Origin of the sequence: Pseudomonas fulva NBRC 16637 = DSM 17717 (assembly GCF_000730565.1) — a bacterium.
GTDB lineage: Bacteria > Pseudomonadota > Gammaproteobacteria > Pseudomonadales > Pseudomonadaceae > Aquipseudomonas > Aquipseudomonas fulva.
In genome coordinates, this window is record NZ_BBIQ01000017.1 from 1 (window position 1) to 55,904 (window position 55,904).

Here is a 55,904-nt window from a genome sequence, read left to right on the forward strand (position 1 = left end):
GGGCTGAAAAAAACCTTTCTAGCCTGCCTGTCGCTCAAGGCACCCCTTCCTGTTCGTCAAGAGCCCGCATTTCGAGCGCCGGGCCATTCGAACCGCAATCTCCAGCCTATGCCGGCCTCCATAAGATCACTAGAATAACCCCACGCACTTACTCAGAAGCGTCCTATGTCCAACCCCGTCGAGCCAGAAACGCTGGCTGATCTGCCACTCCAAGACCTGGTCGCATGCCATGAATGCGATCTGCTCTTGCGCAAACCTGTGATCCACCCCGGTGAAAAAGCGCTTTGCCCGCGCTGCGGCTACGAGCTCTATGCGCACCGGCATAATGTGGTCAACCGCAGCCTGGCGTTGGTGCTGACGGCGCTCGCGCTGTTCATCCCAGCCAATTTCCTGCCGATCATGCAGTTGCATCTGCTAGGCCAGACAGCGGACGACACGGTCTGGAGCGGCGTACTGGGGCTATATGATTCGGGCATGCAGGGGGTGGCCATCGTGGTTTTCCTGTGCAGCATGGCCATACCGCTGGCAAAACTGATGTGTCAGCTGGCCGTTCTACTGGCGATTCGGCTCAACACAGGGCGCAGGTTAGGTTTGTTGCTGTACAGAACCTATCACCACTTGCGTGACTGGGGCATGCTCGAGGTCTACTTCATGGGCGTGCTCGTGGCCATCGTCAAATTGGTGGACTTGGCAGAACTTACCGTAGGGGTTGGTCTGTTCTGCTTCATCAGCTTGCTGTTGATTCAGGTTTGGCTGGAGGTTGTCATGTCACCGCACCAGGTCTGGAGTGCGTTATCGGGGGAGGACCCGCATGCGGGCGATTGATGCAGGTATCGTTGTCTGCAACGAGTGTCATGAACTGAACAGGCAAACCACAGGTGACGCATCCCAAACGTGTATGCGGTGCGGTGCCAGGGTGCATCCGCGTCGACCGAACAGCATCATGCGCACCTGGGCGCTGCTCATCGCTGCATCCATTCTCTATATTCCGGCCAACGTGCTGCCGATCATGACCGTCAGCTCATTTGGTCAAGGCACGCCCGACACCATCATGTCGGGCGTCATCGCCCTGCTCAAGCACGGCATGGTTCCGATTGCGGCCGTGGTATTTACGGCCAGTATCCTCGTACCTACGTTCAAACTGGTAGGAATCGGTTTGCTCCTGTATTCCGTGCAGCGCAGACAGCCCCTGTCGGCGCGGCAACGGATCTGGATGTACCGTTTCATCGAATTCATAGGACGTTGGTCCATGCTCGACATATTCGTCATCGCCATTCTGGTGGCAGTGGTGAATTTCGGCAGGATAGCCAATGTCGAAGCCAATCTGGGCGCTGTCGCCTTCGCAACTGTGGTGATCCTGACGATGCTTGCTGCTTTGACCTTCGATCCCCGATTGATTTGGGATAACACGGAGTCGGATGACGACCATGAGTGACCTGCCAACGGCTAAAACCCGGCCTGCCTCCAATTGGTCGGCCATCTGGATCCTGCCCTTGATCGCGCTGATGATCGGAGGCTGGCTCGCATGGCAGGCTTACCGTGAGGCCGGGGTGCAGATCGAGGTGCGTTTCGAATCGGGCGAAGGCATCGTCGCCAACAAGACCGAAGTCATCTACAAAGGCATGCCGGTCGGTAAGGTCAAGAGTTTGGTACTCGATGCCGAGGGCGAGAATCAGGGTGTCATCGCCACCATCGAGATGAACCAGGCGGCTGAAGGGCACCTGAACAAAGGCACGCGTTTCTGGCTGGTCAAGCCGAGCGTCAGCCTGGCGGGCATTTCCGGCCTCGAGACGTTGGTATCGGGTAACTACATTGCCGTCAGCCCCGGAGAGGGTGAGCCAACCAAGCGGTTCACCGCGCTCAAGGTGGCACCGCCCCTGTCGGATTCCGAACCTGGTTTGCACCTCACCCTCAAGGCCGAGCGCCTGGGGTCGCTCAATAAAGACAGCCCGATCTTCTACAAGCAGATCCAGGTCGGCCGCGTGAAAAGCTACCGGCTTTCCGACGACCAGAGCACAGTCGAGGTAAAAATCTTCATCGAGCCTGCCTACGCGAGCCTGGTGCGCAAGCATACGCGCTTCTGGAACGCCAGCGGCGTCAGCATCGATGCCTCGCTATCGGGGGTCAAGGTGCGCAGTGAATCGCTGTCGAGTATCGTCGCCGGCGGCATCGCCTTTGCCACGCCAGAGCACCGCAAGGACAGCCCGCCTACCGACCCAAGCCTGCCATTTCGCTTGTACGAGGACTTCGATGCAGCCCAGGCCGGTATCCGGGTGAAAGTGAAGCTGAGCGACTACGAGGGCCTGCAGGCCGGGCGTACGCCTGTCATGTACAAAGGCATCCAGGTGGGCTCTCTGAAGACCCTGAAAATGGAGGACAACCTTGCCAGCGCCACTGCCGAGCTGACATTGGACCCGTTGACCGAAGACTACCTGGTGGAGGGCACTCAGTTCTGGGTGGTCAAACCTTCCATTTCCCTGGCGGGTATCACGGGCCTGGAAGCACTGGTCAAGGGTAACTACATTGCCATCCGCCCTGGGGAGAAAGGTGCTCGACCTGAACGGGAGTTCGAAGCGCGCGCCAAGGCGCCGCCGCTGGACCTGAAGGCGCCGGGCCTGCACATGGTGCTGTTCGCAGATACCCTGGGTTCACTGGAGGTGGGTAGCCCCGTAACCTTCAAGCAGGTGAAGGTAGGTAGCGTTCAAAGCTATCAGTTCGCCCGTGACAGCAACCGTATTCTGATCGGTGTTCACATCGAGAAAGAATACGAAAAACTGGTAAACGGCTCGACACGGTTCTGGAACGCCAGTGGCATTACCCTCACCGGTGGCCTGTCCGGCATCAAGATCAAGAGTGAGTCCCTGCAAACCCTGATGGCAGGGGGCATCGCCTTCGACACGCCAAGGCCCAATGTGCCGCTAAAGCGCCATATCCCGCGTTTCCGCCTGCATGAAAGCCAGGAGGCAGCCAACCGTGCCGGTACCCTTATCACGATCCGTGTGGAGCGCGCCGATGGGCTCAAGCCAGGCACCGCCATCCGCTTCCGGGGGCTGGATGTGGGCAGTGTGGAAAGTGTCGACCTTACCAAGGACATGCAGGCCGTGCTGTTGAAGGCACGTATTACCGAAGCTGCAGAGCGCATTGCCCGTGCCGGCACCCAGTTTTGGGTGGTCAAGCCATCCTTCGGCCTGGTGCGCACCGAAAACCTCGACACGCTGGTGGGCGGGCAGTACCTGGAAGTACAGCCTGCGGTCAAGGACAGGGGCCCGCAGCGTGACTTCATCGCACTGGCCGAAGCGCCCGAAGTTGCCGGGCCGGAGGTGGGGCTGCCAGTGACCCTCAGCGCACCTCGGCTAGGCTCCATCAAGCCCGGTGTGCCCGTGACATTCCGCGAGGTGGCGGTTGGCAAGGTGACCGACGTCGAGCTGGGCCAGAGTGCCGACAGGGTGCTGATCCACATTCTGATCGAGCCGCGTTATGCCAGCCTTGTACGAAGCGGCAGCCGCTTCTGGAACAGCAGCGGTTTCGGCTTCGACTGGGGCTTGTTCAAGGGCGCTACCGTGCGCACGGAGTCGCTGGAAACACTGATCGATGGTGGTATTGCCTTCGCGACGCCCGAGGGGGAACGCATGGGCACTCCGGCCCGGCCAAGGCAAACGTTCCCGCTGTTCGAAAAAGCTGAAGACGAATGGCTGCAGTGGGCACCCAAGATTCAGATCGCCAAGTAATGCAGGGTAGGGCCGCCATGCGGCCCTGCCACTCTACAGCGCGTGCGTTGAGCCGCGAGCCTGGCACTTCACAAAACCCAGGCATAAAAAAACCGACCCTGAGGTCGGTTTTTTGACTAGCGCGTCGCTTAGGCAGCTGCAGCTTCTTTCAGCGCCTTGATGTGGCCATTCAGACGGCCTTTGTGACGAGCAGCCTTGTTCTTGTGGATGATACCTTTGTCGGCCATACGGTCGATTACAGGTACAGCCAGAACGTAAGCGGCTTGCGCTTTTTCGGCGTCTTTTGCGTCAATGGCTTTGACTACATTCTTGATGTAGGTGCGGACCATGGAACGCAGGCTGGCGTTGTGGCTGCGACGCTTCTCAGCCTGTTTTGCACGTTTCTTGGCGGAAGGTGAGTTGGCCACCGTCGAGCTCCTCGAAAGACTTTAGGTAAATAGCAAACAAAATAGGCCGCGAATCATGCCGATCAGTCGGGCGGATGTCAAGGCCACTTGCAAGGTTCCGCCGAGCGGTGCGCCAACAAGCGGGAAAGATTCCTTTCTGCTGCGCGACCTGTACACTCGGGAATTTTTGGCTCCCCTGCGAAGGCGCGGGAGTATCGCACATTCGGACGCGCTCTGGCAGCGTCCTCTGTCATTGGCGTGAATCTTTTCGATGAACCTGCTCAAATCCCTCGCTGCGGTAAGCTCGATCACCATGATTTCGCGGGTGCTGGGTTTTGTCCGCGACACCATCCTGGCGCGTATTTTCGGCGCCGGCGTTGCCACCGATGCTTTCTTCATTGCGTTCAAGCTACCCAACCTGCTGCGCCGCATCTTCGCCGAGGGTGCGTTCTCCCAGGCATTCGTGCCTATTCTTGCCGAATACAAAAGCCAGCAGGGCGAAGAGGCCACGCGTACCTTCGTGGCCTACGTCAGCGGCCTGCTGACGCTGGTGCTGGCCGTGGTGACCGGCATCGGTATCCTGGCCGCGCCCTGGGTGGTGTGGGCCACGGCGCCTGGCTTCGTCGACAACGCCGAGAAATACCAGCTCACCACCGATCTGCTGCGGGTCACCTTTCCTTATATATTGCTGATCTCGCTGTCATCCCTGGTGGGCGCCATCCTCAACACCTGGAACCGCTTCAGCGTGCCGGCCTTCACGCCGACCTTGCTCAACGTGGCGATGATCGTGTTCGCCGTATTGCTCACGCCGTATTTCAATCCGCCGATCATGGCGCTGGCCTGGGGCGTGCTGGCCGGTGGCCTGGCGCAACTGCTCTACCAGCTTCCGGCCCTGAAAAGGATCGGCATGCTGGTGTTGCCGCGGCTGAACCTGAAAGATGCAGGCGTGTGGCGGGTGCTCAAGCAGATGCTCCCTGCCATCCTCGGCGTCTCGGTGAGCCAGATATCGCTGATCATCAATACCATCTTCGCCTCGTTCCTGGTGGCAGGCTCCGTCTCCTGGATGTACTACGCAGACCGGCTCATGGAGCTGCCGTCGGGTGTTCTGGGCGTGGCTCTGGGTACCATCCTGCTGCCGACCCTGGCCAAGACCTACGCCAACAAGGACCGGGAAGAGTACTCGCGCATTCTCGACTGGGGCCTGCGCTTGTGCTTTTTGCTGGTGCTGCCGTGTACGCTGGGGCTGGCGATCCTAGCCGAGCCGCTGACCGTGGCCCTGTTCCAGTACGGCAAGTTCAGTGCAACCGATGCCGCCATGACCCAGCAGGCGCTGATCGCCTATTCCGTCGGCCTGCTGGCAATCATTATGGTCAAGGTGCTGGCGCCGGGCTTCTATGCGCAGCAGAATATCCGCACGCCGGTGAAGATCGCCGTCTTCACCCTGGTCTGCACGCAGCTGTTCAACCTGGTGCTCATCGGCCCGCTGGCGCATGCCGGACTGGCCCTGGCCATCAGCCTTGGCGCCTGCCTCAATGCCGGCTTGCTGTTCTGGAAGCTGCGCACCCAGCAGCTATTCCAACCGCAACCAGGTTGGGCCATGTTTCTGCTCAAGCTGGTGTTGGCGGCAGGCCTGATGTCCGGTGTCCTGCTGGCTGGCATGCACTACCTGCCGGCCTGGGTCGAGGGAAACATGCTTGAACGACTGATGCGGCTGATGGCGCTGATCATGGCAGGCGTCGTCACCTACTTTGGTTGCCTGTACCTGTGCGGTTTCCGACCTCGGCAGTTCGCCCGCAAAGCCTTGCACTAAGGCTGCGGGCGCGTCAGGCGTCGGTTTTTCGCAATCCACGCCGCCCTTGGGCGCTGCTGCCTGTCACCGGCGCCCGGGTGTGGTTATAATCGGCCACTTTATGAGCAAGAAGCGCGTTATGCAGCTGGTTCGAGGTCTTCACAACCTGCGCCCCGAGCACCGGGGGTGTGTCGCCACCATTGGCAACTTCGACGGGGTTCACCGCGGCCACCAGGCAATCCTGGCGCGCCTGCGCGAGCGAGGCCAGGCCCTGGGCCTGCCGACCTGCGTGGTAATCTTCGAACCGCAACCGCGCGAGTACTTCACGCCCGATACCGCGCCGGCCCGCCTGGCCCGGCTGCGGGACAAGATCGCGTTGCTGGCCGGCGAAGGCATCGACCGCGTATTGTGCCTGGCCTTCAACCAGCGCCTGGGTGAGCTCGACGCCGATGACTTCGTCAGGACCATCCTGGTCGATGGCCTGGGCGTGCAGCATCTCGAAGTGGGTGACGACTTCCGCTTTGGCTGTGATCGCAAAGGCGATTTCGCCTTCCTGGTCCAGGCCGGCGCGCAGTATGGTTTTACCGTAGAAGCCGCCAACACCGTGATCCAGGACGGCCTACGGGTCAGCAGCACCGAAGTACGCAAGGCGCTGGCGCAAGGCAATTTCGAGCTGGCCGAGCATCTGCTGGGCCGCCCGTACAGCATCACCGGCCGCGTATTGCATGGCCAGAAGCTGGCCCGCCAGCTCGGCACACCCACTGCCAACATCCAGCTCAAGCGTCGCCGCGTACCGTTGGCCGGTGTCTACCTGGCCAGCATCGAGATCGACGGCAAGGCCTGGGCGGGTGTCGGCAACATTGGCGTGCGTCCTACCGTTGCCGGTGACGGGCGCCCGCACCTGGAGATCCATCTGCTGGACTATGCCGGTGACCTTTATGGTCGCCGTCTGACGGTGGTGTTCCACCACAAGCTGCGTGAAGAGCAGCGATTCGCCTCCCTGGAGGCGCTGAAGTCGGCGATCGATGCGGATATCGCCGCCGCACGTGCACATTGGCACGCTCAACCGCTAACCAAGAGCCTGAAATGACCGACTACAAAGCCACGCTAAACCTTCCGGACACCGCCTTCCCCATGAAGGCCGGCCTGCCTCAGCGCGAACCGCAGATTCTGCAGCGCTGGGACAGCATTGGCCTGTACCAGAAGCTGCGCGAGATTGGCAAGGATCGTCCCAAGTTCGTCCTGCACGACGGCCCGCCCTACGCCAATGGCAAGATCCACATCGGTCATGCGCTGAACAAGATCCTCAAGGACATGATCGTCCGCTCCAAGACCCTGGCCGGCTTCGATGCGCCGTACGTGCCGGGTTGGGACTGCCATGGGCTGCCGATCGAACACAAGGTCGAAGTCACCCACGGCAAGCACCTGACCGCCGACCGTACCCGCGAGCTGTGCCGCGAGTACGCTGCCGAGCAGATCGAAGGGCAGAAGACCGAGTTCATTCGCCTGGGCGTGCTGGGCGACTGGGACAACCCCTACAAGACCATGAACTTCGCCAACGAGGCCGGTGAAATCCGCGCCCTGGCCGAGATGGTCAAGCAGGGGTACGTGTTCAAGGGCCTCAAGCCGGTGAACTGGTGCTTCGATTGCGGCTCGGCACTGGCCGAGGCGGAAGTCGAATACGCCGACAAGAAGTCGCAGACCATCGACGTGGCGTTCCCTGTCGCCGATGACGCCAAGCTGGCCGCAGCCTTCGGCCTGGCGGCACTCGAAAAACCGGCCGCCATCGTGATCTGGACCACCACCCCGTGGACCATCCCTGCCAACCAGGCGCTGAACGTTCACCCCGAGTTCCAGTACGCCCTGGTCGACATCGGCGAGCGCCTGCTGGTCCTGGCCGAAGAGCTGGTCGAATCCTGCCTCAAGCGCTACGAACTGGAAGGTTCGGTGATTGCCACCGCCCCAGGCTCGGCCCTTGAGCTGGTCAACTTCCGTCACCCGTTCTACGACCGCCTTTCGCCGGTTTACCTGGCCGAGTACGTCGAACTGGGCGCAGGCACTGGCGTGGTGCATTCTGCGCCGGCCTACGGTGAAGACGACTTCGTGACCTGCAAGCGCTACGGCATGGTCAACGATGAAATCCTCACGCCCGTGCAGAGCAACGGCGTGTACGTCGAATCGCTGCCGTTCTTCGGCGGGCAGTTCATCTGGAAGGCCAACCCGGCCATCGTCGAGAAGCTGGGCGAAGTCGGTGCGCTGATGCACACCGAAACCATCAGCCACAGTTACATGCACTGCTGGCGTCACAAGTCGCCGCTGATCTACCGTGCCACCGCACAGTGGTTCGTCGGCATGGACAAGCAGCCACGCGACGGCGAACCGCTGCGCGAGCGTGCCCTGAAGGCCATCGAGGACACCAAGTTCGTCCCGGCGTGGGGCCAGGCACGCTTGCACTCGATGATCGCAAACCGGCCTGACTGGTGCATCTCGCGCCAGCGTAACTGGGGCGTGCCTATCCCGTTCTTCCTGAACAAGCAGACGGGCGAGCTGCACCCTCGGACCGTCGAGCTGATGGAAGAGGTCGCCAAGCGCGTCGAGCAACAGGGCATCGAGGCCTGGTTCAAGCTGGACGCCGCCGAGCTGCTCGGCGCCGAAGCCGAGCAGTACGACAAGATCGCTGACACTCTGGACGTATGGTTCGACTCCGGCACCACGCACTGGCATGTACTGCGCGGCTCCCACGACATCGGCCATGCCACCGGCCCCCGCGCCGACCTGTACCTGGAAGGTTCCGACCAACACCGCGGCTGGTTCCACTCGTCGCTGTTGACCGGCTGCGCCATCGACGGCCACGCGCCATACCGCGAGCTGCTGACCCACGGCTTCACCGTGGACGAGAACGGCCGCAAGATGTCCAAGTCGCTGGGCAACACCATCGAGCCGGAGAAGGTCAACAACACCCTGGGTGCCGACATCCTGCGCCTGTGGGTCGCTGCTACCGACTACTCCGGTGAAATGGCAGTGTCCGAGCAGATCCTGCAGCGCAGCGCCGATGCCTACCGGCGTATTCGCAACACCGCACGCTTCCTGCTCTCCAACCTGACCGGCTTCGACCCGGCACGCGACCTGCTCGCGCCGCAGGACATGCTGGCCCTGGACCGTTGGGCGGTGGATCGCACCCTGTTGCTGCAACGCGAGCTGGAAGAGCACTACGGCGAGTACCGCTTCTGGAACGTCTACTCGAAGGTGCACAACTTCTGTGTGCAGGAGCTGGGTGGGTTCTACCTCGACATCATCAAGGATCGCCAGTACACCACGGGTGCCAACAGCGTCGCCCGCCGTTCCTGCCAGACCGCGCTGTACCACATCAGCGAAGCGCTGGTGCGCTGGATCGCGCCGATCCTGGCCTTCACTGCCGACGAAATCTGGCAGTACCTGCCGGGTGAGCGTAACGAGTCGGTCATGCTCAATGGCTGGTATGAAGGCCTGAGCGAGCTGCCGGAAGGCACCGAACTCGACCGTGCCTATTGGGACCGCGTCATGGCGGTCAAGGCTTCGGTCAACAAGGAACTGGAAAACCAGCGTACCGCCAAGGTCATCGGCGGCAACCTGCAGGCCGAAGTCACCTTGTACGCGGACGAGGGCCTGAGCGCCGATCTGAACAAGCTGGGCGATGAGTTGCGTTTCGTGCTCATCACCTCGGCTGCCAGCGTGGTGCCGTTCGCGCAGGCGCCTGCCGAAGCGGTGGCGACCGAGGTCGAAGGCCTCAAGTTGAAAGTGGTCAAGTCCGGCTACACCAAGTGCGGCCGTTGCTGGCACTTCCGTGCAGACGTCGGCAGCCATCCGGAGCATCCGGAAATCTGCGGTCGCTGTGTGGAAAACCTGACCGGCTCCGGCGAGGTGCGCCACTATGCCTAACCTTGCAGCGGGGCGCTTCGGGCGCCTCGTATGGCTGTGGCTGAGCTTGCTGGTCCTGGTCGTCGACCAGGCCACCAAGCTGTACTTCAACAACGCCCTGACCATGTACCAGCAAATTGTCGTCATCCCCGACTACTTCAGCTGGACCCTGGCCTACAACACCGGCGCTGCGTTCAGTTTTCTGGCCGATGGCGCAGGCTGGCAGCGCTGGTTGTTCGCCCTGATCGCCGTGGTGGTCAGTGCAGTGCTGGTGGTGTGGCTCAAGCGCCTCGGCCGTCATGAAACCTGGCTGGCCGTAGCGCTGGCCCTGGTGCTGGGCGGGGCCATCGGCAACCTCTACGACCGTATCGTGCTGGGCCATGTGGTCGATTTCATCCTGGTGCACTGGCAGAACCGCCACTACTTCCCGGCCTTCAACGTGGCCGACAGTGCCATTACCGTCGGCGCAATCATGTTGGCGCTGGACATGTTCAAGAGCAAGAAATCCGAGGAGCCGGTCCATGACTGACATTCGTATCGGCCAGAACACCGAAGTTACCCTGCATTTCGCACTGCGCCTGGAAAACGGTGACACGGTCGACAGCACCTTCGACAAGGCGCCTGCCACCTTCAAGGTGGGCGACGGCAACCTGCTGCCGGGCTTCGAGGCCGCGCTGTTCGGTTTCAAGGCTGGCGACAAACGCACCGTGGAGGTGGCCCCGGAGAACGCCTTCGGCCAGCCTAACCCACAGAATGTGCAGGTTATGCCAAGGTCTCAGTTCGAAGGCATGGAGCTGTCCGATGGCTTGCTGATCATCTTCAAGGACGCCGCCAACGCCGAGCTACCGGGCGTGGTGAAGGCCTTCGACGACGATCAGGTGACCATCGACTTCAATCACCCACTGGCTGGCAAGACCCTGACCTTCGAGGTGGAGATCCTCGAGGTGAAGGCCCTGTAGGCCTGGAGCCGATCATGCAAATCAAACTCGCCAACCCGCGCGGCTTCTGCGCGGGGGTCGACCGGGCGATCGAAATCGTCAACCGCGCGCTGGAAGTGTTCGGCCCGCCCATCTATGTGCGCCACGAAGTGGTACACAACAAGTTCGTCGTCGAGGACCTGCGCAGCCGTGGCGCCATTTTCGTCGAGGAGCTGGACCAGGTGCCTGACGATGTCATCGTCATCTTCAGCGCCCATGGGGTTTCCCAGGCCGTGCGTCAGGAAGCCGGTGGGCGTGGCCTGAAGGTATTCGATGCCACCTGCCCATTGGTCACCAAGGTGCACATCGAGGTGGCCAAGTACAGCCGCGATGGCCGTGAGTGCATCCTGATTGGCCATGCCGGCCACCCGGAAGTCGAAGGCACCATGGGGCAGTATGACGCTAGCAACGGCGGGGCCATCTACCTGGTAGAAGACGAGGACGACGTAGCCAATCTGCAGGTGAGAGACCCTGACCACTTGGCATTCGTGACCCAGACCACCTTGTCGATGGACGACACCAGCCGCGTGATCGACGCGCTGCGTGCGCGCTTTCCGAACATCGGCGGGCCGCGCAAGGACGACATCTGCTACGCCACGCAAAACCGCCAGGATGCCGTTAAGCAACTGGCCGACGAGTGTGATGTGGTCCTGGTGGTCGGCAGCCCTAACAGCTCCAACTCCAACCGCCTGCGTGAGCTTGCCGAGCGAATGGGTACCCCAGCCCATCTGATCGACGGCGCTGAAGACCTGCAGCGGGCCTGGTTCGACCAGGTTGGCCGCATCGGCATCACCGCAGGCGCGTCCGCGCCGGAAGTGCTGGTGCGCGGCGTCATCGAACAGCTCAAGGCCTGGGGCGCTACGGGCGCCGAGGAGCTGGACGGGCGTGAAGAGAACGTCACCTTCTCGATGCCCAAAGAGCTGCGTGTGCGCTCGTTGATCTGATCGCCTGCGCGGGCCTGAGCGGTTAGCCGCGAACGCTCAGGCCCCTGCACCTGCGCACCCTCGGGTGTCGCGAGTTTCATTCGATACCCTGACTCTGCCGCTGGACGCCATCACCACTTGATGCTGGCTGGTGCCAGCCGACCGCGCGCATACTTCGAAAGTCGCCGCCAGCCAGTTGCCGGCGGGGTTCACTGGCAGGCCCATGGCCGTGAACGTCATCGTCGTACCTAGGTTCGCGGCGATCTGCAGAGGCCGACGCAGGCGGTGTTCATGCAGCACCCGCGAATCCTGCTCCAGCGTCACTCGCCATCCATTGCCCCATGCTTCGTCCAGCGCTTGCACCCGCACGGCCTCACCCAGCAGCATGGCGCGCCCACGCGCGCTCCGCAGCGTTTGCGACAAGTCTCGCGTGACGGCAGCGCGGTGCACGTCATCGCTGAGCTTGACGTAGGCAGGCGCCCCCAGCTGCGTCAGGACAGCGAGCACCGCCAATGCCGACACCGTTTGTATCAGTGTTACTCCCTGTTGCTTCACCGTGCATTTCTCCTTGGACGTGCTTGGCTTTAGCTTCACGCACGCTGGGTCACCCTTCCAGTGGCAGGCGTACATCGACAATGCATGAAAAGTCGCAGGAGCTGCAGGGATGCAGGTAACGCAACGGGGCATGACGCTCCTGGAAACGCTGTTGGCCATGGTGGTGATTGCGGTGGGCATGTTTGCCGCAGCAGCGCTGCACATGCAGGCTTTGCAGGCCTCGCAAGACGCTCGGCAGCAGGTGCAGGCGGTGCTGGCATCTGCCAGTGCACATGAGCAGGCGCTGCCATGAGGCCCTGGCAAAAAGGGGTCGGATTGCTCGAGCTGCTACTGGCGCTGGCACTCGGGTTGATGCTGTTGGCCGGCGCCAGCCAGTTGTTCACCTCTGCCCACCGAGCGTGGCAGCTGCAAGGGGCAGCGCTGCGCATGCAGGAAGATGCACGGCTGGCCTTGTTGCGCATGGCCCAGGACATCCGCATGGCTGGCATGTTCGGCTGCCTGCGGTTGGAGCCCGCGGATCTGCCAGACGGCGACACCTTTACCGCATTTAGCCGACCTCTGGAAGTAGAGGGCTCAAACCTTGAGGTGGTGGTGGCCGACCTTCCTGGCCATCCGCTGAAGCCTCAATGGACCCTGCTCACTGACTGCGTGGGGTACGCCAAGGTACATCGAGGGCATGTCCAAGCCGCCGCGCCGCTGATGGCCATCCCCATCACCCGACATCGTTACGCCGTCAGGGGCGCTACCCTGTACTTCACCCGTGGCAGCAGCACCCAGCCCCTGCTTGAGCATGTGCGCCGTCTGCACGTGGTGGCTGCGGCCGATGGCCAGCGCATCGACCTGCACTTGGATCTGTTCGATCCCGTGTTGGCGCTGGAGCAGCAGTACGTTGTCAGTGTGGCCCGCCGCAACGGGGGCGAGCCATGACACGCGAACGTGGGGTGGTGCTGCTGTTGGCATTGGTGCTGAGCCTCTTGCTGGGTGTGCTGACCACCTCGGCGCTACGTGCGGCCGCCGTTGAGACGCAAATGGTGGGCCTGTTCAAAGAAGGGCAGCTGGCCTTCGAGCAGGCCGAAGCTACATTGGACGTTGGCAAGCAGTCGATCATGCAGGTACGGCCACCGCCATGTGAAGTGTGCCCGCCGCCTGAGCAGCCGCATCGCCTGGCCGGGGTCTGGGAAGCCGGGCCAGAAGGCTTTTTTCAGGTGCAGAACCTGGGCACCACGCAACGCGCCGTGGGTGTCCCGGCCGGGCGATCAGTGACAGTGTTCCGGGTAACCGCGGTCAGCCAGCTAAGTCATCCTCGTCAGGTGGTGGAAGCGGTGTATGCCAGCGATGGTAGTGCGCTTGTACGCATGACGTGGCGACAAAGATTCAGAGGAGACTGACATGCAGCAAGGCATCAGCCTGATCGAGCTGTTGATTGTGCTGGCCGTCACCGGCATTCTGGCAGCCATTGCCTACCCCCGTTACAACGACCACCTGCGGCAGGCAGCGCGCCACGAGGTGGTCGCCCTGTTGCAGGATGCTGCATTGCGCCTGGAACGCCATCGCTTGGTTACTGGCCAGTATGCCGAAGGCGACCCGAGCCTGCCTTCGGGCAACCGCTACTACAGCCTGCAAGCGCTGCGCGAAGACCAGACCTTCACCCTGCGCGCCCGACGTTTGCCAAAAGGGCTGATGGCCGAAGACCGCTGTGGCGATTTCGAGCTTGATCAAGCTGGGGTAGGGCGCAACCACGGCGCCATCGACAGCGCGCGCTGCTGGGGAGGCTGAACGGTCACAGGTGCCCGGTGCATCGCGGTTTTTTACTTCAGGTGTTGAATCGACAGATGAGCAAGCAAGTAGTGGTGGTCGGTGGCGGGGTCATTGGCCTGCTGACGGCATTCAACCTGGCGGCGAGCGTCGACCAGGTAGTGATATGCGACCAAGGCGAGGTAGGTCGCGAGTCCTCCTGGGCCGGGGGCGGTATCGTCTCGCCCCTGTATCCCTGGCGCTACAGCCCGGCAGTGACCGCCCTGGCGCATTGGTCGCAGGACTTTTATCCACAGCTGGGTGAGCGCTTATTCGCCAGCACGGGCCTGGACCCTGAAGTGCATACCACCGGGCTGTACTGGCTTGACCTGGATGATCAAGCCCAGGCCTTGGCATGGGCGGACCGTCAGCAGCGGCCGTTGAGCGCCGTGGACATTTCGGCGGTGTACGACGCAGTCCCTGTGCTCGGGCCAGGCTATGAGCGAGCCCTCTACATGGAGGGCGTGGCCAATGTGCGCAACCCGCGCCTGGTCAAATCGCTGAAGGCGGCGTTGCAGGCATTGCCCAATGTGAGTGTGCGGGAGCACTGCCAGATCACGGGGTTCGTGCAGCAGGGCGGTCGTATCATTGGGGTGAGCACCGCTGAAGGCGAGTTGGCGGCCGACGAAGTCGTACTCAGCGCCGGTGCCTGGAGCGGCGAACTGCTGCGCCACTTGGGCCTTGAGCTTCCGGTCGAGCCGGTGAAAGGGCAGATGATCCTGTTCAAATGCGCTGAAGACTTTCTGCCAAGCATGGTGCTTGCCAAAGGTCGTTATGCAATTCCGCGCCGGGATGGTCACATTCTGGTGGGCAGTACGCTGGAGCATGCCGGCTACGACAAAACACCCACCGATGAGGCGCTGGCAAGCCTCAAGGCATCGGCAGTGGATCTGCTGCCCGGCCTGGAAGGCGCGCATGTGGTTGCCCACTGGGCCGGGCTACGGCCAGGTTCGCCTGAAGGCGTTCCGTTTATCGGGCCGGTGCCCGGTTTCGAGGGCCTATGGCTGAACTGCGGCCATTATCGAAACGGGCTGGTGCTGGCGCCAGCCTCGTGCCAACTGCTGGCCGATTTGCTCAATGGCGCCGAGCCTATCATCGATCCGGCACCCTACGCCCCGCAGGGGCGCCTTGGCTAACCGCCCGTTCAGCCCTGTCGGCCAGGCCCCTGCTGCAAGTGTGCCTGGCTGCAATACCAGGTGTTGCCCTGCGCCAATGCCTGGTCGGTGGGCAGGTGCACGCCACAATGCGCGCAGCGAACCATTTTCAGCGGCGCGTCGAGCTTGGCCTCTTGGCGCGGTTGCTGGCTGAGTTTGAATTTGCGCCACAGCCAGAACGCGGCGGCGATCAGGACGATCCAGAAAAGTAGGCGAACCATGGTGTTCAGCTTGTCGAATGAAAGAGGATGACAGTCTAGGGCGCAGGCATAAAAAAAGGGAGGTCCCAGACCTCCCTTTCATGCAACGGCTGAATCAGTCGAACAGACCGAAGGTCATGTAGCTGAACCAGGAGCGGTTGCTGTCGGCTTCCTTCGGCCCTGGTGGCTCGATCGGGTCGCCGTTTTCATCCTTGGGCAGCAGCTCCTTGGGCATTTCATCACGCGCATCCTGGAACTGCTTGATCACGTCCTGGTTGGCGCGGGTCTGACCCGGTGGCAGCGGGGTGTCGGTTTCGATCAGGCCCAGCGTGGCTTTGGACAGCCAGCCGCGACCGTCAGACTCGGTCTGCTTGGGCTGGAACTCACCATCGGCCAGGCTTGGGTGGTCCGGGTAGTTGAGCTTCAGGGTTTCCAGGCTGGTGGCAGCCAGGTCGTCCAGGTGCATCTTCTGGTACGCCTCGACCATCACCGCCAGGCCGTCGCCAACCGAGGGCGTTTCCTGGAAGTTCTCGACCACGTAGCGGCCACGGTTGGCGGCAGCCACGTATGCCTGACGGCTGAGGTAGTAGTCGGCCACGTGGATTTCATAGGAGGCCAGCAGGTTGCGCAGGTAGATCATGCGCTGCTTGGCGTCTGGGGCGTAACGGCTGTTGGGGAAGCGGCTGGTGAGCTGCGCAAACTCGTTGTACGAGTCGCGGGCCGCGCCCGGGTCGCGCTTGGTCATGTCCAGCGGCAGGAAGCGCGCCAGCAGGCCACGGTCCTGGTCGAAGGAGGTCAGACCCTTGAGGTAGTACGCGTAGTCGACGTTCGGGTGCTGCGGGTGCAGGCGGATGAAGCGCTCGGCGGCAGACTTGGCAGCCTCCGGCTCCGCGTTCTTGTAGTTGGCGTAGATCAGCTCCAGCTGCGCCTGGTCGGCATAGCGGCCGAACGGGTAACGCGACTCCAGGGCCTTGAGCTTGTTCACGGCGCTGGTGTAGCTGGAATTGTCCAGGTCAGCCTGGGCCTGTTGATACAGCTCGGCCTCGCTGAGGTTCTCGTCGATGACTTCCTTATTAGAGGAACAGGCCGCGGTGAGCCCGAGGATGGCGATCAGCAGCAGGTGTTTCACTTGCATGGCGGCTTGCGTCCCTTTGACGGCCGCTGTCTTGGGCGGGGCCGTCCTGTTATGATGAGCGCCCCGGCCAACCCCGGGACAAAAGAAGCCGTATTTAACCACAAGCTCGCAGCTGAAACCAAAGGCTGTGCGCCCACTGAATCGAGCATGTCCGAGATCATTCAACTTAGCGCAGAGGTCCCGTCCGAACTGGGCGGTCAACGCCTCGACCAGGTCGCCGCCCAATTGTTCGACGAGTATTCGCGCTCGCGGCTGACGGCATGGATCAAAGATGGCCGTCTGACGGTCGACGGGGCTGTCCTGCGCCCGCGTGACACCGTGCATGGCGGTGCCGTGCTGGCCCTGGAAGCCGAGCAGGAGGCCCAGGGCGAATGGGAGGCCGAGGACATCGCGCTGGACATCGTCTATGAAGACGACCAGATCCTGGTCATCAACAAGCCTGCGGGCCTGGTGGTGCACCCGGCTGCCGGCCATGCCAGCGGTACCTTGCTCAACGCCTTGCTGCACCACGTGCCCGACATCATCAACGTGCCCCGTGCCGGCATCGTCCACCGCCTGGACAAGGACACCACCGGTCTGATGGTCGTGGCCAAGACCTTGCAGGCGCAAACCCACTTGGTCGACCAGTTGCAGAAGCGGTCGGTCAGCCGTATCTACGAATGCATCGTGGTGGGCGTGGTCACCGCCGGTGGCAAGATCGACGCCCCCATCGGTCGTCACGGCGGCATGCGCCAGCGCATGGCCGTCACCGACGGCGGCAAGCCAGCGGTCAGCCACTACCGTGTGCTCAAGCGCTTCCGCTCGCACACCCACGTGCGGGTCAAGCTCGAAACAGGGCGTACCCACCAGATTCGCGTGCACATGGCCCACGTCGGCTTCCCCCTGGTCGGTGACCAGACCTACGGCGGGCGTTTCCGCATCCCGCCTGCGGCAAGCCCGACCATGGTCGAGGCGGTCAAGACCTTCCCGCGGCAGGCCCTGCACGCACGCTTCCTGGCACTGGTGCACCCGGCGACGGGCGAGCGCATGGAGTGGGAATCGCCACTGCCCGACGATTTCGTCTGGCTGCTGTCGCTGCTCAATCAGGATCGCGAGAGCTTCATCGGATGAGTGGCTTGACGCAGTCGCTGCTGACGCCGGACTGGCCTGCGCCAGCTTCGGTTCGCGCCTGCGTCACCACCCGCCAGGGCGGCGTCAGCCTGCCGCCTTTCGATACTTTCAATCTGGGTGACCATGTGGGGGACGACCCTGCGGCCGTTGCCCAGAACCGCCTGCGCCTAAGCGGCGAGTTCGACATCCAGCCCGCTTGGCTCAAGCAGGTGCACGGTCTGGCCGTCGCCGATGCAGACCCTTCCCGCGTGGTCGAAGCCGATGCCAGCTGGACCAACCGGCCAGGCATCGCCTGTACGGTGATGACCGCCGATTGCCTGCCTGTATTGTTTTGTGACCAGGCAGGTACGCAAGTGGCGGCCGCCCATGCAGGCTGGCGCGGGCTTGCCGGCGGTGTGCTCGAAGCCACCCTGGATCGTCTGAACGTACCACCGGCTCAGGTGCTGGTGTGGTTGGGCCCGGCCATTGGGCCGCAGGCATTCGAAGTGGGCCTGGAGGTGCGCGATGCTTTTACTGCGGTGCACCCTGAGGCCGCACGGGCATTCGTCGACGGCGAACGACCCGGCAAGCTGATGGCCGATATCTACGCCCTGGCCCGTATTCGCCTGGCAGCCCGTGGGGTCACGGCGGTTTACGGTGGCGGCTTGTGCACGGTGAGCGACGAGCGGTTCTTCTCCTATCGGCGTACCCCGCAAGGCGGGCGTTTCGCTTCTTTGGTGTGGCTGGCGCCGCGCTAGCGCGCAATAGGCTGTACCTGCCATTACACCTGTGCAAATCCAGCAGCTTGACCTCCGTCAACCGCGCTACGCTTGAATCTTCCAGAATCAGCCTTATCTATAAGACATCTCAGGCAGGTTTCTTCATAAACAGGCGCTGTCCATCGCTCCGACCTGCCCTTTACAGGAAGGTACATCATGCGAATAGACCGTTTGACCAGCAAGCTCCAGCTTGCAATATCCGATGCGCAATCCCTGGCCGTTGGCATGGACCACCCTGCCATCGAGCCTGTCCACTTGCTGCAGGCCCTGCTCGAACAGCAGGGTGGCTCCATCAAGCCACTGCTGATGCAGGTCGGCTTCGACATCAATAGCCTGCGTCAGGCCATGGTCAAGGAGCTCGACCAACTGCCGAAAATCCAGAACCCAACGGGCGACGTGAACATGTCGCAGGATCTGGCGCGCCTGCTCAACCAGGCAGACCGTCTGGCCCAGCAAAAGGGTGACCAGTTCATTTCCAGCGAGCTGGTAGTGCTGGCGGCCATGGATGAAAACAGCAAGCTGGGCAAGTTGCTGCTCAGTCAGGGCGTGAGCAAGAAAGCCCTTGAAAACGCCATCAATAACCTGCGCGGTGGCGCGGCCGTAAACGATGCCAACGCTGAGGAATCACGCCAGGCGCTGGACAAGTACACCGTCGACCTGACCAAGCGTGCCGAAGAAGGCAAGCTTGACCCTGTGATTGGCCGTGACGACGAAATCCGCCGCACCGTCCAGGTGCTGCAACGCCGTACCAAGAACAACCCCGTGCTGATCGGTGAGCCCGGCGTGGGCAAGACCGCCATTGCCGAGGGCCTCGCCCAGCGCATCATCAACGGCGAAGTACCAGATGGCTTGAAAGGCAAGCGCCTGCTCGCCCTGGACATGGGGGCCCTGATTGCCGGCGCCAAGTACCGGGGTGAATTCGAGGAGCGCCTCAAAGGCCTGCTCAACGAACTGTCGAAGCAAGAAGGGCAGGTGATCCTGTTCATCGACGAATTGCACACCATGGTCGGCGCCGGTAAAGGCGAGGGTGCCATGGACGCAGGCAACATGCTCAAGCCTGCCCTGGCCCGTGGTGAACTGCACTGCGTAGGCGCCACCACCTTGAACGAATACCGCCAGTTCATCGAGAAGGATGCGGCCTTGGAACGTCGCTTCCAGAAGGTACTGGTGGAGGAGCCTAGCGAAGAGGACACCATCGCCATTCTGCGTGGCTTGAAAGAACGTTATGAAGTCCACCACAAGGTGGCCATCACCGACGGCGCTATCATCGCGGCGGCCAAGCTCAGCCACCGCTACATCACCGATCGTCAGTTGCCCGACAAGGCCATCGACCTGATCGACGAGGCAGCCAGCCGTATTCGGATGGAAATCGACTCCAAGCCGGAGGTGCTCGACCGTCTTGACCGCCGTCTGATTCAGCTGAAGGTCGAGTCCCAGGCACTCAAGAAAGAAGAGGATGAGGCTGCCAAGAAGCGCTTGGAGAAACTGACCGAGGAAATCGAGCGCCTGGAGCGTGAATATTCCGACCTCGAGGAGATTTGGGCGTCGGAAAAAGCTGAAGTCCAGGGTTCGGCCCAGATTCAGCAGAAGATCGAACAAGCGCGCCAGGAGCTCGAGGCCGCCCGCCGCAAAGGCGACCTGAGCCGCATGGCTGAGCTGCAGTACGGGGTAATCCCGGACCTGGAACGCAGCCTGCAGATGGTCGACCAGCACGGCAAGACCGATAACCAGTTGCTGCGCAACAAGGTCACCGAGGAAGAAATTGCCGAAGTGGTTTCCAAGTGGACGGGCATCCCAGTGTCCAAGATGCTGGAGGGCGAGCGCGAGAAGCTGCTGAAAATGGAAGCGCTGCTGCACCAGCGCGTCATTGGCCAGAGCGAGGCCGTCACTGCCGTGGCCAATGCGGTGCGCCGGTCCCGGGCAGGTCTGTCCGACCCCAACCGGCCCAGCGGCTCGTTCATGTTCCTCGGCCCGACCGGCGTGGGCAAGACGGAGCTGTGCAAGGCGCTGGCCGAATTCCTGTTCGACACCGAGGAAGCCATGGTGCGTATCGACATGTCCGAGTTCATGGAGAAACACTCCGTGGCGCGGCTGATCGGTGCACCGCCAGGCTACGTGGGGTACGAGGAGGGCGGTTACCTGACCGAGGCCGTGCGCCGCAAGCCGTATTCGGTGGTGCTGCTCGATGAGGTGGAGAAGGCTCACCCCGACGTCTTCAATGTGCTGTTGCAGGTGCTGGAAGACGGACGCCTGACCGACAGCCATGGCCGCACCGTGGACTTCCGCAATACGGTCATCGTGATGACGTCCAACCTGGGCTCGGCGCAGATTCAGGAGTTGGTGGGCGACCGCGAGGCGCAACGTGCCGCTGTAATGGATGCGGTAGGTGCGCACTTCCGTCCCGAGTTCATCAACCGGATCGACGAAGTGGTGGTGTTCGAACCGCTGGGCCGCGAGCAGATCGCCGGCATTACCGAGATCCAGCTGGGACGGCTGCGCAGCCGCCTGATGGAGCGTGAGCTTTCGCTGAGCTTGAGCCCGCAGGCCCTGGACAAGCTGATCGCAGTCGGTTACGACCCGGTGTATGGCGCGCGGCCGCTCAAACGTGCGATTCAGCGCTGGATCGAAAACCCGCTGGCGCAGTTGATCCTGTCGGGCAAGTTCGTGCCAGGTACGGCCATCACTGCCACCGTGGAAGGCGACGAAATCGTGTTTGCGTGATGTTGGTCGCATAGGGTTGTTGGGGCCGTCTCGCGGCCAATGGGCCAGGCAGGCCCCGCGCGGTCAATGTAGGCGCGCCCTTGCCGGGGCGCCGGACCGGCCGTGATGGGACGCAACGCGGCCCCAACAACCTCTATGCTGTCTTCAAGGAGACCAGCTAACCCCTGTAAATCCGGGCCTTTGTACCCATCCAAGATAACTCGCTGAAATTTTTGAAATTTATGCTTGCATGATCAATCGAGTGGCCCTAATATACGCCGCGTTGTCAGGCACTAAGCGAATCACCAGCAACAACGGTGACCGCAAAACAACTTAGAAATCAGTAAGTTGAATGAAAAAAAGTGGTTGACAAGCAAAACGAAGAATGTAGAATAGCCGGCCTCAGCAGCGATAACGCGAAAGCGGATAGCCAAAGAGACCGAAGTTAACACAAGCTTCGAAGATGTAAGGTTGTACCGAAGTTCAGTTCCGCGATAGCTCAGTCGGTAGAGCAAATGACTGTTAATCATTGGGTCCCTGGTTCGAGTCCAGGTCGCGGAGCCAATCTCGGGGTGTAGCGCAGTCCGGTAGCGCGCCTGCTTTGGGAGCAGGATGTCAGGAGTTCGAATCCCCTCACCCCGACCATTTTCCGGGTCGTTAGCTCAGTTGGTAGAGCAGTTGGCTTTTAACCAATTGGTCGTAGGTTCGAATCCTACACGACCCACCATGTAAGAAGGGCATCTCGAATGAGATGCCCTTTTTCTTTTGTCTCGGTTTTTCCAAAGCCCTGTATTTTCCCGCAAATCCGCTATTCTGCCCTGTGTCTTTGGCAGTCTGGGGACCTATTGGCATGGGAGCCAACACATCAAGTGTCGTGGTCGTGGGTGGAGGCATCATGGGTGCTTCCATTGCGTGGCACCTTGCAAGGCTCGGTGCCCGGGTCACTGTTCTGGAGCAAGGGTCCCGCGCCGCCAGTGGCGTTACCCGTTGGTCCTATGGCTGGGTAGGCACCGCCAGCGCCAGTGCATCGGACAACCCGGCGGCATTTTCCTCCACGTTGCAGGCTATTGCCGATTTCAAACGGCTGGCGCTTGACCTCGGGCCTTTGCCGATTGCCGCACGTGGCGCCATGGTGTGGTTGGAAAACGATGCACAAACGTCCGCCCTTATCAATCAGCAACGTTCTGCCGGCGTAAACCTTCAACCCCTGAATGCCCAGCAGATAAGCGCCCTTGAGCCTTGCATGATCACGCCACCGGCCCTGGCGGCGTGGGCGCCGGACGATTTTGCCGTGGAGCCCGTTGCCTTGGCGAAGATGCTGTTGAGCGGCGCTGAGCAGGCCGGGGCAGAGATTCTCTACGGCCGGCGGGTCGATGGCATAGACACGCACAACGGACGCGTGACGGCCGCCAGGTGCGCAGCGCAAACCTACGCCGCCGATACCGTGGTGCTGGCCAATGCCGGTGCCGCTATCGGCCTTGCAGCGGGTGTCGGTCTGCCCTTGCCCTTGCTTACCCGGCCTGCCGTACTGATGCGCTTCGCGGCGCCTGCCGGTGTAGTGCGGCACCTGGTCTACGGTAATGGTTTGGAGTTACGCCCGGCATTGGAAGGGGGCGTGGCCTGCGCCGAAGAAGCGCCCGCCGAGGGTGAGGCAGGGTTGCCAGCCTTGGTCGAGCTTACGACCAAGGCCATCCGGCAGATGTTCATCGGCGCCACGGCGCTTTCGCTGCGCGCGGTCAGTATCGGGCACCGACCGATGACCCCGGAAGGCAAGCCTGTGATGGGTTACCTTCCTGGTGTCGAGGGGTTGTATACCTTGGTGGCACACCCTGGGATCGTGCTTGCACCCCACCTCGGCCGTCTGGCAGCCGAGGAAATCGTACGAACGCGAAGCTAGCCGGGCGCCTGCGAACGCACCCGGTCAGCAGCCAGGTCAGTGCAACTTCAGCCTTGGTTCGGTGCCGCGGCCAATCTTGCTGCCCAGCATCATCAGGGCCGTGCGGAAGAATCCGTACAACGCCATCTGGTGCATGCGATACAGCGACACGTAGAACATCCTTGCCAGCCAGCCTTCGAGCTTCACATTGCCCATCAAGTTACCCATCAGGTTACCCACTGCCGAGAATCGCGAGAGCGACACCAGCGAGCCATAATCCTTGTACTGGTAGGTCGGCAGCGGCTTGTTCTCCAGGCGTGCCTTGATGCTCTGTGCCAGCATTGAAGCCTGCTGGTGAGCTGCCTGCGCCCGGGGCGGCACGTTGCGATCGCTGTCTGGCTGCGGGCAGGCGGCGCAGTCACCGAAGGCGAAAATATCGTCATCACGGGTGGTTTGCAGGGTAGGACGTACGACCAGTTGGTTGATGCGGTTGGTCTCCAGGCCATCGATCTCCTTCAAGAAGCCCGGCGCCCGGATGCCCGCTGCCCAGACCTTCAGGCTGGCCTGGATCACTTCGCCGTCCTTGGTCTTGAGACCTTCAGCCGTCACTTCGCTGACAGCCGCGTTGGTCATTACTTTCACCCCAAGCTTCTCAAGGGTCTGATGCACGGGCACGCTGATGCGCTCCGGCAGTGCCGGCAGCACGCGTGGGCCCGCCTCGATCAGGGTGATGTGCATGTCCTTGGGTTGGATGCGATCCAGGCCGTAGGCCGCCAGCTCATGCGCCGCGTGGTGCAGCTCGGCAGCCAGCTCCACGCCCGTGGCACCCGCACCGACGATGGCCACGCTGATCTTTTCGCTGGCCACATCGCCTGCATGGGCGCGCAGGTAATGGTTAAGCAGTTGCTGATGAAAGCGCTCTGCCTGTTTGCGCGTGTCCAGGAACAGGCAATGCTGCGCCGCACCCAAGGTGCCAAAGTCGTTGGTGTTGGACCCGACGGCGATGACCAGGGTGTCGTAGGCAAGGGTGCGCGCGGGCAGCAACTCGCGACCATCTTCATCCAGCGTGGCAGCCAGCTGGATCCGCTTGCTCTCACGCTCCAGGCCACTCATGCGCCCCAGTTGGAAGTTGAAGTGGTTCCACTTGGCTTGCGCTACGTAGTTCAGTTCGTCTTCGGAGGAGTTCAACGAGCCGGCGGCCACTTCGTGCAGCAGCGGTTTCCAGATATGGGTGAGGTTGGTGTCCACCAGGGTGATGTCAGCTTGCTTGCGCTTGCCCAGGGTCTTGCCCAGGCGGGTCGCCAGTTCCAGGCCGCCGGCGCCGCCGCCGACAATCACGATGCGATGAGTCATGGGAATATCTCATAAGGTTTACGGAATTCTTGGCCCAACGGGCCGGTCGCACGGGGCATGAGGGGAGGGCGAGCGCAAGGCAGCTCATAGCTCCGGTCCACTCAACAGGTGCCTGACCCAAGACGACGGGGGTAGCGAGGTACTCGACACAGCGTCCCAAGGGCTTGCAGGTCATCATCGACACTGGCTGACACGCAGGGTTCAGGCGATGGGTCATGCTGGGCCTCTAGGCATAGACGTTCGCGCATCGGCAAACGCTACAGCGCTCGCGCACGCGGCTGTGACAAATGATAATCCTTTCTATCGGCGCCGCCGAGTGTACGTCATCGCAAGCGATCACTGCATAGGATCAAAGACTGATCCCCACATCGAAGACGATGCTGCGCCCCAGGTTACCGCGTAGGAAATCCGGCGCATCTGGGTGGGCGAACAACACCCGGGCAAAGGTTGGCCCGACCAGCGACAGTGAGCGCCAGCCCTGGCGCAAGTACTCGGTGGGCGGCGGGAAGTGGGTGTTGAGGTCCAGCACCTCGCGTTTGAGACTGGCGAAGGCAATGATGTCCAGCTCGTTCAGGTCTAACCCGCGTTCACGGTAGTTGTGCGCTTTCTTGCGCAGGGTGGGCGCCAGCCTGCCCAGCAACTCGGTCGCACTGATGCGGCGAGGGCGTGCTTCGCGTCGCACCAGTTGCGCCAGTGAAAAGGCGCTGCGCCTGCGTTGCAGCTCTTCTCGCCATTCATCGTTAAGTCGGCGACCCTCGTCCAGCACGAAGAACACCTCGAAGGCCGCATCGCGGAACAGTACGTCAGGCGGCTCCTGGCCGGCGGGCGTGAAGTCGTCGTTGCGATAGGCGATATTCAGGCCTTGGAGCAGGCGCTGGCAGACCCAACGCTCGCGCTCCCATTTGCGGGCATTGGACAAGAAGGCGTTGGCTTGTTCGGCCTGGATGGTAAGCAGGCGCAGGTAATCGGAGTCATCCATGAAGCAAGCTTAGCTGTAATTTGATGACGATCAGGAGTTGATCGCGCCTTGAATCAATGAATTACCTGCCCTTTGGGCCAAAAGCACGCTGATGGCAATCCGTGTAGACTCGCATTTATCCATGCATTGCTTGAGGTTATTCCTACATGATCAGCGCGCAGGTGCTGTCGGCAACAACGCTGACCGTTGGCTGGCTAGGCTACGGGCCACTGCTCGCGTGGGCCGCCAGTCAAGCCCGCTGGGTCGAGCTGGTCACGGACCGGCGGCGCCAGCACTTGCTGTTCGGCACTGTGGTTGGGTTGTTCGCGCTGTGGTTGGTTCGGCGCGATTTCGACACGGGCGTGTCCTACCACTTCATCGGCATGACCGCCGTTACCCTGCTGCTGGACTGGCCGCTGGCGGTACTGGGTGGCTTCATGGCGCAACTGGGCCTGCTGCTGCTCGGGCGTCAGGCGTTGGCTGGGTTAGGGGTCAACGGTCTGCTGCTGGTCGGCCTGCCGGTCCTGGTCACCGAAGCCTGTGCCATCGCGGTGGAACGAGCGCAGCCGCGAAATCTTTTCGTGTACATCTTTTGCTCAGGGTTTTTCCCGGCGGCACTGACGGTGGTCGTGTGCCTCACCGCCGCGCTGGGGCTGCTCTGGCTCGATGGCCTGTTCGCCATGCCGGAGTGGCTAAGTGATTTTGTGGGCTACCTGTGGCTGATGATGTTTCCCGAAGCGTTCATCAACGGAACCGTGATCAGCGCACTGGTGGTCTTTTGCCCTGAATGGCTGGAGACGTTCAACCGCACTCGATACCTGCAGGCCCCCTGGAAAGAAGGGGGTGACTGAAAGCCATGCCCCCCTGCACAGCGTCTACGGGGTGTATTTCTCCAAAGAATCAGTGACGAGGCTCTAGATCCCCCGAATACAATTCGTCTTCCGAGTCCTCGGCCCCGGGAATCTTGTGCTCCTCGGACGCCCAGGCGCCCAGGTCGATCAGTTTGCAACGGTCGGAGCAGAATGGCCGGAAGGTGTTCTTATCGTTCCATTCCACAGGTGCGCCGCAGGTCGGGCAATCGACGGTCAATGGCTGGCTCATGGCTGGCCTCCTCGTAAAGTCAGGTAAAAGTTGTGCAATCGGTCGATCTGCGCATGCAAATGGCCCAGGTCGCCGTCATTGACCACCACGTCATCGGCATGGTGCAGGCGTTCTTCACGCGGCAGCTGGGCCTGAAGAATGGCCTGCACCTGTTCGGCGCTGGTGTGGTCACGGGCAAGGGTGCGTGCTACCTGCAGTGTTTGCGGTACGTCGATGACCAGTACGCGCTGAGTTTTTCGATACTGCCCCGACTCGATCAGCAGGGGCGAGACATACACCGCATAGGGCGATTGCCCTTTGGCCAGGTAACTGAAAATCTCCTGGCCGATCAGCGGGTGCAGCAATTGCTCCAGCCATTTGCGCTGCGCCGGGTCGGTGAAGATCAACTGGCGCAGCGCGGCACGGTCAAGCTGCCCATCGGCCTGCAGCACGGCGGGGCCGAAGTGCTCGACGATGCTCGCCAGAGCCGGGCGTCCGGGCTCGACCACCCAGCGCGCCGCCTGGTCGGCATCGACCAGGTGCACGCCAAGCTCGACAAAGCGCTCGGCTGCGGCGCTCTTGCCGCTGCCGATGCCGCCGGTAAGGCCCAGAATCCAGGGTGTTGTGGCCGCTGTGGTCATTGGGATCCAAGCAGTTGCATGTAGGAGGGGGATATTTCATCATCCCAGAGCACGGCAATCCACCCTGCAATGGCCAGATAAGGCCCAAAGGGCATTGCCGCCCCCATGGCATGCCGACGCAACGCGATCAGGCACAGCCCTATGAATGCGCCTGCCACCGAGGACAGCAAAAGGGTTAGCGGCAATGCCTGCCAGCCACCCCAGGCACCGATGAGCGCCATCAACTTGAAGTCACCGTACCCAAGGCCTTCCTTGCCGGTCAGCAGCTTGAACGTCCAGTAGACGGCCCACAGGCTCAGATAACCCAGCACGGCACCCCATAGCGCATCGCCAAGTGGCGCGAACCCATCGCCAGCATTGACGATCAGCCCCAGCCACACTGCCGGCAGCACCAGTACGTCGGGCAACAGCTGGTGATCCGCATCGATCAGGCTCAGCGTCAGCAGGCACCAGGTCAGCAGCAGCGCGTAGAGCGCTTGCTCCGACGGGCCGAAGCGCCAGGCAATCGCCACCGACAACACAGTACAGGCCACCTCGACCAACGGATAGCGCACGCTGATTTGGCCCTTGCACCCCCGGCAACGGCCATTGAGTGCCAGGTAACTGAGCACAGGGATGTTCTGCCACGCACGGATGACGTGGTTGCATAGAGGGCAATGCGAGCCGGGCAACCATAGATCGAACCGCGCAGACGTACTCAAAGGTAACTTCAGCACCTCTTGCGCAGTGCGTCGCCATTGCCGCTTGAGCATGATCGGCAAACGATACGCCACGACATTGATGAAGCTTCCTGCCAGCAGACCGAGCAGCGCGGCCCAGGCGATGAAGTGCGCAGGTTCCATGCCCTGCAGTGTCCATACCGTCATATCAGATCAGGCTACCCAGTTGGAAAATCGGCAGATACATCGCCACCACCAGTCCACCGACCAGCACCCCCATCACCAGCACGATGGCCGGCTCCAGCAGACTGGCCAGCTGGTCCAAAGCCTGGCTGACCTGGTCCTCATAGTGGCTCGCAGCCTTGTCCAACATCTGGTCCAAGGTCCCGCTGGCCTCGCCGATCGCCGTCATTTGCACTAGCAAGGGAGGAAACACGCGTTCCTCGGCCATCGCCTGATTGAGCGCCCGACCGTTTTCCATTGCCTGCCGCAACCGCATCACCGCCTGCTCGTGAAGCTCACTACCGCACGCGCTGGCCACTGTGCCCAGCGCGTCCAGCAACGGTACCCCAGCCGCATAACTGGTCGCCAGGCTGCGGGCGAACCGTGCCAGCGCGGCCTGCCCCAATAGCGCCCCGAACACCGGCATTCTCAGCAGTTGCTGTGCGCACCATAGGCGTGTCGGTGCATGCTGGCGATACCGCTGGCGCCCTCCGACGCCCAGCAGCACCCCCACAAGCGCCATCCAGGGCGCCACCTGCCCGAACCCCGCAGACAGGTCTATCACCCACTGGGTGAGGGCGGGCAAGGCCGTACCCATGCCAGCGAACATCGACTCGAACTGCGGAATCACTTCCAGCAACAGAATGGTCGAAACCCCCAACCCTGTAAGGAACAGCAGAATGGGATAGGCCATCGCCTTTCGTACTTTCTTCTCAAGCGTACGCCGCTGCTCCAACATGCACGCCAACTGTTCGAGCTGCCGATCCAGCGTCCCCGACTGCTCACCTACCCGCACCAGATTGCAGTACAACCCATCGAACCAGTGAGGATGGCGCTGCAAGGCATCCGCCAGCCCCAACCCTGCGCCCAAGTCTTTTTTCAGCGCCAGCAGCACCGCCGCCTGCCCTTCGGGGCAGCCGCTACGGCTCATCACCTCGAACGCCTGCAACAAAGGCACCCCCGCTCGCAGCAAGGTTGCCAGCTGCCGACTGAAGCCCGCAGTGTCCGGCCTGGCCTGCCAACGCGGCCAGCTCAGTGCCAGCCCACCCGCTGGCCGTACCCGCGCCACCGTGATGCCCTGGCGAATCAGCGCAGCCTGTACATAGGCCGGGCTGCGCCCCGTGGTCTTGCCGCTGACGTGGGCGCCGCTGGCGTCCGTTCCCTGCCAGGTGTAGAGATGCGTAGATGACGTCATTCACATGTCCTTTTCGTCCCTGCGACAAGCCTGGAAACAGCTTGCCCCGTCCCTGGAAAGGCGCGCCTTTCCGATGGTCACTAGAGTAGTGCAGCGAGGGCAAAGCCCAAGCGGGCAGGGGTGACAAAAGGTGTCTGTTCAGGCCTACTGCGCCGCTGCCGGTCGAGGCAAGCCTGACCTCACTGAGTCTGCGTATCGAAAAGGAAATTGTTCATGAAAGGGCAACGCGGCATCACCCTGATCGAACTGATGATCGTCGTCGCGATCATCGGCATTCTGGCGACCATCGCCTTACCGATGTACACCAACCACCAAGCCCGCTCCAAGGCCGCCGCCGCCCTGCTGGAAATCAGCGCCCTGAAAACCGCGATGGACCTGCGCCTGAACGAAGGCCGCGACGTCACCGACGTCGCCAGCCTCGGCGGCCAGCCCAGCACCGCCCACTGCGCGATCACCGCCACCGGCAAGGCCACAGATGCCAGCGGCCGTATCGTCTGCACCCTGGTCGACGCCCCCGCGACCGTGTTGGGCAAGGCCCTGACCCTGACCCGCTCAGCGACCGGTTGGGCCTGCACCACCGACATCGAAACCGACCTCGCACCCAAAGGCTGCGCCGCGCCGTGAGGGTGGCGGAATAAATGAGCGGAAACAGGGGTTTGCGTAACGGGTGTAGCAGTGGTACGTTGCGCTACACGCCGGTGTAGCTCAGTCGGTAGAGCAGCGCACTCGTAACGCGAAGGTCGCAGGTTCGATTCCTGTCTCCGGCACCACATCCAGCTCCACTGCATTCCGCTGAATGCTTTGGAAGCCCTCTAAACCGGCCTTCTGGCCGGTTTTTCTTTTCCACGACCCTCCGTCGGGAACCAACAAAATCCCCAATAAACGGGGGTGTTTTTGGGGTACAGCGTCTTTCCTGAATGGAGAACGTACCCCTATGCCACGCCTAGCCATTCCGCTCAGCGACCTAAAATGCTGTACGGCCAAACCGCGTGATCGTGCATACAAACTGTTCGACGACGGGCGTATCTACCTATAAGTCGCGCCCAGTGGCTTGAAGACTTGGCGGCTGCGGTATTTCAAACCCAGCGGCAAGGAGGGCACGCTGATCGCTGCAAGATGCCAGCCCCGCGAAAACTTGGCGCTCACGTCCAACAACCGTTCTTCTGTTCCGCACCAGTATCACTTGGCCTATAGCGATGTCTCGCTAGCTGGCATCAATAGGAGCCCGCCTCATGCGGGTTTTTCTGTTGTGCGTAGCTCCCAAACCGCCAAGTCGTGCCCTAGTCCAAAATCCGCGTTACTCGTAGGAATCGTCTCGTTAGCTGCTTGAGGCCTCATTTGCCCCTTCTTAGCTGTTAGGTTCTCTCGATCCTACAATTCGCAAGGGACTCTAAATGCGCGTCAGTCTGGATGGGCTTGGCCAAGCAGTAGATGGTGATATGACCACCACAGGTGCAATTGCATCGCCACCGGGGAAGATTACCTCGACAAGGGGCGAATGGTCCTGAGGCTGGGGGATCCCACCACACCTTGTCCACTGTGCGGGCTGGAAGGAAAGGTCGTCGAAGGGGTTTGGCACTTCATCTCGGATGGCCAGCCAGTCGCGATGGATGGGGCGTTAGTTGATTGCGGTTGCCCAGAGGGTAGCAACCGGGTGGTGGCGCCTTTAGGGGAGATGCCCCCGCCGCGGCTACCGGTTGCCGTACGCATTAGCGTCGAGCCCGCTGGCCCTGGGAGCTCTAGCGCTTTAGCAGGGGCCTCGCCCGCCAGGGTTGGCGGATTGCCTGGGCAAATGCAGCCGGGATTCTATGTGGTGCCCCGGAGCATGTCGTTCCCGCAGATTCTGTTGGAGCTGGCTAGACATGATCCGACCTTGCCCATTTCGTACCTTCAACGCCTGAACCCGACTTTCGAGCAGGGGTTCAAGGCAGGGGAAATCTTCGTCATCGGCGATCCGGATAACGGTTATGCCTGCACCCAGGAGGAGGGCCAACTCATGGCAGCCGCTGAGCACGCGCGACGTTCCTTGGCTGTACTCGATTTTGCCGAGTCAGATTTCATGATGGAGTATCAGGCTGAAATTGCCGGACTGCTTAGTGACGCCAGTCTCGCAATGGGTGTGGGTAAGGACATGATGGATCACGGCCTTCGGCAGCTTCGCAGCACACTTGGCAATATCGAGCGTTTGCATCAGCAAGAATTTCTGCGCCATGGCCATCTGAATAGCCCATCGTTCTTCGCCGAGCGACGACTGTTATTGGAGCAGCTAAATGGTCAGCTGAAGGCGACTTTTCTTAATAAACATCTGAATCTTGGGGCTTACGAGAAGCTGAAGAAAAGCTTGAATATTTCCACCAGGAGCCTTGTGCATCATTGGTCGAAAGCCGGTGGGCCAGGGCATATTCCTGGATACGCCACATACTTGGACAAAGTGGCAAAACTTAGTAAGTACCTCAGGTATGGTGGGTATGTCGGAATTGGCTTAGGTGGGACATCGTCCTATCTGAAAGTCCAGGAGGCCTGCCGTGCAGGGGAAACAAAGGCCTGCAAAAAAATTCGTTTGTCTGAGGCAGGAGCTTTCACTGGGGGGCTAGTGGGAGGCACCGCGGGTGGCAAGATTGCTGGGATCACTGCGCTCGCTGTATGTGGGGTGTTCTCTGCGGGTACCGCGGGTCTCGGAGCTCCAGTGTGTGGCATTGCGCTGGTCGGGGGAGGGTCTTTAGCTGGGAGCATCGCCGGTGCGCAGGGCGGTGAGCAAGTGGGCGAGCTGATCTACGAATCACATTATGACTGAGTTCGAGAATTGGCCCGTGTGGCTGAAGTGGATAATGCTGGCATGTCCGTTCGTGATCTCGTCGGCCGGTTGTGCAATCAGTGCATTCATCGCGGGTACAAGACATTTCACTGTTGCAACCTCGGCTATCCAAAGTAATCCCGGCCTGGAACAGATGAAACTGTTTTTGGGCACGCGGCGCTTTCGCGCTCGGTGGCTGCTGATAACATTTCTTTGTGGAATACTCATTTGGCCTGGCATACACATGCGCAGGGGGCATCTGGACATTGAAGAATTCGAAAACTTTCCTGCAAAAATTAAGTTGGCTCTACAAATATCCTCGTGGCTGACGGCCTTCGGCTTCGCTTGGATGTGGGTGACCTACGCATTCATCAAGGCATGAACGTTGATGCCACGGCGGTCGTCGCTCTCGCGCAATGCGATTTTTAACCTCCGCCTAAGCAGGCATCACCGTACCAATCACTTAAAAGTCCAATCTCGCCCCAACACCACCTCACAAAACGCCCCCTCAAGCGTCGCATTATGATGCGCAACAATCTGCTCAGCCCGCATCTGCGCTGTATCCGTACAACTGTGTCCATCCGCAACCAGCACCGCTTCGAACCCGAGATCCCGAGCAGCCCTGCAGGTACTGTCCACACAGTACTGAGTCTTCATACCGCCAATCACCACCCCAGTCACCCCGAGTGCCCGCAAATCCTCAGCGAGCGCCGTCCGTGTAAACGCATTGGGCCGGTGCTTCTCGAACACCACCTCGCCACCCGCAAGCCTCAGTTCCGGCGCAAGTTGCGTCAACACACTGTCAGGCGCAATCGGCGAGCCAGCGGGGCCTACATGACGGGCGAGAAAGATCGGCGCGCCAGCATTGCGCGCCTTGTCCATCAGTTCGTTGACGGTTGCCAACAATGCTTCGCAACGCCAGGGCTTTTCCTGGCCATGCACCAACCCAACTTGAACATCCAGAATCAATAGCGCGTACATTCGTGCGTTTCCTTGCATGAGGCCATTGAGGCAAGGGCACAAAAAAGGCCCTGTCCATCGCTGGCGGGCCTTTGAAGTCTGTTCGCTATCTGCTCACGACACCTCGCACGCTCCGCCATGGGCGGTCGTGGTGGTGGTTGCGGTGGTCGAATGGTAGATGATCATTGCCCGACACTAGCAACACGGCGCTGCGCTGACAAGCGTGGTCGGATTCAACATCACTGCCCCATGAGATCCTTGCCACGGCCATCGATCATTATCGGATAACCCAGTCTTCGCTCCGCAGTCCAGGTACTCGCTCAAACTCACGACGGTTATTAGTGACAATAATCAGACCTTGTGAGCGAGCGTGACCAGCGATCATTTGATCGAAAGGGCCAATAGGCGTGCCCAAACGTGCCAATTCAGCACGGAGCTGTTCAGTGTGGGCGGCAGCGTTTCTATCATATGTAAGAACTTCCAAGCGCGCTGCCAGGTCTTCAACCGCTGCTAGATTACGCTCGGGATTCGAGGATTTCTCAGCACCATAAATCAACTCCAAAGTGACGGTGCTTATGCACATCTAGTCATGATGCCGCTTGAAGGCATCGCGTACTTAGATAGGACGGTTTTTGATAGTGAAAATACATATAGTTGTGTCGAGCATGAATTTGAGCATCAAAAACGCTCGCGCTCTTGATCAGCCGGCTGATCACGTTCTGTCATGAAATCTTCTGTAGGGGCTAAGTCGTCGAACCAGCTATCCCACGCTTCCCCGGCAGGTGTGATGATGCGTGTGCGCCCAATCGCGACGACGTCAACGCGCTTGACGTCTTCCGAAAATGCTGCAGCTTTGGGCAGTCTTATAGCTTGGCTACGATTACTCAAAAAAACGGCACCATGTTCCATACCTACCTCCAGAACATGGGAGAAGAAGTCACATGGGATGATAACGTGAGGAAGAGATATGGCAATGGGATATGGCAGATACTTACCCATCATTCCCAAGCGTCGAAGGATCAACCACCGCTCACGGCCTATCCTCGCTCGCGTTTTCCACAGCACAAGTTCTGATCATACTGCGCCCCGTCGCAGCGCACCGGTTCAGTTCCGTGGGAGGTACGCACCGTACCCTGGCACAGCGCTGAGCCTAGTGCTCGGCGGGGTAGCATGCCGCGCCGTGGGCGCTTCAAGCCATCCGAGCTCCATCAGGAGCCGGATGGCTTACCCGTATTCAGCATGTGCTGGCGTTGGCCTGCATGCACTCGACGGTGCGTCCCGGCTCTGAACCGTTCCATCCATTGCCTGCCAGCGCAACGCGGCTTTACAACACTGACCTGACGTTCAAAATGGCGGGCTGAAAAGGAGCCCCCAATGAAACGCGTCATGATCGTTGGTCAGCCAGGCGCCGGCAAAAGCACGCTTGCTCGCCAGCTGGGCGAGCGAACCGGCTTGCCGGTCGTGCATATCGATACCATTCACTGGCTACCCGGCTGGGTCGAGCGCAGTCGGGACGAAAAGACCCGCCTGTGCCATGAAGTGGAGGCGCGCGAGCGGTGGATTTTCGAGGGCGGGCATTCGGCAACCTGGGAGAACCGTCTTGCCAGGGCCGACCTGTTTATCTGGATTGACCGTTCCCTGACGGTCCGACTGTGGCGTGTCCTGGTCAGGACCTTGACCCAGTTGGGCCGCACACGTCCGGACTTGCCAGATGAATGCCCCGAGTCGCTACGCAACTTGCCTGGCTTCATCCGGTTCATCTGGTCCACGCGGCATTCTTCACAGGACAAGATCAAGCACCTGATGGCGACGGCGCCTCCCGGGTGTCAGGTAGTGCACCTGCGCTCCAACCGGCAGACGCGTCAGTTTCTGGCATCGCTCGATTCGCCGTCCCCTGGCATGTAGCGCGCGTCGACCATGGCGCTAGCGTCGTGTGGCCTGGTCCCGCAATGGGGGCGCATCCTGCGGGTCAGCGAGCATCCCTTCGACACACGCCTTGAACTGGCCGAGCGTGAAGGGCTTGGGCAGCAAGCGCGTATGCGGCTGCTGCTCGGCAAGGCTGGTCGGCGCCTCGATCAACCCAGAAATGAACAGCACCCGCACCGCTGGCACGAGCGCCTGCACCCCTTGGGCGATGTTGTCTCCCGTCAAGCCGCCGGGCAGGACCAGGTCGGTTACCACAAGCTGCAGGTCCTGGCACTGTTCGATCAGGTGCAGCGCATCGGCAGGATGAGTGACTTCGATTACGTCGAAACCCAGCTCCTGCAAGGCTTCGCTGACCAGCTCCCGGATCGCGCCCTCGTCTTCGATCACCAGTGCACTGCCGCGGTGGTCGGTGCGGGCCGCCAGGGTGGCGTGCGTGATCGCTGTGACACTGGACGAAACGGACTCAAGGTGGACGGGCAGCAGCAGGCTGACTGTGGTGCCGCTGCCCATCACCGACTCGATCACTGCGGTGCCGCCCGCCTGGCGAGCGAAGTCCCTGACCATCGACAGCCCCAGACCCGTGCCCGACCCCAGCGGCTTGGTGGTGAAGAACGGTTCGAAGGCCCGCTCGGCAATGCTGGCCGGCATCCCCAGACCCGTATCGGTGACGCTCACCTGAATGTATTCGCCAGCGCGTAGCCCAAGCTGCTCCAACTCAGCCGTGCCGCTCGTCACCTTGCTGACCCGCACCTGCAAACGGCCCCCTTGGGGCATGGCGTCACGTGCGTTGATGCACAGGTTCAGCAGCGCATTTTCCAGTTGATGAGGGTCGCAGTAGCACAAGGCTGGCGACGGATGCGGGCTGAGCTGAAACTCGATCTTGGGTGTAAGGGTTCTGGCCAGCAGCTCTTTCATGTCGTCCACCAGCAGCACCACATCGACCGTGGCGCTGGCCAGCGGTTGTCGTCTGGCGAAGGTCAGCAGGCGGTGGGTGAGGGTGCTGGCTTTGCGAGTGGCAGTTCTGGCCAACGACAGGTAACGACCCAGCTCGTCGTGCCGGCCTTGCGCCAGGCGTTGTTCGATCATGTCCTGCGTGCCGGTGATCACGGTCAGCAGGTTGTTGAAGTCATGGGCCAGGCCGCCGGTGAGCTGGCCGAGCGCTTCCATCTTCTGGCTTTGCTGCAGTTGCTGGCTGACCTGCTCGAACGCCTGCTGCCGCTCGCGGTACTGGGTGACGTCCCGCGCCACGGCGAAGTAACGGCCCTCGAACTTGGCTATGCGCCAGTTGAGCAGCAAGGGTTGGCCATCGCTGCGCACGCTCTGGGTGTCGAGCTCGACGATGGGCTTGTGGTTGAGCTCACGTAACGCGTTCGCCAATTGCGCGGGGGAGATGAAACTGTAGAACGTCCCAGCCTTGAGTTGCTCTTCAGTGAAGCCCGTTTCTACCTGCCATGCCGGGTTCACCGACAGCACCTGACCGTTTTCGGACAACGTGCAGATCAGGTCGGGGGACACGTTCCACAGGCTGTCGCGCTCACCCGTTCGGTGTTGCACTTGCTGCTCGAGCGTTTCATTGAGCCGTTCCACGGCGCTCAGGTTACGCCTGAGCGAAGCACACACCACTGCCATGGCGAAGGTCACCACGCCAAAACTCAGGCTGTTGGCCCATGTGGTCCAGTCAGCATCGAAACCCAGCGGTCCGATGAAGAAATACTGGGCGATCAGCACCGCCATGATGCAGCCCAGCAGTGACGGGCCTGCGCCGAACCAGAACCCGATCAGCATCAGGCCAGGAATGAAAAACAGGTACGGGAGCGCGGCAGGCGACATCTGCGCGCGCGCCAGGGAGCACGCAGCGATGATCAACGCGGCGCCCACGTAGCGGCTGGCCGTGCTCGGCTTGGCACGTCGCAGGCGTTGCAGGATGGCGGTAATCCTTTCTTTGAACCAGGCCAAGGCTGACTCCGTAACAGGCTGAGCATCATCTATGCAATCTGCCGTGCCAAGCGCGGCTGACAGCCTTTTAGGCTAGCTGACCGCAGGCGTCCAATAGATTTTTTGGCCGACCACCGGTGGGGGCGCTCAATTGTCGAGAGAAACCGATCACAGCTAAGCTGGCAATGTGCCTTATGGGCTAGAATTTGCTGTTACCGCGACCGGAGTTTTCATGGACAACTTGACGACCCTTCGAGACGAGCGCTTGCGCCTGGTTGAAGTGGACCGCCTTACATCGGACCTGGCAAATGGAGAGGATCCGGTGCTCAACGGCGTCGTCAACATGCTCTGTGCGCACTTCGACGTCCCGACCGCGCTGGTCAGCATCGTCGACCGCGATTACCAGGTATTCAAGGCCAAGATCGGCATGGCCGACGACCGCACGCCGCGCGAAATGTCCATCTGCGCCCACGGCCTGCGCCAGGAAACGCTGCTGGAGATCTGCGACACGCTGCAGGATCCCCGCACGGTGGATAACCCCCTTGTGCAATCGGCCCCCCACATTCGCTATTACGCCGGCGCGCCGCTGATCGTTCGGCCAGGCGTCAGCCTGGGTGGGCTGTGCATCATCGACCATGCCACGCGCGAAGCCTTGTCGGAGCGCGACCGTAACCTGCTGACCAACGCCGCCAACGTGGTGGTGGCCCGGCTGCAATCGATCCACCGGCAGAACTTCTACGATCCGATGACCGGGCTGCCCAATCGGCGGCGCTTCGAGACGGACTTCAAGGAAGGTGCCGTGACGGCCGGGCAGGTGGCTGTTTTCATCGAGCCGGTGTCGGCTGCGGGTATGGACCGGCTGTTCAAGGCGCTGGGTATCGAGTTCTTTACCGATTTCATGCTGGCAGTCAAAGAAGTGCTGCTCACGGCACTTGTGCCCGGTTGCCGCCTTTATCGGGCCAGCACCCTTGGCTTCATGACGGTCATCGATGCGTGCGATACCCGCTTTCTCGCCGGTTGGCTTCAGACGCTGGTGGCTTCGCTCAGTGGGCCGCTGCGCAGCGGTCACATACCGGTTACGCCGGATGTTGGCATCAGCGTCCTGACGTTGGGTGTGGACGCCAGCGCCTCGTCGGACATCCTGCGGCTGATGGCCAGCATGACCGACACCGCTCGCAAGAGCGAGCAGCGCTGGTTGGCGTACGACCCGGTGGTGGACGCGAACCTGCGTCGCAACACCGCCATACTCAACGCCCTGGAAGCCGCACTGCTGGCACCGGACCAGTTGAGCCTGGCCTACCAGCCCAGGATCGACCTTGGCAGCAACCGCTGCGTGGCGGTCGAGGCGCTCTTGCGCTGGACGCACCCGCAACTGGGTGTGATCAGCCCTGCCGAGTTCATTCCGCTGGCAGAAACCACCGCTTCCATCCGCGGCATCACGCGCTGGGTCGTGGAGCAGGTGTGTCGTCAGATCGCCCAGTGGCAGGCCAGCAACGTGGTGTTGCAGGTCTCGCTGAACATCTCGGCCCTGGACCTGGGTGATGGCCAGTTGTACGAAGATGTCACCCGAGCGCTGGCCCGACACCAGGTCCACCCGAGCCTGGTGGAACTTGAGTTCACCGAAAGCGCCCTGGTGGCCGATTTCGATGCCGTGCAGGAACAGCTCCAGCGCTTCCGCGCCCTGGGTATCTCGATTGGCATCGACGATTTTGGTAGCGGCTACAGTAACTGGATCTACCTGCGCAAAATCCCCGCCACCAGCGTGAAGCTCGATCGCTCCCTGCTGGCCGAACTGCAGCCAGGCGGTAACGACTGGCACATCGTGCGCGGGTTGGTCAGCCTGCTGCGTGACCTGCGCCTGACGGTAGTGGCCGAGGGCGTGGAGACGGACCTGCACCATCATGTGCTACGGGGATGGGGCTGTGATCAAGGACAAGGCTATTATTACGCAAGGCCCCTCTCGGCAGATGACCTGGCGACATGGTTGTGTCAGCCGCGGCAAGCCTGACGTTGTGTGAAGCAGCACTCGGTGTGCGCTGCCTGACAGCGCCTGTTCATTCCCAACAGTTGTCATCCGCAATGACGAGGATCGCCATGTTCAACAAAGCGCTTAGGGATGAGGTCGAGGCACTCAAACGGGAGCTTCATGGGCTCAGGGCTGCGCAACAGAGCAGGTCCGACGAGATGCTTGAAATCACCGTGGACCGTGACCTGCTGATCACGGCCGTCAATCCGCGGTTTTCCAGCTTCGTAGGTATCGACGCTTCGAAGCTTGTCGGTACATCGATGGGCACGCTCACGCCTGACTATGTGAGGGACTTGCCATGCTACGAGGATTTTCAGACCGCGATGAGCCAGGGCACTGGGGTGAGCGACGACTACCGCTACATCGCGGCCGATGGGCGCCTGGTCTGGATGCGCGCGGCGTGGTGCCCGGTCAAGACCCCCAGCGGCGAGGTGACCCACATGACGGCTTACGGCACCGAGGTCACCGCTGCCATCGACAAGGCCCGGGAAAACGATGAGTTGATCAAGGCGCTTTCCCGCTCCACGGCGGTGATCGAGTTCGGGCTGGACGGCACCATACTCACCGCCAACCAGAACTTCCTGAATACGGTGAACTACACGCTCCCGGAAATCGTCGGCAAGCACCACAGTATTTTCTGCGATCCGGCCTACATGAAGTCGCCGGACTATCAGCGACTGTGGGCCAGCCTCAACGATGGTCGCTTCGTCGCCGAACGTTTTCAGCGGTTCGACAAGGGCGGCCGCGAGCTGTGGCTTGAAGCTTCCTACAACCCCGTGCGCGATACCCGGGGGCGGCTGTACAAGGTCGTGAAATTTGCGGTGGATATCACCGCTCAGGTCGAAAGCGAGAAACAGGTCAGCTCAGCGGCGGACGTTGCCTACGAGATCTCCATGAAGACCGACAGCTCCGCCCAGCGCGGCGCTGAGGCGGTCAGGGACACGGTAGAAACCATGAACCGCATCGTCGAGCAGGTCTCGAACGTATCCAGCGGCGTCGAGGCGCTGGGGCATCAGTCGCACCTGATCACGTCCATCGTGTCGACCATCGGCGGCATCGCCCAACAGACCAACTTGTTGGCCCTGAACGCGGCCATCGAAGCTGCGCGTGCAGGTGACCAAGGGCGGGGCTTTGCCGTGGTGGCGGACGAGGTGCGCAAGTTGGCCGGCCGAACCAGTGCCGCGACCCAGGAAATCGTCGAGGTGGTGCAGAAGAATAACGCCTTGGTGGAGGAGGCAGTACACAGCATGGGCGAGAGCAGGAAGCAGGCTGAGCTGGGCCTGAGCCTGGCCCAGCAGGCAGGTACCGTGATCACGGAAATACAATCAGGTGCGCAGGAGGTGGTCACTGCCGTGGGCCAGTTTTCCTCGAAACTGGTGGCAGAGGCGGGACGTTAGCCCCATCGGCGTCTGACTGGCGATTGATTGCTACGCTCGCCCCTGCGCAGTGGCCGGGGCAGGCGCTACGCACCTTCAGCGCTGATAGGCTTTGCCGTAGTGCCGCTCAAGGCGCGCCTGCACCAGCTCCAGCGCGATCGACAGCACCCAGTAGATCACGGCAGCGGTGGTCAGCATTTCCAGGTAGCGGTAGCTCGACCGTCCGTAGGACTGGGCCAGGAACATGATTTCCCACACCCCCATCACCGAGATCAACGACGAATCCTTGAGCATGGAGATGAACTGGTTGGCGGTTGGCGGGATGATCACCCGCATGGCCTGCGGCAGTACGATGTGGCAAAAAATCTGCGGCGGGCGCATGCCCAGCGCCAGCGCCGCTTCGCGTTGGCCTCGGGCAACACCCAGGATGCCTGCGCGAAAGATCTCACTGAGATAGGCGCCGTAGTTCAGCGACAGGGCGATGATACCGGCACTGATCGCGCCGGGCACCAGGCCTATCTGGGGCAACCCCAGGTAAATGAGCAGAATCTGGATCAGCAGCGGTGTACCACGGAAAAAAGACGTGTAGAAACTGGCAACACCCACCAGCACCGCGCTGCCGGACAAGCGTGCCAGCGCGGCGGCAAAGCCCAGCGCCACCGACACCACCATCGAGCACATGCACAGGAACAGCGTCAGCGCTGCGCCCTGCAGAAAACCATTGGGTCCCAGTTTGAAACCGGCCAGGTTAGGAAACTTCTCCAGGATGATCGAGAACTTGAGGTCGAAGCTCAGGAAGAACCCGACGAACAGGGCGAACATCACCAGCCAGGTGAGCATCAACCGTGTGCGAAAACCCAGCAGGCGTGTGCCCGTGGTATTGGCCACGGGCTTGGGGGAGGGCGTAAAGGTGCTCATTTGCTGATATCGGCGCCGATCCACTTCTGCGAGAGCTTGCTCAGGGTGCCGTCCGCCTTGAGTTCGGCGAACACCTGGCGAACTTTGGCATCCCACTCCGGGTCGCCCTTCTCGATGGCGACCGAGTTGGGTTCTTCATACAGCGGCGCACCGGCGAGCTTGAAGCGTTTGTCCTGGTCCAGGCGCGGCTTGGCCGTGACCAGGTTGGTCAGGATCGCATCCAGGCGCACGCCCGCGCCCAGCCCAAGGTCCTGGAACGCCACATTGTCGGTGTCATACGGGGCGATCTGCACGAAATCGAAGGGGTAGTCGAGGGCGCGTTCTTCGTCACCCTCGATGACCAGGTTCTTGTTCAGGTAGCTTTCATAGCTCGACGCGCTGGTCAGGCCGACCTTGCGCCCGTCCAGGTCCTTTGCACCGTGGATGCGCTCATCCTTGGCATTGACCACGATGACGGCCGGGGAGGCGTAGTACTCCACCGGGAAGTCGAACACCTGGGCGCGGGCCTTGCTGGGGGTCATCGAGCAGATGCAGATGTCGTAGCGCCCACTCCAGCGACCGGCGGCGATTACATCCCAGGAAGGGGTCTCCAGGCGCAGCTTCACGCCCAGTTTATCCGCCACCGCCTTGGCAACATCCACGTCAAAGCCGTCGAGCTGGTTCTGGTCATTGAGGAACGAGAACGGGGGATAGCTCTCCATCAGCACATTGACCAGTTCCTTGCGTGATTCGACCCGCTCCAGCGTAGCGCCGGCAAAAGCCTGAGTGGCGGTCGCAAGCAGCGCAAGGCCTGCACCGAGCAATGTGGAAAAACGCATGTTCATACCTGAAGTGTTGGCCAAATGAGTATTAGGGTATTAAATAGTTATATATCCAACCCACATAATGAATTTTATTCATAAGCACCTTCAGAGTAGTTATATGAAAGAGCGAGCGATGGTGATTCTCGACGGTGGCATGGGCCGCGAACTGCAGCGCAGCGGTGCGCCGTTCCGCCAGCCAGAGTGGTCCGCACTGGCGTTGACCGAGGCCCCGGAAGCGGTGGTGGGGGTGCACGCGGCGTTCATTGCCGCAGGTGCCCAGGTCATCACCAGTAACAGCTATGCGGTCGTCCCCTTCCACATTGGTGAAGCGCGCTTTGCCGAAGAGGGCCGGCAGTTGGCCAATGTCGCCGGTCAACTGGCCCGCCACGCGGCCGACACCGGCCCGCACCCGGTGAGGGTGGCCGGTTCGCTGCCGCCGTTGTTCGGGTCCTATCGTCCCGACCTGTTCCAGCCTGAGCGCGTCGAGGAAGTCCTGCGGCCGCTGCTAGAGGGCCTGGCGCCACACGTTGACCTGTGGCTTGCCGAAACCCAGAGCGCGATCGCTGAAGTGCGCGCCATACGTGCCCACCTGCCCGAGGACGGTCGCCCGTTCTGGGTGTCCTTCACCTTGCAGGACGAAGACGTCGATACGGTGCCGCGCCTGCGCTCCGGTGAGCCGGTGGCCGAGGCGGTGCAAGCGGTGATCGAGCTCGGCGCGGCAGCGGTGCTGTTCAACTGCAGCCAGCCAGAAGTGATCGGCGCGGCCATCGATGTCGCCCGTTCGGTCATCGATCAGCAGGGTGGAGAAGTCGCCATCGGTGCCTATGCCAATGCCTTCCCGCCCCAGCCCAAGGAAGCCACCGCCAACGACGGGCTGGACGAACTGCGCGAAGACCTGGACCCACCGGGCTACCTGGCCTGGGCCAAGGACTGGCGCGCACGCGGCGCCAGCCTGGTAGGTGGCTGCTGCGGCATTGGCCCTGAGCACATTGCCGAGCTCAAATTAAGCCTCGGCTGACGGGTTCCAGAGCATCTGCAAGGCAAACGAAGCGTTTAAGTTTGGGAAATGCTGGAACTGACGGTAAGGTTTCAGCATCTTCCATTCATCATGCGCCACGGGCAGTCGTGTTCTGACTGCCCAACCATGGAGCGCAGCGCTGAACGTCAGAAGGAGCAATGCCTATGCCTGAAGAACAACAACGCACGAGCACCATCAACCCACCTGTCTTTTTCACCAGTGCCGTACTGATCCTGTTATTGGTGCTGTATGCCACTTTGTTTCAAGAGCATGCCCAAGGTGTGTTCGAAGCGGTTCAGCAATGGATCATCACCAATGCCAGCTGGTTCTACATTCTGTCTGTCGCGTTGATATTGATCTGCGTGGTCTTCCTCGCCATCAGTCGATATGGCGATATCAAGCTCGGGCCTGACCATAGCGAGCCGGATTACCGCAACAAGAGCTGGTTCGCCATGCTCTTCTCTGCCGGTATGGGCATCGGCCTGATGTTCTTTGGCGTAGCCGAGCCGGTCATGCATTTCATCAACCCCCCTGTGGGCGACCCCAACACCGTTGCCGCTGCCCGGGAGGCCATGAACATCACGTTCTTCCACTGGGGGCTGCATGCATGGGCCATTTACGCCATGGTGGCGTTGATCCTGGCCTACTTCAGTTTCCGCAACGGCCTGCCGCTGACGCTGCGATCAGCACTGTATCCGCTGATCGGTGAGCGCATCTACGGACCCATCGGCCATGCCGTAGACATCTTCGCCATTCTGGGTACGGTTTTCGGGGTCGCGACATCGCTGGGCTACGGCGTGCTGCAGATCAACAGCGGCCTCAACCAGTTGTTCGACTTGCCGATCAACACGACCGTCCAGGTGATCCTCATTGCCGTGACGTGTACCTTGGCCACGCTCTCGGTAGCGAGCGGGCTCGACAAGGGCGTCCGGATTCTGTCCGAGGTCAATCTTGGCCTTGCCGCCATACTGATGCTGTTCGTGCTCACCGTAGGGCCGACGGTATTTCTGCTGCAAGCGTATGTGCAGAACACTGGCGCGTATCTGTCTGACATCGTCAGCAAGACCTTCAACCTCTTCGCCTACGAACCCACCGACTGGATTGGTGGCTGGACCCTGCTCTACTGGGGCTGGTGGCTTTCCTGGTCGCCCTTTGTCGGGTTGTTCATCGCACGCATCTCGCGTGGCCGGACCATTCGTGAGTTCGTCTGCGGCGTCTTGTTCGTGCCTGCCGGTTTCACCCTGCTGTGGATGACGGTATTCGGCGACTCGGCCATCCATATGATTCTGCATGGGGGTGTCAAGGAACTCGCGGCGGTGGTGGACAAGGACAGTTCACTGGCCCTGTTTGCATTCCTTGAACAATTCCCTTGGTCAACGGCCATTTCCATGGTGGCAGTGCTGATGGTGGTGGTGTTCTTCGTCACCTCCGCCGACTCGGGTGCATTGGTCATCGACATGCTGGCCTCCACCGGCAAGGGGCAATCGCCGTTGTGGCAACGCGTGTTCTGGTCGATCACAACTGGCGCGGTGGCCATTGCCCTGCTGTTGGCCAATGGATTGAAGGCGTTGCAGGCGGCCACTATCGCCAGTGCCTTACCCTTTGCGATCATCCTGCTGGTGGCCATGTGGGGGCTGTTCAAGGCATTAGGCATGGACGCCACGCGCCGCGGCCTGCGCACACAGGCGCTACCTGGCCAGCGTCAGCACCGGCAGAACCACGGTGGATGGCAGCGCCGTCTGCGCAACATCGCCATGATGCCGCGTCGCGCTCACGTCACCCGGTTCATTGGTGAGGTGGTGAAGCCAGCCTGCGAGGAAGTTGCTCAGGAACTGCGCAAGCAGGGCTATGACGTCACTGTCGATGAACGTGAAGACGGCCGCGTTGCACTGGAACTGTCCCATGCTGGCGAAGGCCGTTTCCGGTACGAAGTGCGCCCGCGTGCGTTCAACACCCCGAGCTTCGTGTTGCGCGAAACCGACGACAGCAATGATTCACGCAAGTATTTCCGTGCGGAGGTGTACCTGCGCCAGGGTGGGCAGGACTACGACGTCATGGGCTGGAGCCGTGAAGATGTGATCGGCGACATCCTCGACCAGTACGAGCGCCACCTGCACTACCTGCACGTGGTCAGCTGAAGCCGCCTACGTGCGGGCGATCACTGGAATCGCCCGCACGTACACCAACTCGCAGATCAGCTCGACCAATGTCTGCGTGATCACCGCCGCTGCTGCCAGCGTTCGTATCTGCTCTGGCAAGGCGAGCGCCAACGGCAACACTACCAACGAATTGCGCGTCGAAGCACTGAACATCACGGCGCGCTTTTGTTGTACAGGCAAGCCCATCAACCTTGCCGTCGCCCAGCCAATGACCGGTGCCAAAAGCGCAAAGCCCAGGTACACCGGCACCACCGGCAGCAATTGGTCCAGCCTGTGCAATACCATGCCGATCTGCGAAGCGATCACCACGAACAGCACGAGTGCCATCCCCGGCACGGGCATCCACGCCCAGGCGTCGTTCCAGCGACTGACCCGCTCTGATTTGGCCACCTGTGCACTGGTCAGCACCGCCAAGGCCAATGGCACGGCGATCATCAGCAAGAACGCCTGCACGAAAGGCCCGACCGTCAGGCTTATCGCATGGTCCTCTTCGATCATGAGCGTCAGGTAAAGCGGCAGAAGCACCAGTTGCAGCAGCAACAGCACGGGTGTTGCGGCCAGCATGAGCCGTGCATCGCCCTTGCCCATGTGCGTGAACACCACCACGTAGTCGATGCAGGGTGCCAGCAGGACCAGCAGGGCGCCGATGAGCAAGGCCGGGTGGCCTGTCAGCCCACGGGTCAACGCCCAAGCCAGGACGGGCACCAGCACAAAATTGGCCAGGAGCAAGGCTGTCATGAACCGCCGATTTGCCAGGCTTGCGCGCAGGTGCAGAAAGGGGATTTGCAGGAACATGGCGTACATCAGCACGGCGATGGCTGGTGTGATCAGTGCTTCCAGAACAGCGCTAGTGGTATCGGCTACAAGGCCGAAGGCGATGGCTGCCAGCACGGTGGCGAAATACACGGGTGTCTGCCGGGTTTCGAGTTGGTCTTTGGTCAAGAGCGTACCTGCTTGGAAAAAGGCGCAGCGCTGCAGGGGGATGCGGCAATTGAGCGCGTGTAGCCGTTTTAAGACTCGTCTGAGTTATCCAACAGCGCCAGGGCTGCATTCTATGCGCAGCCCACATAACAACCACAGGACGCTGTAATGAATATTCGCGCTATCGCTTTTGCTGCAGCTGCAACCCTGGCCGTGCCTGGCCTGGCGAACGCGGCCAACACCATCACGTTCAGCGGCGAGGTCACCGACCAGACCTGCTCGGCTGTCGTCGATGGCAACACCGAGCCAACCGTTGTCATGCAAAGCGTTCCGGCCAGTGCGCTGAACGGCAGCATCGGCAAAAACACCGGGGAAACCCAATTCACCCTGCGCCTGACCGGCTGCGCCGCGCCGACCGACGCCAACGAGCAATTCACCACGCTGTTCCAGGCTACCAACCCGACATCGCTGGGCAACCTGACCAACACCGCCACCAATGGCGCGACCGGCGTTGCATTGCAGTTGCTCGACGCACCCGGCGGCAGCCCGGTGGACCTGGCAGGTGGTGCAGCCGTCACCGCCGGACAAATCATCCTGAGTTCCGGCCAGACCTCCACAAGCCACGATTATGCCGTGCGTTACGTGTCCGAGGCCGCCACCGTTACGGCAGGCCCTGTCCTTGGAGCCGTTACTTACACCCTGCGTTACGAGTGATTGGCGCACGCCACTTTTTCCGACTGCCGCCATGGGGCTCGTATCCAGAGCGGCAGGCCTTCGAGGTATCTGCATGAGAACTTTGCCAGTGGGCCGGTTCAGGCTGGTCGCCATTGCGCTTGCCTTCGTGCTCGGCATGACGGGCGCCACCCTCGTCCAGGCCAGCGTGGTAGTGACGGGGACGCGGGTCATTTATCCCGGAAATGCGAAGGAAAAAACCCTGCAGCTCACCAACCAGGACCCCTTCGCCAATGTGGTGCAGGCCTGGGTGGACGTCGATGACCCCGCCTCCACACCTGAAACCGCCAAGGCTCCGTTCATGGTCAATCCGGCCGTGTCACGCGTGGCTTCGGGCAGCGGACAATCCCTGAGGCTCATATATACCGGCGCCGCGCTCCCCCAGGACCGGGAGTCGGTGTTCTATCTGAACGTGCTCCAGATCCCCCCGCGCAACGCTGCACAGGCCGACAGAAGCCAGATGCTGCTGATCCTGCGCAATCGCCTGAAGCTGTTCTACCGGCCTGCTGGCATCGCAGGCGCGGTCGAGCAGTTGCCTGAAAAACTACGCTTCAGGCTGGTCGAAAACGGCGCCAGCTGGCAAGTGCTCGTCGATAATCCGACGGGCTTCTATGCCTCGTTCGGGGCTGCGACGATCACTGTCGGCAACAGACAGGTGAAACTCCATGCTGCCATGGTGCCGCCCTACGGCTCGGTGCACTGGACGCCAGAGGCTACCGGAGCGCTCACAGGTACAGCGCCGCAGCTCACGGCGCAGTTGATCAACGACTATGGTGCACGTGTGGGCATCACTCATGCCTTGCAGCGCTAATGTGCGGCGCACCTCGGTCCTGCTGGGCAGCATTGCCTGGATGATGGCCCGGCTGGCCCACGGCGAAGGCGACTACCGTTTCGACGACAGCCTGTTGCTGGGCTCGGGGCTGGCCGGTGGCAGCCTGGAGCGCTTCAATCGGGTGCAGCAGATCGACCCGGGTACTTACCTGGTCGATGTGTACGTGAACACGCACTACGTGAACCGAAGCGAAGTGAGTTTTCGACTGCAAGACGATGCTGTCGAACCTTGTTTTTCCGAACGGTTTTTGCATCGACACATGAACGCCCGCAAGCTTGAAACCCCTACCGCCGACGCGGGCCAGTGCCTGGCGCTGAGCACGCGGCTACCAGGGTCAACGTTCCAATATGACTCAGCCCGCTTGCGCCTGGACCTCTCCGTGCCCCAGGCATTGCTCGACATCAAGCCGCGCGGCTACGTCGATCCGCAGGACTGGGACGCAGGCGGTACGATGGGCTTCGTCAACTACGAAGCAAGCCTGTACAACTCGCGCTACGAAGCCTCAGCAAGCGAGGCGGCCAATTACGGTTACCTGGGCCTGAACACGGGGGTGAACGTTGGGCTCTGGCGTTTGCGGCATCAGTCCAACTACAGCTACTCAAGCTTCGGCGGCGCCGCGGTCAGCCGCTGGAACAGCATTCGCACCTATGCCCAGCGTGCCATTGCCCCTTGGCAGAGCGAACTGACGGTCGGTGACAGTTTTACCGAGGGCAACCTGTTCGGTAGCATCGGCTTTCGAGGCGTGCGCCTGGCCAGCGACGATCGCATGCTGCCCGACTCTCAGCGTCAATATGCCCCACAAGTGCGCGGCACGGCGGTGAGCAACGCGCGCGTGGTAATCAGCCAGAACGGCCGCAAGGTGCATGAAACCACAGTGGCGGCGGGTCCCTTTGTCATCGACGATCTGTACGGTACGGCCTACAACGGTGACTTGGACGTTCAGGTAATCGAGGCCGACGGCAGCGTCACGCGCTTCACTGTCCCCTATGCGGCGGTGCCCGACTCCATCCGTCCGGGTATCTCTCGCTACAGCACCACGCTCGGTGAGGTACGCCAGACGGGCGCGAACCAAGGGGCTTTTGCCGAGGCCACTTATCAACGGGGCCTTAGCAATGCACTTTCCGCCAACCTGGGCGCTCGGGTAGCGCAGGATTATCTCGCCGTGCTGGGCGGTGGCGTACTGGCAACGCCCTATGGTGCCTTCGGGGTCAACAGCACGTTTTCCAGCGCCACCGTTGAAAACCAACAGCGCAAGCAAGGCTGGCGCATGGGGCTTAGCTACAGCCGTACCTTCCAGCCAACCAACACCACCCTCAACCTTGCCGGCTATCGATACTCAACCCAAGGGTACCGGGATCTGGCCGATGCGCTAGGTGCGCGGCAGGCCTCCGAGCGCGGTGACAGTTGGGACTCGACCAGTTTCAAGCAGCGTAACCAGCTGACCTTGCTGGTCAACCAGGGGCTGGGGGGGTACGGAAACCTGTACCTGTCTGGCTCGAGCAGCGACTATTACGACGGCAAAAGCCGTGATACGCAGGTGCAGTTCGGTTATTCCAACACCTGGCGGCAGCTCAATTACAGCCTGGCCTATTCACGCCAGCGCACGACGTGGTACCGGGACACGGTAACCAGTGCCGTGCCCGATTTCGCAAACCCGGCAGACCAGCGCGACACCAGCAGTCGTACCAACACCCTGACGCTGACGTTCTCCATGCCCCTGGGCAACTCGACCCGGGCACCGAGCATCAGCTCGATGCTGACGCAGCGCTCAGGTGATACCCGGGGCAGCAGTCTCCAGACGGGGATCAACGGCACCCTGGGCGCCCAACGCGACATGAGCTACGCAATCGCAGCCAGTCGTGACAGCGCCGGACGCGGGACGAACTGGACTGGCAATCTCCAGGCACAGAGCGCCGTTGCCACCTTCAACGGTGGCTACTCGCAAAGCGCCGATTACCGGCAAATCAATGGCGGCATTCGCGGTGCAGCTGTCTTGCATGAAGGCGGTCTGACCTTGGGGCCTTATGTGGGCGACACCTTCGCGCTGGTGCGGGCCAAAGGCGCAGGTGGCGCGACCATCCGGGGCGGGCAGGGGGCTCGTGTGAACGCTGATGGCTATGCGCTGGTGCCTTCGTTGTCGCCCTACCGGTACAACCCGGTAGGGCTCGACCCCAGCGGCATGGGTGATCAGGCCGAGCTGATCGAAACGGAGCGAAAGGTCGCGCCCTACGCCGGTGCTGCGGTGGTGGTGGATTTCAAGACGTTGCTCGGCCATGCCTTGTTGATCCAGGCCAGCTTGCCGGGCGGTGGGGCTATCGCGCTGGGCGCCGATGTGCTGGATGAGCACGGCACCATCATTGGCATGGTGGGGCAGGGAGGGCAGGTGTATGCACGCGCCCAGGCTGATAGCGGGCGCCTGCAGGTTCGCTGGGGCGCAGGCCCTGACCAGGCATGCCTGTTGCCCTTCGACGTCAACAGCAGCAACGCCCATGACAGCCAGGGCTTCATTCATCTGAAAAGTATATGCACGCCTAACGAGGAACCCACATGACGCTCAGGGCCTGGCTATTGGCAGCCTTCATGTTCGTAACCGTTCAGCACGCCTGGGCGACCTGCTACAAAGTGACCTCTGTGGGGGGCGCCACTACCACGGCCAACACTGCTATCAGGCCTGGTGAGGGAACTGCCGGCAGCTGGGCCGGGGCGTGCGATACCTGCAATGGATCATTGGGCTTACCGAGTGTGATCAACGTCAGTGATCCAAGCTTTCAACCCTATGGCACGTTGATTGCGAGTTCCGTAGTGCCCTTCACGCAGTATGGTGTGACCGCTGGCTACAATCCGGAGTACGTATTTTTTCGCTGCGCGGGGCAAGATGCGGTTTACGAAATGTGGTCCACCAATGGCGATGACCTCTACAGCGGTTGGTACCAAGGGGGTGACAGCGTCGGCCAAAGTATTGGTTTGCAAGACGCCTACAGGACAGCCTGGCCGAATGTGCTGTTGAAGCTATTTCATCTCGAAAGCGGCGAGCCTTTCACCCACATTTGGCGTGAGCGCAGGCTCACTGGCCTGGACATCGATTCTCGCGGCTTCCAGTTGGTCAAGGCCAAGAACCTCAGTGCCGTACGCGCGGAGCTATACAGTGCACCGAAAGACCCCAGTTACAACTACTACAGCGAAACCGTCCCATCGCAGCTCTACGCCTACGCACAGGCGGCGGCCTATATCGCCATCAAGGGGCCAGGGCTGGCCTATCCAACAGTGGGTCAAACGCACTATGGAAACTGGAGTGGCTGGTACGGAAACTGGCCGGGAGCGTTGGGCTTGTACAACAAGGTCACGCTCAAGCGTTACCCCACCTGCAGCGTCACCAGTGTCACCCCCTATGTGGTGTTTCCCTCGATCAGCGTGAGCGAGATCAACGCGGGCGGGCGCCGCGAAATGCCTTTTCAGATCAACTTTCGCTGCCAGAGCAACATCGTCAACAGCACCAGCGCCAACGGCACGGCCATTGGCATCAAGGTTTCATCCGGTGCCCTGGCTGCGTCGTCTTCCCTGGGTTTGGTCAATGCCCAGGGCGGCCTTACCTACCTGCTGGCGGACCGTTATGGCCAGGCAGGTGTGGCGCAGGGAGTAGGCATACAGTTGCTGCGCGACGGTGCGCCCATCAATTTGCTGGCCAATGAGGATTCTGCCAATGGCAGCGGCGCGGCTGGCCGGGGTTGGTACCCGGTGATCAGCAGCGCTGCCAACCTGACCGGTACCGTCAATGGCATCGGTCAGTACACCGAGACATTCCGAGCGCGTCTGGAGAAACTCTCCACCGGCACCATGCCTACCGTAAGGCCCGGCCGGGTCGAGGCCACAGCGCAGGTGGTGATACGTGTTCAATAGCTGCGGGCAGCGTCTGCTGCTGCTGGTCGCCGTGCTGATCAGCACCCTCGCCGATGCTGGGGTCACTGCCGAGCGTACGAGGGTCATCGTGCATGAGGGCCAGCGCGAAACCTCACTGGCGCTGGTCAATCAAAACGCCTATCCGGTCGTGGTCCAGACCTGGATCGACAATGGGGATCTGGCTGTTACCCCGGACACGGCAAGCGCACCGATCATGCCGCTTCCTCCGATGTTCAGGCTTGAACCCCAACAGCAGCGAAGCGTGCGCCTCGTGACGACCGGGCAGGTGCTTGCCCAGGACCGAGAGTCGCTGTACTGGCTTAATGTGTACGAGATTCCACCTCGGCCAAGCGAGGTGCTGGAGGAGGGCGCGACGCGCCTGACGATCACCCTGCGCACTCAGCTGAAAGTCATCTACCGGCCCAAGGGTTTGTCAAACAAGGCCGAGCTAGCGCCTTCGCACCTGGTTGTCAGGGTCCAGGGTCGCCGTGTGCAGTTGCGTAATCCGACGCCGTTCTACATCTCCCTCTCCCACGCACAGATCGGCGAAGGCGAGCGTTCGATCATTCTGGATGCGCCCATGCTGGCACCGTTCAGTACGCAGCATCAGACGGCACCGGCCACCGCGCCGAGCGACGCGACGTTTCGCTTTTCATGGCTGGATGATGAGGGTAATGCGCAGCGCGGTGAGCGGCCCATCACGCACGCGGTGTCCATCAGCCCGTAAGGCCACATACCGTCTCGCCAGATTGAGATTCGTCCTATTCAGGTCTGTCGGTGCCGCCCCTAGGCTGGCTGGATGAAGCTAGCCAACCTGTTACCTGCCGCCCAGTGGAACCTGTCGACGCCTATTGCAGCGCGTAATCTCTTACGCCTGTTTGCGATCACCCTCGTAGCGGGTGTCTATGTCGGCGCCTACGGTTACATGCGCATGACCCTGAACGAGGAGATTTCGTCCCGGCGCAGGTACATGAACGAGGCCATCTTCAACGCTCAGGATTTCTTTGTCAGCCGTCAGACCCTGCTCAGATCGCTGGGGCTCTCGACGGTCAAGCACGCCGCTGCTGCGGGCGATAGCGAGACCTACATTCCAGGCGAGGAAGTCCACATTTTCCTCCGTCAGCCCGGGGGTACCTGGAGCTTGTGGCTGACGCCACGCATGCTGGATTTTCTACGCGCCAAGCAGACCAACCTGGTCTACGTGCCGCACGCCCTGGATGCCTCGGTGCAGTGGCTCTACAGCCGGCCTGAGGTCCCACCCCTGGTCCCCAACGCCGTGCTGCAACGTCTGCGTGGATCGACCGGCGAACCTGGGGACGAGCAAATCTGGCTGGCGGAGCCTGGAGACGATAAACCGCCTTCGCTCTACATTTTCACTGCCATGGATGAGCGCGACCGCGCTTCAGGTTGGCTGGGGCTCGAAGTAGAGGGCCCGCAGTTGGTCGCAGCGTTGCGCCATGAGCAGGCTGGTGACTTCCAACTGGTCGACAGCGCAAGCCAGATCATCGCCAGCAAGGACCGCGAGCAGCAATTGACTTCCCAGCGCCATACGGCAACGCGCGTGGATGATGGTTTCGGTTGGGAGGGCGGCTATTGGCTCCCGGACCGCCTGACCATTCGCAAACAGCTCGACCATTCGGACTGGCAGATCATCTACAGCGCACCCTTGGCCTCTATCATTCCGGCGCTGATTCTGCCGTTCGGGCTGGCAGTGCTGATCAGCGTTGCCGTCACACTGTTGATGCTGTGGCTGGTCCGCCGGGTCGACGTGCGACTCATCCGCCCGGCAGCTGCTCGAATCGAGGCATTGGTCGAGAGCGAAGCGTTCAGCAGTGCCGTCATCCGCACCGCCCCGGTTGCGCTGTGCGTGTTGCGCCGCAGTGACGGTGCAGTGGTGCTGGCCAATCGGCTGAGCGAGCAGTGGCTTGTAATGGGTGATGAGCGAACCCGAGTCTGTCAGGACTGGATTACCCGTGCGTTCGGCAAGCCTGCGCAGACCAGTTGCACACAAGAGCTGCAAATGGCCGATGGCCGTCACCTGTGTCTGAGTTACGCACCTACCCGCTATCGACGTGAAGATGTTCTGATCTGCGCCTTCAGCGACATCACCGAACGAAAAACCGCCGAGCTGTCGCTGCAACAGGCCAGGGCACTGGCCGATGCTGCCAATGAAGCAAAAACGCTGTTTCTCGCCACCATGAGCCATGAAATCCGCACGCCGCTCTACGGCATGCTGGCAACGCTGGAACTGCTTTCACGCACCCACCTCGATAGCCAGCAAAGGGGGTACCTCAATGCCATCGAAGGTTCATCGGCTACCTTGCTGCAACTGATCTGCGATGTGCTGGATGTGTCCAAGATCGAGGCTGGTCAGCTGGCGCTGGAGGTCAGTGCGTTCTCACCCGTCGAGCTGACCCAGGACGTCATGCAAGGCTATATGGGGGCCGCACACACCAAAGGGTTGCAGTTGCTGAGTTGCATGGATCCGCAGCTTCCTGAACAGGTAGTGGGTGACACGACGCGTACGCGCCAGATCCTTGGCAATCTGCTTAGCAACGCGGTCAAGTTCACTCGCAGTGGCCGAATCATGGTCAGGCTTCACCTGGTTGGGGTCGAAGGTGATCGCATGATGCTGCGCTGGCAGGTAGTGGACACGGGGCAGGGCATCCCTGAGCAAGACCAGCAACACTTGTTCGAACCGTTCTTCCAGAGCGGTCCCAGTACCAACACGGTGGCAGGGACCGGCCTTGGCCTGTCCATTTGCAAGCGGCTGGTCGAGTTGATGAACGGGTCGATTCGTGTGTTCAGCGAGCCGGGTCTGGGCAGCAGCTTCTCGTTCACGCTGCCACTGGGGCAATTGGCGCTCGATGAGGACCAGAGCTGGGCCCAGCCTTTGCTCAACCAGGGCGTCATGGTTTATTCACCTGTGCCCGAACTGGCCGATCATGCCGCTGGCTGGCTACGTCGCTGGGGCGCCCGGGCGCAAGTGATTGCCGTGCCGGACGTCCGTCATGAACCGGGCATCGTGCTGGTCGAGTTATGTCCAGGGCCTGCCAGCTCGGCTGTCATCAGGCAATGGCCTGGCCCATTGGTACTGGCCTGCGCCGATGAGCACGCGCTTTCGCGTCCTTCGGCTCAATACTGGCAGGTGGGGCTGAACAATCTTCAGTGCCTTAACCAGGCGGTGAGCCAGGCCCAGGGCATCGAGGCACGACACAGCGCAACGGCCCGTCAGGCAATGATCGAAACCAAACTGTGCATTCATGTGCTGGTGGCGGAGGACAATGTCATCAACCAGTTGATACTGCGGGATCAACTGGAGAAGCTCGGCTGCACGGTCACCCTTGCCAACGATGGCGAGCAAGCGCTGGCCCTGTGTCAGAAGGAGGTCTTCGACCTGGTACTGACCGATGTGAACATGCCCAGACTCAACGGGTATCAGTTGGCGCAGAACTTGCGCCAACAGGGCCATGCCCTACCCATCATCGGCGCAACTGCCAACGCCATGCTCGATGAGGCAGAGCGTTGCCTGGGCGCCGGAATGGATCAGTTTCTGGTCAAGCCCTTCACTCTGCACGCGCTCTATCAGTGCCTGCTGCCGTATCGCAAGGGCTCGGCCTGATGATCCACCGCGTCTTGATCGTCGAGGATCATCCCTTTCAACACCAGTACCTGGCTCAGCTGTTCCGGTCCGTCGGTGGGTTCGACGTCGAGCTGCAAGCCGATGCCAACCTGGCGATCGAGCAGTTGCGCAATCAAGCCTTCCACCTTGTCGTCACTGACCTGATGATGCCGCAACTGGATGGGGTACAGTTCATCCAGAGAATGAGCCTGCTACCGTCGCCTCCGGCGCTGGGGCTGATGACCGCTGCCCCTGCGCGCGTGCTCGCAGGCGTTGGCAAGGTCGCCGAAAACCTCGGTATCCGCCTGGCCGGCATGATCAGCAAGCCCGTGCAGGGTCATCATGTCGCTGCACTGCGTCGCTACATGGATAGCACCTGCGATCAAGGCCATCTGCAACCTCGATCCTGTTCCGGTGGCCATTCGGTCAGTGCGCTTACCCGTGCACTGCAGGCGGGCGAGATCCAGGCGTGGTTTCAACCCAAGAAATCCATGCTCGACGGCAGGATCGTCGGTGCCGAGGCCCTGGCCAGGTGGCTGCATCCGGTCGAAGGTCTTTTGTTGCCGCGGGCATTTCTGGCCGATTTGGAATCTGCAAGGCTCGATTTGCCGTTGCTGTACAACATGCTTGAGCAAACGCTCACCGCTCAATCACGCTGGGCCGCAGCAGGATACAGGCTGCCGGTCTCGATCAATCTGCCTACACACCTGCTGGACCGTCCTGATCTGGTCGACACGTTGTACCGAACGGTCCGAGAGCGAGGTGCCGACCCCAGGACCATCACCTTCGAGCTGACCGAAACGTCGACCACCCGACGGTCCAGTGATTACTTTGCAGGGACGTGCCGGCTGCGCATGATGGGCTTCGGCCTGGCCCAGGATGATTTCGGCAAGGG

Annotated in this window: 48 protein-coding genes, 4 tRNA genes and 4 pseudogenes (1 of these 56 running past the window's edge); 39 read left to right on the forward strand and 17 right to left on the reverse strand. The window is 61.3% G+C overall.

What is annotated here, in order from left to right; all coding sequences use genetic code 11:
• Positions 1 to 165: 165 nt before the first annotated feature.
• Genes PFU01S_RS16265 through PFU01S_RS16275 form a run of 3 tightly spaced genes read left to right on the forward strand, consistent with a single transcriptional unit; the run spans position 166 to position 3,728 of the window.
• A complete protein-coding gene (locus PFU01S_RS16265) occupies positions 166 to 825 on the forward strand; it encodes a paraquat-inducible protein A (RefSeq protein WP_028688057.1) in 660 nt (219 codons plus the stop codon).
• On the forward strand, positions 812 to 1,435 hold the full coding sequence (locus tag PFU01S_RS16270) for a paraquat-inducible protein A (RefSeq protein WP_028688058.1): 624 nt from the start codon (positions 812 to 814) through the stop codon (positions 1,433 to 1,435). Before PFU01S_RS16265 ends, PFU01S_RS16270 begins: the two co-directional genes overlap by 14 nt.
• Positions 1,428 to 3,728 carry a PqiB family protein gene (locus PFU01S_RS16275; RefSeq protein ID WP_027915687.1) on the forward strand — a complete coding sequence of 767 codons (2,301 nt, stop codon included), beginning with the start codon at positions 1,428 to 1,430 and terminating at the stop codon, positions 3,726 to 3,728. The genes PFU01S_RS16270 and PFU01S_RS16275 overlap by 8 nt, the downstream gene beginning before the upstream one ends.
• Positions 3,729 to 3,856: 128 nt before the next feature.
• Here PFU01S_RS16275 and rpsT read toward each other — a convergent pair whose 3' ends face one another.
• Positions 3,857 to 4,135: a 30S ribosomal protein S20 gene (gene rpsT / locus PFU01S_RS16280; protein ID WP_023533220.1), complete on the reverse strand. Its 279-nt coding sequence runs from the start codon at positions 4,133 to 4,135 to the stop codon at positions 3,857 to 3,859.
• 250 nt (positions 4,136 to 4,385) lie between these two features.
• Here rpsT and murJ point away from each other — a divergent pair, with 250 nt between their 5' ends.
• The 6 genes from murJ (at position 4,386) to ispH (ending at position 11,721) form a co-directional block, all read left to right on the forward strand.
• A complete protein-coding gene (gene murJ / locus PFU01S_RS16285) occupies positions 4,386 to 5,924 on the forward strand; it encodes a murein biosynthesis integral membrane protein MurJ (protein ID WP_028688059.1) in 1,539 nt (512 codons plus the stop codon).
• A 118-nt stretch (positions 5,925 to 6,042) separates the two neighbouring features.
• On the forward strand, positions 6,043 to 6,993 hold the full coding sequence (gene ribF / locus PFU01S_RS16290) for a bifunctional riboflavin kinase/FAD synthetase (RefSeq protein WP_027915689.1): 951 nt from the start codon (positions 6,043 to 6,045) through the stop codon (positions 6,991 to 6,993).
• Entirely contained in the window at positions 6,990 to 9,821 is a 2,832-nt protein-coding gene (ileS, locus tag PFU01S_RS16295) for an isoleucine--tRNA ligase (protein ID WP_028688060.1), read from the forward strand. Before ribF ends, ileS begins: the two co-directional genes overlap by 4 nt.
• Entirely contained in the window at positions 9,814 to 10,329 is a 516-nt protein-coding gene (lspA, locus tag PFU01S_RS16300) for a signal peptidase II (RefSeq protein ID WP_027915691.1), read from the forward strand. The genes ileS and lspA overlap by 8 nt, the downstream gene beginning before the upstream one ends.
• Positions 10,322 to 10,759: an FKBP-type peptidyl-prolyl cis-trans isomerase gene (fkpB, locus tag PFU01S_RS16305; protein WP_027915692.1), complete on the forward strand. Its 438-nt coding sequence runs from the start codon at positions 10,322 to 10,324 to the stop codon at positions 10,757 to 10,759. Before lspA ends, fkpB begins: the two co-directional genes overlap by 8 nt.
• Before the next feature lie 14 nt (positions 10,760 to 10,773).
• Entirely contained in the window at positions 10,774 to 11,721 is a 948-nt protein-coding gene (gene ispH, locus PFU01S_RS16310; RefSeq protein ID WP_027915693.1) for a 4-hydroxy-3-methylbut-2-enyl diphosphate reductase, read from the forward strand.
• Positions 11,722 to 11,757: 36 nt separating this feature from the next.
• On the opposite strand, the gene PFU01S_RS16315 is transcribed toward ispH, so the two are convergent.
• Complete coding sequence (locus PFU01S_RS16315) at positions 11,758 to 12,255, reverse strand: GspH/FimT family pseudopilin (RefSeq protein WP_028688061.1); 498 nt, start codon at positions 12,253 to 12,255, stop codon at positions 11,758 to 11,760.
• A gap of 109 nt (positions 12,256 to 12,364) precedes the next feature.
• Between PFU01S_RS16315 and PFU01S_RS16320 the strand changes: the two genes are divergently transcribed.
• From PFU01S_RS16320 to thiO, 5 genes are read left to right on the forward strand one after another with little or no spacing between them, the layout of a single operon-like run.
• Complete coding sequence (locus PFU01S_RS16320) at positions 12,365 to 12,547, forward strand: type IV pilus modification PilV family protein (protein WP_027915695.1); 183 nt, start codon at positions 12,365 to 12,367, stop codon at positions 12,545 to 12,547.
• A complete protein-coding gene (locus PFU01S_RS16325; RefSeq protein WP_027915696.1) occupies positions 12,544 to 13,182 on the forward strand; it encodes a PilW family protein in 639 nt (212 codons plus the stop codon). The genes PFU01S_RS16320 and PFU01S_RS16325 overlap by 4 nt, the downstream gene beginning before the upstream one ends.
• Positions 13,179 to 13,643, forward strand: a complete 465-nt coding sequence (locus PFU01S_RS16330) for a hypothetical protein (RefSeq protein ID WP_027915697.1) — start codon at positions 13,179 to 13,181, stop codon at positions 13,641 to 13,643. Before PFU01S_RS16325 ends, PFU01S_RS16330 begins: the two co-directional genes overlap by 4 nt.
• A 1-nt stretch (position 13,644) precedes the next feature.
• Positions 13,645 to 14,031 carry a type IV pilin protein gene (locus tag PFU01S_RS16335; protein ID WP_027915698.1) on the forward strand — a complete coding sequence of 129 codons (387 nt, stop codon included), beginning with the start codon at positions 13,645 to 13,647 and terminating at the stop codon, positions 14,029 to 14,031.
• A gap of 56 nt (positions 14,032 to 14,087) precedes the next feature.
• Positions 14,088 to 15,185, forward strand: coding sequence for a glycine oxidase ThiO (thiO, locus tag PFU01S_RS16340; protein WP_028688062.1), 1,098 nt, complete (start codon positions 14,088 to 14,090; stop codon positions 15,183 to 15,185).
• An 8-nt stretch (positions 15,186 to 15,193) separates the two neighbouring features.
• Here thiO and PFU01S_RS16345 read toward each other — a convergent pair whose 3' ends face one another.
• Together PFU01S_RS16345 and PFU01S_RS16350 are read right to left on the reverse strand one after the other, a co-directional pair.
• Entirely contained in the window at positions 15,194 to 15,424 is a 231-nt protein-coding gene (locus PFU01S_RS16345) for a PP0621 family protein (RefSeq protein WP_023533255.1), read from the reverse strand.
• Positions 15,425 to 15,518: 94 nt separating this feature from the next.
• The gene (locus PFU01S_RS16350) at positions 15,519 to 16,538 is read right to left on the reverse strand and encodes an outer membrane protein assembly factor BamD (RefSeq protein ID WP_027915700.1); all 1,020 of its coding nucleotides are present in this window, start codon (positions 16,536 to 16,538) and stop codon (positions 15,519 to 15,521) included.
• Positions 16,539 to 16,685: 147 nt separating this feature from the next.
• On the opposite strand from PFU01S_RS16350, the gene rluD reads away from it, so the two are divergent.
• From rluD to PFU01S_RS16385, 7 genes are all read left to right on the forward strand, one after another.
• A complete protein-coding gene (gene rluD / locus PFU01S_RS16355) occupies positions 16,686 to 17,648 on the forward strand; it encodes a 23S rRNA pseudouridine(1911/1915/1917) synthase RluD (RefSeq protein WP_023533229.1) in 963 nt (320 codons plus the stop codon).
• Entirely contained in the window at positions 17,645 to 18,385 is a 741-nt protein-coding gene (gene pgeF, locus PFU01S_RS16360; RefSeq protein WP_027915701.1) for a peptidoglycan editing factor PgeF, read from the forward strand. Before rluD ends, pgeF begins: the two co-directional genes overlap by 4 nt.
• A 177-nt stretch (positions 18,386 to 18,562) precedes the next feature.
• Positions 18,563 to 21,127: an ATP-dependent chaperone ClpB gene (clpB, locus tag PFU01S_RS16365; protein WP_023533276.1), complete on the forward strand. Its 2,565-nt coding sequence runs from the start codon at positions 18,563 to 18,565 to the stop codon at positions 21,125 to 21,127.
• 467 nt (positions 21,128 to 21,594) lie between these two features.
• Positions 21,595 to 21,670, forward strand: a tRNA-Asn gene (locus PFU01S_RS16370).
• A 4-nt stretch (positions 21,671 to 21,674) separates the two neighbouring features.
• Positions 21,675 to 21,751, forward strand: a tRNA-Pro gene (locus PFU01S_RS16375).
• A 6-nt stretch (positions 21,752 to 21,757) separates the two neighbouring features.
• A tRNA-Lys gene (locus PFU01S_RS16380) sits at positions 21,758 to 21,833 on the forward strand.
• Between the two features lie 123 nt (positions 21,834 to 21,956).
• A complete protein-coding gene (locus tag PFU01S_RS16385) occupies positions 21,957 to 23,003 on the forward strand; it encodes an NAD(P)/FAD-dependent oxidoreductase (RefSeq protein WP_033695124.1) in 1,047 nt (348 codons plus the stop codon).
• 36 nt (positions 23,004 to 23,039) lie between these two features.
• Here PFU01S_RS16385 and PFU01S_RS16390 read toward each other — a convergent pair whose 3' ends face one another.
• Positions 23,040 to 24,335, reverse strand: a complete 1,296-nt coding sequence (locus tag PFU01S_RS16390) for an NAD(P)/FAD-dependent oxidoreductase (protein WP_028688063.1) — start codon at positions 24,333 to 24,335, stop codon at positions 23,040 to 23,042.
• Between the two features lie 349 nt (positions 24,336 to 24,684).
• Positions 24,685 to 25,314, reverse strand: coding sequence for a DUF1780 domain-containing protein (locus PFU01S_RS16395; RefSeq protein ID WP_023533234.1), 630 nt, complete (start codon positions 25,312 to 25,314; stop codon positions 24,685 to 24,687).
• A 146-nt stretch (positions 25,315 to 25,460) separates the two neighbouring features.
• On the opposite strand from PFU01S_RS16395, the gene PFU01S_RS16400 reads away from it, so the two are divergent.
• On the forward strand, positions 25,461 to 26,144 hold the full coding sequence (locus tag PFU01S_RS16400; protein ID WP_028688064.1) for an energy-coupling factor ABC transporter permease: 684 nt from the start codon (positions 25,461 to 25,463) through the stop codon (positions 26,142 to 26,144).
• 49 nt (positions 26,145 to 26,193) lie between these two features.
• Here PFU01S_RS16400 and yacG read toward each other — a convergent pair whose 3' ends face one another.
• From yacG to PFU01S_RS16420, 4 genes are read right to left on the reverse strand one after another with little or no spacing between them, the layout of a single operon-like run.
• Complete coding sequence (gene yacG / locus PFU01S_RS16405) at positions 26,194 to 26,394, reverse strand: DNA gyrase inhibitor YacG (protein WP_027915705.1); 201 nt, start codon at positions 26,392 to 26,394, stop codon at positions 26,194 to 26,196.
• Positions 26,391 to 27,014, reverse strand: a complete 624-nt coding sequence (gene coaE / locus PFU01S_RS16410) for a dephospho-CoA kinase (protein WP_027915706.1) — start codon at positions 27,012 to 27,014, stop codon at positions 26,391 to 26,393. Before coaE ends, yacG begins: the two co-directional genes overlap by 4 nt.
• A complete protein-coding gene (locus tag PFU01S_RS16415; protein ID WP_027915707.1) occupies positions 27,011 to 27,880 on the reverse strand; it encodes a prepilin peptidase in 870 nt (289 codons plus the stop codon). The genes coaE and PFU01S_RS16415 overlap by 4 nt, the downstream gene beginning before the upstream one ends.
• A gap of 1 nt (position 27,881) precedes the next feature.
• The gene (locus PFU01S_RS16420; RefSeq protein ID WP_028688065.1) at positions 27,882 to 29,090 is read right to left on the reverse strand and encodes a type II secretion system F family protein; all 1,209 of its coding nucleotides are present in this window, start codon (positions 29,088 to 29,090) and stop codon (positions 27,882 to 27,884) included.
• A 213-nt stretch (positions 29,091 to 29,303) separates the two neighbouring features.
• On the opposite strand from PFU01S_RS16420, the gene PFU01S_RS16425 reads away from it, so the two are divergent.
• The 4 genes and pseudogenes from PFU01S_RS16425 (at position 29,304) to PFU01S_RS16440 (ending at position 32,266) form a co-directional block, all read left to right on the forward strand.
• Positions 29,304 to 29,714, forward strand: coding sequence for a pilin (locus PFU01S_RS16425; RefSeq protein ID WP_028688066.1), 411 nt, complete (start codon positions 29,304 to 29,306; stop codon positions 29,712 to 29,714).
• A 70-nt stretch (positions 29,715 to 29,784) separates the two neighbouring features.
• Positions 29,785 to 29,860 (forward strand) — tRNA-Thr (locus tag PFU01S_RS16430).
• 624 nt (positions 29,861 to 30,484) lie between these two features.
• Positions 30,485 to 31,884, forward strand: a pseudogene (locus tag PFU01S_RS16435) (PAAR domain-containing protein).
• Positions 31,877 to 32,266 (forward strand): hypothetical protein, encoded by a 390-nt coding sequence (locus PFU01S_RS16440; protein WP_028688067.1) that lies wholly within the window; start codon positions 31,877 to 31,879, stop codon positions 32,264 to 32,266. Before PFU01S_RS16435 ends, PFU01S_RS16440 begins: the two are co-directional and overlap by 8 nt.
• 77 nt (positions 32,267 to 32,343) lie before the next feature.
• On the opposite strand, the gene PFU01S_RS16445 is transcribed toward PFU01S_RS16440, so the two are convergent.
• The 3 genes and pseudogenes from PFU01S_RS16445 to vapB all read right to left on the reverse strand — a co-directional run bounded on the left by PFU01S_RS16445 (position 32,344) and on the right by vapB (position 33,753).
• Positions 32,344 to 32,865 (reverse strand): cysteine hydrolase family protein, encoded by a 522-nt coding sequence (locus tag PFU01S_RS16445; RefSeq protein ID WP_028688068.1) that lies wholly within the window; start codon positions 32,863 to 32,865, stop codon positions 32,344 to 32,346.
• 256 nt (positions 32,866 to 33,121) lie between these two features.
• Positions 33,122 to 33,523, reverse strand: a pseudogene (gene vapC, locus PFU01S_RS21890) (type II toxin-antitoxin system tRNA(fMet)-specific endonuclease VapC).
• Positions 33,523 to 33,753 carry a type II toxin-antitoxin system VapB family antitoxin gene (vapB, locus tag PFU01S_RS16450; protein ID WP_028688069.1) on the reverse strand — a complete coding sequence of 77 codons (231 nt, stop codon included), beginning with the start codon at positions 33,751 to 33,753 and terminating at the stop codon, positions 33,523 to 33,525. Before vapB ends, vapC begins: the two are co-directional and overlap by 1 nt.
• Positions 33,754 to 34,218: 465 nt before the next feature.
• Between vapB and PFU01S_RS16455 the strand changes: the two genes are divergently transcribed.
• Positions 34,219 to 34,749: a P-loop NTPase family protein gene (locus PFU01S_RS16455; RefSeq protein WP_028688070.1), complete on the forward strand. Its 531-nt coding sequence runs from the start codon at positions 34,219 to 34,221 to the stop codon at positions 34,747 to 34,749.
• 18 nt (positions 34,750 to 34,767) lie between these two features.
• On the opposite strand, the gene PFU01S_RS16460 is transcribed toward PFU01S_RS16455, so the two are convergent.
• Positions 34,768 to 36,726, reverse strand: coding sequence for an ATP-binding protein (locus PFU01S_RS16460; RefSeq protein WP_042139693.1), 1,959 nt, complete (start codon positions 36,724 to 36,726; stop codon positions 34,768 to 34,770).
• A gap of 211 nt (positions 36,727 to 36,937) precedes the next feature.
• Here PFU01S_RS16460 and PFU01S_RS16465 point away from each other — a divergent pair, with 211 nt between their 5' ends.
• The 3 genes and pseudogenes from PFU01S_RS16465 to PFU01S_RS22970 form a co-directional block, all read left to right on the forward strand.
• On the forward strand, positions 36,938 to 38,713 hold the full coding sequence (locus PFU01S_RS16465) for a sensor domain-containing phosphodiesterase (RefSeq protein ID WP_028688071.1): 1,776 nt from the start codon (positions 36,938 to 36,940) through the stop codon (positions 38,711 to 38,713).
• Positions 38,714 to 38,889: 176 nt separating this feature from the next.
• Positions 38,890 to 39,576 (forward strand): annotated as a pseudogene (locus PFU01S_RS22965) (PAS domain-containing protein); the annotation flags it as partial.
• A gap of 102 nt (positions 39,577 to 39,678) precedes the next feature.
• Positions 39,679 to 40,128: pseudogene (locus PFU01S_RS22970) on the forward strand (methyl-accepting chemotaxis protein); the annotation flags it as partial.
• A gap of 75 nt (positions 40,129 to 40,203) precedes the next feature.
• On the opposite strand, the gene PFU01S_RS16475 reads toward PFU01S_RS22970, so the two are convergent.
• Both PFU01S_RS16475 and PFU01S_RS16480 read right to left on the reverse strand, forming a co-directional pair.
• Complete coding sequence (locus tag PFU01S_RS16475) at positions 40,204 to 41,025, reverse strand: amino acid ABC transporter permease (RefSeq protein WP_028688073.1); 822 nt, start codon at positions 41,023 to 41,025, stop codon at positions 40,204 to 40,206.
• Positions 41,022 to 41,843 (reverse strand): ABC transporter substrate-binding protein, encoded by an 822-nt coding sequence (locus PFU01S_RS16480; RefSeq protein ID WP_028688074.1) that lies wholly within the window; start codon positions 41,841 to 41,843, stop codon positions 41,022 to 41,024. The genes PFU01S_RS16475 and PFU01S_RS16480 overlap by 4 nt, the downstream gene beginning before the upstream one ends.
• Before the next feature lie 118 nt (positions 41,844 to 41,961).
• Between PFU01S_RS16480 and PFU01S_RS16485 the strand changes: the two genes are divergently transcribed.
• Both PFU01S_RS16485 and betT read left to right on the forward strand, forming a co-directional pair.
• Positions 41,962 to 42,846: a homocysteine S-methyltransferase family protein gene (locus tag PFU01S_RS16485; protein WP_027915495.1), complete on the forward strand. Its 885-nt coding sequence runs from the start codon at positions 41,962 to 41,964 to the stop codon at positions 42,844 to 42,846.
• 164 nt (positions 42,847 to 43,010) lie between these two features.
• A complete protein-coding gene (gene betT, locus PFU01S_RS16490) occupies positions 43,011 to 44,984 on the forward strand; it encodes a choline BCCT transporter BetT (RefSeq protein WP_027915494.1) in 1,974 nt (657 codons plus the stop codon).
• 6 nt (positions 44,985 to 44,990) lie between these two features.
• On the opposite strand, the gene PFU01S_RS16495 is transcribed toward betT, so the two are convergent.
• Positions 44,991 to 45,947 (reverse strand): arsenic resistance protein, encoded by a 957-nt coding sequence (locus PFU01S_RS16495; RefSeq protein WP_028688075.1) that lies wholly within the window; start codon positions 45,945 to 45,947, stop codon positions 44,991 to 44,993.
• A gap of 147 nt (positions 45,948 to 46,094) precedes the next feature.
• Between PFU01S_RS16495 and PFU01S_RS16500 the strand changes: the two genes are divergently transcribed.
• From PFU01S_RS16500 to PFU01S_RS16530, 7 genes are all read left to right on the forward strand, one after another.
• Entirely contained in the window at positions 46,095 to 46,640 is a 546-nt protein-coding gene (locus PFU01S_RS16500; RefSeq protein WP_028688076.1) for a fimbrial protein, read from the forward strand.
• Positions 46,641 to 46,713: 73 nt separating this feature from the next.
• Positions 46,714 to 47,469: a fimbrial biogenesis chaperone gene (locus PFU01S_RS16505; protein WP_028688077.1), complete on the forward strand. Its 756-nt coding sequence runs from the start codon at positions 46,714 to 46,716 to the stop codon at positions 47,467 to 47,469.
• 40 nt (positions 47,470 to 47,509) lie between these two features.
• Complete coding sequence (locus PFU01S_RS16510) at positions 47,510 to 50,041, forward strand: fimbria/pilus outer membrane usher protein (protein WP_248694615.1); 2,532 nt, start codon at positions 47,510 to 47,512, stop codon at positions 50,039 to 50,041.
• Entirely contained in the window at positions 50,038 to 51,387 is a 1,350-nt protein-coding gene (locus PFU01S_RS16515) for a fimbrial protein (protein ID WP_042139696.1), read from the forward strand. Before PFU01S_RS16510 ends, PFU01S_RS16515 begins: the two co-directional genes overlap by 4 nt.
• Entirely contained in the window at positions 51,377 to 52,114 is a 738-nt protein-coding gene (locus PFU01S_RS16520; protein ID WP_033737260.1) for a fimbrial biogenesis chaperone, read from the forward strand. The genes PFU01S_RS16515 and PFU01S_RS16520 overlap by 11 nt, the downstream gene beginning before the upstream one ends.
• Positions 52,115 to 52,186: 72 nt before the next feature.
• Complete coding sequence (locus tag PFU01S_RS16525; protein ID WP_028688080.1) at positions 52,187 to 55,009, forward strand: ATP-binding protein; 2,823 nt, start codon at positions 52,187 to 52,189, stop codon at positions 55,007 to 55,009.
• A protein-coding gene (locus PFU01S_RS16530; protein ID WP_028688081.1) for an EAL domain-containing response regulator crosses the window boundary here: on the forward strand, positions 55,009 to 55,904 show its 5' portion. Its footprint extends 289 nt past the window's final position; only the first 896 of its 1,185 coding nucleotides appear in the window; its start codon is at positions 55,009 to 55,011; the stop codon falls past the right edge of the window. The genes PFU01S_RS16525 and PFU01S_RS16530 overlap by 1 nt, the downstream gene beginning before the upstream one ends.

Excerpts from the sequence above, each read along its gene's own strand:
- ileS (WP_028688060.1), top strand. The coding sequence starts at position 6,990 with ATGACCGACTACAAAGCCACGCTAAACCTTCCGGACACCGCCTTCCCC.
- lspA (WP_027915691.1), top strand. The coding sequence starts at position 9,814 with ATGCCTAACCTTGCAGCGGGGCGCTTCGGGCGCCTCGTATGGCTGTGG.
- clpB (WP_023533276.1), top strand. The coding sequence starts at position 18,563 with ATGCGAATAGACCGTTTGACCAGCAAGCTCCAGCTTGCAATATCCGAT.
- PFU01S_RS16400 (WP_028688064.1), top strand. The coding sequence starts at position 25,461 with ATGATCAGCGCGCAGGTGCTGTCGGCAACAACGCTGACCGTTGGCTGG.
- PFU01S_RS16475 (WP_028688073.1), bottom strand. The coding sequence starts at position 41,025 with ATGAGCACCTTTACGCCCTCCCCCAAGCCCGTGGCCAATACCACGGGC.
- coaE (WP_027915706.1), bottom strand. The coding sequence starts at position 27,014 with ATGACCACAGCGGCCACAACACCCTGGATTCTGGGCCTTACCGGCGGC.
- PFU01S_RS16265 (WP_028688057.1), top strand. The coding sequence starts at position 166 with ATGTCCAACCCCGTCGAGCCAGAAACGCTGGCTGATCTGCCACTCCAA.
- betT (WP_027915494.1), top strand. The coding sequence starts at position 43,011 with ATGCCTGAAGAACAACAACGCACGAGCACCATCAACCCACCTGTCTTT.
- PFU01S_RS16320 (WP_027915695.1), top strand. The coding sequence starts at position 12,365 with ATGCAGGTAACGCAACGGGGCATGACGCTCCTGGAAACGCTGTTGGCC.
- PFU01S_RS16385 (WP_033695124.1), top strand. The coding sequence starts at position 21,957 with ATGGGAGCCAACACATCAAGTGTCGTGGTCGTGGGTGGAGGCATCATG.
- PFU01S_RS16420 (WP_028688065.1), bottom strand. The coding sequence starts at position 29,090 with ATGACGTCATCTACGCATCTCTACACCTGGCAGGGAACGGACGCCAGC.
- PFU01S_RS16330 (WP_027915697.1), top strand. The coding sequence starts at position 13,179 with ATGACACGCGAACGTGGGGTGGTGCTGCTGTTGGCATTGGTGCTGAGC.
- PFU01S_RS16390 (WP_028688063.1), bottom strand. The coding sequence starts at position 24,335 with ATGACTCATCGCATCGTGATTGTCGGCGGCGGCGCCGGCGGCCTGGAA.
- PFU01S_RS16480 (WP_028688074.1), bottom strand. The coding sequence starts at position 41,843 with ATGCGTTTTTCCACATTGCTCGGTGCAGGCCTTGCGCTGCTTGCGACC.
- murJ (WP_028688059.1), top strand. The coding sequence starts at position 4,386 with ATGAACCTGCTCAAATCCCTCGCTGCGGTAAGCTCGATCACCATGATT.
- PFU01S_RS16440 (WP_028688067.1), top strand. The coding sequence starts at position 31,877 with ATGACTGAGTTCGAGAATTGGCCCGTGTGGCTGAAGTGGATAATGCTG.
- pgeF (WP_027915701.1), top strand. The coding sequence starts at position 17,645 with ATGAGTGGCTTGACGCAGTCGCTGCTGACGCCGGACTGGCCTGCGCCA.
- PFU01S_RS16445 (WP_028688068.1), bottom strand. The coding sequence starts at position 32,865 with ATGTACGCGCTATTGATTCTGGATGTTCAAGTTGGGTTGGTGCATGGC.
- PFU01S_RS16350 (WP_027915700.1), bottom strand. The coding sequence starts at position 16,538 with ATGCAAGTGAAACACCTGCTGCTGATCGCCATCCTCGGGCTCACCGCG.
- rluD (WP_023533229.1), top strand. The coding sequence starts at position 16,686 with ATGTCCGAGATCATTCAACTTAGCGCAGAGGTCCCGTCCGAACTGGGC.
- PFU01S_RS16395 (WP_023533234.1), bottom strand. The coding sequence starts at position 25,314 with ATGGATGACTCCGATTACCTGCGCCTGCTTACCATCCAGGCCGAACAA.
- fkpB (WP_027915692.1), top strand. The coding sequence starts at position 10,322 with ATGACTGACATTCGTATCGGCCAGAACACCGAAGTTACCCTGCATTTC.
- ribF (WP_027915689.1), top strand. The coding sequence starts at position 6,043 with ATGCAGCTGGTTCGAGGTCTTCACAACCTGCGCCCCGAGCACCGGGGG.
- yacG (WP_027915705.1), bottom strand. The coding sequence starts at position 26,394 with ATGAGCCAGCCATTGACCGTCGATTGCCCGACCTGCGGCGCACCTGTG.
- PFU01S_RS16335 (WP_027915698.1), top strand. The coding sequence starts at position 13,645 with ATGCAGCAAGGCATCAGCCTGATCGAGCTGTTGATTGTGCTGGCCGTC.
- PFU01S_RS16515 (WP_042139696.1), top strand. The coding sequence starts at position 50,038 with ATGACGCTCAGGGCCTGGCTATTGGCAGCCTTCATGTTCGTAACCGTT.
- vapB (WP_028688069.1), bottom strand. The coding sequence starts at position 33,753 with ATGGAACATGGTGCCGTTTTTTTGAGTAATCGTAGCCAAGCTATAAGA.
- PFU01S_RS16525 (WP_028688080.1), top strand. The coding sequence starts at position 52,187 with ATGAAGCTAGCCAACCTGTTACCTGCCGCCCAGTGGAACCTGTCGACG.
- PFU01S_RS16510 (WP_248694615.1), top strand. The coding sequence starts at position 47,510 with ATGATGGCCCGGCTGGCCCACGGCGAAGGCGACTACCGTTTCGACGAC.
- PFU01S_RS16325 (WP_027915696.1), top strand. The coding sequence starts at position 12,544 with ATGAGGCCCTGGCAAAAAGGGGTCGGATTGCTCGAGCTGCTACTGGCG.
- PFU01S_RS16425 (WP_028688066.1), top strand. The coding sequence starts at position 29,304 with ATGAAAGGGCAACGCGGCATCACCCTGATCGAACTGATGATCGTCGTC.
- PFU01S_RS16270 (WP_028688058.1), top strand. The coding sequence starts at position 812 with ATGCGGGCGATTGATGCAGGTATCGTTGTCTGCAACGAGTGTCATGAA.
- PFU01S_RS16505 (WP_028688077.1), top strand. The coding sequence starts at position 46,714 with ATGAGAACTTTGCCAGTGGGCCGGTTCAGGCTGGTCGCCATTGCGCTT.
- thiO (WP_028688062.1), top strand. The coding sequence starts at position 14,088 with ATGAGCAAGCAAGTAGTGGTGGTCGGTGGCGGGGTCATTGGCCTGCTG.
- PFU01S_RS16415 (WP_027915707.1), bottom strand. The coding sequence starts at position 27,880 with ATGACGGTATGGACACTGCAGGGCATGGAACCTGCGCACTTCATCGCC.
- PFU01S_RS16345 (WP_023533255.1), bottom strand. The coding sequence starts at position 15,424 with ATGGTTCGCCTACTTTTCTGGATCGTCCTGATCGCCGCCGCGTTCTGG.
- PFU01S_RS16465 (WP_028688071.1), top strand. The coding sequence starts at position 36,938 with ATGGACAACTTGACGACCCTTCGAGACGAGCGCTTGCGCCTGGTTGAA.
- PFU01S_RS16275 (WP_027915687.1), top strand. The coding sequence starts at position 1,428 with ATGAGTGACCTGCCAACGGCTAAAACCCGGCCTGCCTCCAATTGGTCG.
- PFU01S_RS16455 (WP_028688070.1), top strand. The coding sequence starts at position 34,219 with ATGAAACGCGTCATGATCGTTGGTCAGCCAGGCGCCGGCAAAAGCACG.
- PFU01S_RS16500 (WP_028688076.1), top strand. The coding sequence starts at position 46,095 with ATGAATATTCGCGCTATCGCTTTTGCTGCAGCTGCAACCCTGGCCGTG.
- PFU01S_RS16485 (WP_027915495.1), top strand. The coding sequence starts at position 41,962 with ATGGTGATTCTCGACGGTGGCATGGGCCGCGAACTGCAGCGCAGCGGT.
- ispH (WP_027915693.1), top strand. The coding sequence starts at position 10,774 with ATGCAAATCAAACTCGCCAACCCGCGCGGCTTCTGCGCGGGGGTCGAC.